Source organism: Roseomonas indoligenes (genome assembly GCF_017813365.1).
Taxonomy (GTDB): Bacteria; Pseudomonadota; Alphaproteobacteria; order Acetobacterales; family Acetobacteraceae; genus Roseomonas; species Roseomonas indoligenes.
The window spans coordinates 1-50,009 of sequence record NZ_JAGIZA010000027.1 but is presented as its reverse complement, the minus strand read 5'-3'; the positions used below and the strand labels follow the sequence as shown (position 1 = coordinate 50,009).

Sequence of the window (50,009 nt, the reverse complement as noted above, 5' to 3'; positions counted from 1 at the left end):
GGACAGCGTCTGCGGGTGCGTCGCCGCCCCTGTCAGCACCGTCACCACCTCGCCCGGCTTCAGCGCCGACAGCGTCAGGACCTTCCTCCAGGCCTCGATCATGTCCGCATCGCTGATCGCCATCGGCTCTGCCTTTCCGCTGAAACTAACTGAGCGTACAGTTATGTTCGAAGAGACGGGAAGTGGATTTCTGCCGCCGCCGCGGAACTTCCCGCAGCCCTGCCCCACCATTCGCCTATCTTGCATGCACATGGCAGGACGGGTGACCATTTCCTGCACAACACCCAGGGACACCCCATGGACCAGCACTTCTACGAACCCCGCCTCGGCCATGGCCTGCCGCATGATCCCTTCAAGGCCATCCTTGCCCCCCGGCCCATCGGCTGGATCAGCTCCGTGGACCCGGACGGCCGGGTCAACCTCGCCCCGTACAGCTACTTCAATGGCTTCGGCTCCGCCCCGCCGGTCGTCGCCTTCGGCAGCGAGGGCCGCAAGGACAGCGTGCGGAACATCGAGGCGACCGGCGAGTTCGTCTGCAACTTCGTCACCCGCGAGTTGGCGGAAGCGATGAACCAGAGCTGCGCGCCCCTGCCCCATGGCGTCTCGGAGTTCGAGCATGCCGGGCTGGAATCCGCCCCCTGCCGCCTCGTCCGCCCCCCGCGCGTCGCCGCCTCCCCCGCCGCGCTGGAGTGCCGGGTGCTGCAGGTCATCGCCCCGAAGGATCTGGACGGGAACGAGATCGGCACGCACATCGTCCTCGGCCAGGTCGTCGGCGTGCACATCAACCGCGCCTACCTGAAGGACGGCATCTTCGACACCAAGGCCGCCCGCCCCATCGGCCGCTGCGGCTATCGCGGCGACTACGCGGAGATCGGCGAGATGTTCGAGATGATCCGCCCGACCTTCCCCTGATGCGCCTCACGCTGGAACAGCTCCGCGTCTTCGTCGCGGTCGCGGAGCGCCAGCACGTCACCCGCGCGGCGGAGGCGCTGCACCTCACCCAGTCCGCCACCAGCGCCGCCATCGCCGCCCTGGAATCCCGCAGCGGCCTCCGCCTCTTCGATCGCATCGGCCGCGGCATCGCCCTCACGGCCGCCGGCCGCGAGTTCCTTCCCGAGGCCCGCGCCGTGCTGGCCCGGGCGGAGGCGGCGGAGACCGTGCTGGCCGATCTGGCCGGACTCGGCCGGGGCACCCTGCCCGTCCATTCCAGCCAGACGATCGCGAGCTACTGGCTGCCCCGCCACCTCGTCGCCTTCCGCCGCGCCCATCCCGGAATCGCCGTGCCTTTGGCCATCGGCAACACCGCGCAGGTCGCGGCCGCCGTCGGCGCCGGCACCGCCGAGCTCGGCTTCGTGGAGGGCGCCGTGGAGGATCCGCTCCTCGTCGCCCGCACGGTCGCCACGGACCAGCTCGTCATCGTCGTCGCGCCGGGTCATCCCTGGGCGCAGCGCCCGCCCGCCGGCGTCCCGGCTCTCGCGGCGGGCGAATGGGTTCTGCGCGAACCCGGCTCCGGCACCCGCTCCGCCTTCGAGGAGGCCCTCCGCATTGCCGGCCTCGATCCGCAGGCCCTGCGCATCGCCCTCGAGCTGCCCTCCAACGAATCCGTCCGCGGCGCGGTGGAGGCCGGCCTCGGCGCCACCGCCCTCTCCGCCTCCGTCGCCGCGCCCTCCATCGAGGCCGGGCTGCTCCAGCGCGTGTCGCTGGACCTGCCCGGCCCGACCTTCCAGCGCGCCTTCCAGGTGCTGCGCCATCGCGACCGCGCGCCGAGCCGCGCGGCGGAAGCCCTGCTGGCGCTGCTACCCGGCGGCTGACTGCGGTCCATCCCCTGCGCCGGAAAGAGGATGGCCCTCATCGCTCACGCAGTCCTCCGTCCATCTCGCGGAAGACCTCGTGCCGCCGAACTGCAACGCGCCATCCTCATCACAAGACTTCGCAAGCAACGAGGGCGGAATTGCTGATTCTTGTGCGCGCAAAGCTGATGCCATTCGCGCGCATTGCTGCTAGGGTCCTTGACATCATGAATCAGCCCGCCGCTGTCGATCACGGTCAAGACGCGCTGCAATCCGCAGCCCCGATCCGCACGGCGGCGTGGCGGGACAGCTTTCTGCGACGCGCCGCCGCCAGGGCCGCCTATCCGCTCATCTGGGCCATCAACCGGCCGTCAGCCGCCGTGCTGGCCCGGGCGATCTACGATTTCGCCCTGCGCTGCAACGGCATCGCCATCAACTTCAAGGGCCAGCACGGCCTGAACAGGGCGGAGGAACGCTTCCTCGACAGCGTCGCGCCGCGTCTGCAGGGCGGCGTCCTGCTCGATGTCGGCGCCAACTACGGCTCCTACGCCGATTACCTCTCGCGGATCGCGCCGACCGCCCGCATCCACGCCTTCGAGCCGCATCCCCGCACCTTCAAGCGCCTCGCGCAGCACCTGTCCGGCAAGGACGTTACCCTGGTGCAGCAGGCGCTCTCCGACCAGCCCGGTGAGCTGGAGCTGTTCGACTTCGCGGATGGCGATGGTTCCACCCAGGCCAGCCTCAGCCAGGAAGCCGTGGGCTTCTTCGCGGACCGCATGGTGCGGCACGCCATCCAGAGCACAACTCTCGACGATTACATGGAGCAGGCGGGGATCGACCGCGTCGACTTCCTGAAGATCGACACGGAGGGCTTCGACCTCAACGTCCTGAAGGGCGCCCAGCGCGCCATCCGGGACCGGCGCATCGGGATGATCCAGTTCGAGTTCATACCCGCGAACATCGCCACCCGCGTCACCATGCGCGACTTCTTCGCCGCCCTGCCGGGCTACGAGATCCACCGCCTCTGCCTGAACGGCAGCCTACTGCCGCTTTTCCCCTACGATGTGAAGCGCTGCGAGATCTACGTCACGCAGAACCTCATCGCCCTCCCCGCCTAGGGCGGCGGCAGGCGTTCCGGCCCCAGGCCGAAGCGATCGCGGTAGTCGCGCACCAGCTCGCGATCGGAAACCGGCGCCCCTTCGCGCAGGCTTCCGAAGAACCAGCATCCGCCGGCGGCATCGGCGCCGTGCCGCAGCGGCCGGTCCAGCAGGCGCAGCATCGGCGTGGAAAGCAGCCCCATGACACGGGCCGCCATCCTCCACCGCCTCCTCCCGGACATGGCCTGCAACGCCGAGCCGAAGGTCCAGGCCGCCACGCTGCCTACCCCCATGGCGATGCCGGCCGCTATCTCGTCGAACTGGCGGAACAGGCGCCGGTGGCCGATCGGGGTGAAGCGCGTGAAGTCGTAGGCGCCCATGTGCACGGGCTGCAGGAAGGGCGTGACGGCGTAGACGAACCCGCCCCTGTCCAGCACGCGGCGAAACTCCTGCGCGCAACGCCAGGGGTCGGCGACATGCTCCAGCACGGCCACGGCGATCACAAGGTCGAAGCTTCCGTCGGGGAAGGGCAGGTCGTGCGCGTCCGCCACCGCATCCACGGCGGGGCCGAAGGCCACATCCGTGTTCAGCACGCGATCCTCCGGCCCACCGAGGCGCAACCCGCCGGATCCGATGACGAGAACGCGCGGCCGCGGGCGCAGGGCCGCGACATAGGCGATGGCATCGTCCGCGTCGGGGTGGCGGATACTCGAACCCGCATCGCCGAGGCGCCGCGCCGCCCGGTGGTACAGCCGCCGCAGCCCGCCGGAGCGGTCGCCCTCCCGCCCGTAGCTCGGCCCTTCATAGCCCGCGCCCTCGCTGTAATCGGCGATGGCGAAGGCGGAGCGCTCATCGTTGATCAGCACGGGCACGCCGCCGACCACGGGAAAGATAGCGCCGCAGCCGCAGCAGCGAAGCGACGTGCCGGCCGCCTCCAGCGGCCGGCGGTCCTTCGGGCAGGCCAATAGAAAGCCGCGCAGGGTCGCGGGCTCGGCCGTCACCTCGTCGATCATGGGTTCATGCTCCGCCAGATCAGCCTGGCATGGGCCTGGAACATGGCTTCTTCGTCGTAGTCGCGCTCCGCCTTCGCCCTGTTCGCCCCGCCGATCCGGCGGCGCAGCGCGGCGTCCCGCAGCAGCGGCCGCAGCGCCTCGGCCAGGTCGGCGTCGGTGCGGGCCGCCACATGCGGCGCGTTGCTCTCCGACAGCATGGCGCGCACGTCGCCGACCTCCGTCGTCGCCACCGGCAGGCCGGTCGCCATGCCCTCGAGCACGGAGAAGGGCATCTGCTCGGTGTCGGAGGAGAGGCAGACGACATCCATCGCGCGATATGCCGCGGCCGGATCCGGGACATGGCCGGCAAAGCGCGTCACGCCGGACAGGCCGAGTTCCCCGGCGAGCGCCTCCAGCCCCACCCGTTCCGGCCCGTCGCCCACCAGGACCAGGCGGAACGCCACGCCATCCCGCAGCAGAATGGCCGCGGCGCGCAGCAGGCGCCCGAGGTTCTTTTCCCGCCGGAGCGCCGCCACGGCACCGATCACCGGCGCATCCCCGTCCAGGCCGAGATCGCCCCGAGGGCCGTCGGGCCGGAAGCTCCGCAGGTCGATCCCGTTTGGGATATGATGCAGCCGCTCCGGCGGCAGCTTCCAGATGTCCTGCGCCGCGCGGAGCAGCGTCAGCGACGGCAGCAGGACGTTGCTCTGCCGCAGCGCCACGCGCCGGGCCATGATCCGGCGGCCGAACTGGGCGCTGCTCTCCTCCGGCCCGAACCCGTCCTCCATGTGGAGATGGGGCATACGGACCGTCAGGCGATTGGCGATGGCCCACTCGATGCTGCCCCAGTTGCTGGTGACGAGCAGGGCCGGCCTCAACCGGCGCAGCATCGCGGTGATGCTCGCCAAGCGCTGCACCGGGCCCGGCGAAGCCTTCCAGGGCGGCCCTTGCGTAGAGAAGCGGACACTATCGCCAAGCCGCTCCGCGCAGTCCGAACGACCATCCATCGCGACGACCACGTGCCGCCAGCGCGGGCCGAAGCGGTTCGCCAGCGCCGCGAAGCGCACCTGCGCGCCGCCGACCGCGAAGCTGGGAAAGACGTGCAGCAGCAGCGGCGCGGTCGCTGCCCCCGGCTCAGCCTCGTCCAGGAACGTCGTTGCCTGCGGGGTCACGCCGCAGGCTCCGGCGCTGCGGTTGCGGCGCGGCTGGCGTCAAGGCGCCGCACTTCCGCGGCCGCGAGCAGCGCGACGCGGCGCGCATGACCGCCCCAGGTCAGGTCGCGACGCAGGATCTCCTCCCGGGCCGCATTGCCCAGCGCATGGCGCAGCGCCGGATCACCCGCCAGCCGCATCGCGGCGCGCCAGAGCCCGTCCGGATCGGCGGGATCGAAAAGAAGGGCGGTGCGGCCGTGCTCCAGCAGCTCCCGGATATTCGGCTGGTCGGGCGCGACAATGGGGCGCCCCGCGGCCATGTATTCCAGCACCTTCAGCGGGCAGGCATAATCCACCGCCGCCGGCTGGAGCGCGATGTCGAAGCCGGAAACGACGCCAGGCACATGATCCCGCTCGACAAGGCCGCTGAAGCGCACCCGGTCCGCCACGCCGTACTCCGCAGCCAGCCGTTCCAGCCCTTCCCGTGCCGGCCCCTCGCCCACCACGTGCAGCACGGGCCGCAGCCCCGGCCCCGCATCCGCCAGGGCGCGCACCACGGAGGCGAGGCCGTGCCACTCCCGCAGGAAGCCGATGAAGCCCAGAACGATCTCCCCGCCCGGCGGCCGGTCGGCCGGGGCCGGGAAATCCTCCGGCACGATGCCGTTGGGCACGACCGTGATCCGCCCGGCCGGCACCCCCGCCCGCATGACCCGCGCGGCGAGCACGGCCGTGACCGGCAGAACCCGGTCCGCGCGGCGCCACACCAGGCGCTCCAGGAGGCTGGCGACGGAATGCAGCGCCAGCCCGCCGAAGCGCGCGCGCTCCTCGGCCAGCGGCGCGTTCACCTCCAGCAGCAGCGGCAGCCCGCGCCGCGCCGCGACGAGCGTGCCCGCGAGGTGGAAAAGGTTGGCGCGCTCGTAGATCGCATCCGGCCGGAACTCGGCGGCGGCGCGATCGAGACGGATCGCCGCCGGAACCGCATAGGCCAGCTCCGCCAGCTCGCCGACCCAGGCCGGCAGCCATCGGCGGATAAAGGACACGGCCCGGCTGTCCCCGCCGAGGGAGCCGCGCTCGAAGCCGGCGGGGCCGACGACGCGCACCGCGTGCCCCGCCCCGCGCAGGGCCCCGACAATGGCCTCCAGGTGCACGGCCTGCCCGTCGCGCGAACGGATCCTGTGGCTGTAGAGAATTCTCATGCTTGCTCTCCCCGCGCTTCCCCGGCCGGGGCCGCCTGCCGCCATGCCATGACCTGCCGCCGACCCCGCCCGGCGAGCTGGCGCGCCAGTTCCAGCACGCCCGCGGGGTGCCAGGGATCCGTGACGACCAGCCCCACCCGCTGGCGGCGCTGCCCGACCCAGAGCTGCTTGTAGGGATCGTCGCCTCGGCCGAAATCAAGCTCCGTCACGCCGTCATCCTCGATCAGCCCGCGGATCATCAGCGCCGTCAGCGCGGTCCCGGGCGATGCCGCCCGCTCCGCCTCGTCATGCGAAAGCTTCAGCAGGAAGGCGCGGCCGCCGGTGACGACCCAGTACTGCGCGGCCAGCGGCCGGCCGTCGCTCGCCCGGTGCAGCACGCCCAGCCGCAGCGCGCCGGCCACCGCGGCCGCCTGCATCAGCGCGGCGTCGAAGCCCGGCGCGGGCTCGGGCGGCTTCCAGCTGCGCTCCCGCACGGCGTGGTAGTCATCAATCGCGGCGTGCAGCGCGGCGCCCGGCGCGGTCACAAGGGTGAAGCGCGATTCCCGCGCGCTGCGGGCCAGCTTGCGCCCGATGGTGGTGCGGAGCGCCGGCGGCCGGCCGGCCAGGTAGGCAGCCCATCCGCCCCCCGGCGCCAGGGCATCCCACCAATTGCCGAAATGCCGGTAGCGATCCAGCGCGAAGCCGCTGGCGCGAAGCCCGCGGCTCATCCCGTCGATCACGGGGGAAGCCTCGTCCAGCGCCTCGAGCCGGGCCGGTGGGCGACCACGGAGAAGCCCGGCGAGGGACCGCCCCGCCTCGCGCAGCGCCGCGGCGTCCGTGCCGGGGGCGGGCAGCGGGTCCCAGCGCAAGGTATAGGGCGTCGCCAGCCCGCGCAGCCGCCGCCCCTCGGCCAGCAGGGGCAGCATCACCGCCCCGCACAGGGCGAGGACCGGGCTGGCCCCTGCCGGCACGGCATGGGCAAGCACGGTGTCGTACCAGCCCCGCCCTGCCAGGAAGTCGCCCCCCGGCGGCGCCAGATACCGGTCGCACCACCCGGGAAGCCGCGGCTCATCCAACCGGACCAGCCGGGCGTCGGCCCCAGGCCCGGCAGCAGCCCCGGCCTTAGCCACGGTCGCGAATGGCATAGACCAGCCTCCCCGCCCATTCCCGCAGCGCGAACCAACTATCGACGAGGCGGTCCACGCGGGGCAGCCAGTGCGGAAGGTCGAAGCGGGGTGCGGCCGCCAGGTCCGGCGCCTCCGGCACCGCTTCCAGCCCGGCCCTTGCGAAGGCTTCCAGCGCCCGTGGCAGATGCCAGGCGTGGCTGACGACGAAGGCGGCCTCGATCCCGTCCTGATGCAGCATGGCGGCGCTGAACACGGCATTGTCCCGCGTATCGGCGGCCCGCGCCTCCACCCAGCGCGCGGGAGTCCGGAAATCCTGCTCCAGGCTACGCGCCATCAGCGCCGCCAGCGGAGGATCGCCGGGCGAGAGCACGCCCCCCGTGACGAGCATCGGCAGGCCCGTGCGGCGTTGCAGGGCCGCCCCGGCGCGCAGGCGTTCCAGCGTCAGCGGCCCGACCTCCGCCCCGTGCTGGCCGTGCGTCACCTCGGCCCCGAGCACGATGATGGCCTCCGGCACCGCGTGCGACGTCAGCGCCGGCGCGGCCACCTCGCGCTCCAGCGAGGCCATGAGCAGCGCGGAGACGGCGGGCGTGGCGAGAAGCAGGAGCATCGTCGCGGCGACAGCGGTGCCGAGCCCCGCCAGCCGCGAGCCGCGCCAGGCCAGCAGCCCACCCGCCACGCAGGCGATGGCGAGCCCGAGCGGCGGCAGGCCGAGTGCGGTGAGAACCTGCTGAAGCGGGATCGCGCCGTCCGTCACGACGCCGCCGCCATCGCGGGCTTGGCGGCTTGCGCCGCGCCGAAACGCACCTCCCGCCAAGTGGTGTTGCGGCCGCCCACCTCTTCCCGGAAGAAGGCGTAGTACTCGTCCAGCCAGGCCAGGAAGCGGTCGCGCTGCGCCGCCGTGCGGACGTAGGGCGTGTTCCCCGGCTCCAGCGAGGGGGAGTGATAGGTAAGGACGAAGACGCGATGGCCCTGCGCCAGCATGGCGCGCGTCAGCCGCTTCGCCTCCTCCACCGTCATCCCCTCAGGACTCAGCCGGATGCGCTCCATCAGCCCCAGCCGGGCGGCGGCACCCGCCAGGCGCAGCCGGTCCGCCCCAGGGCGGAACAGGAACGGTGCCACCCGCCCGCCATGCGAGGCGAGGCGCCCGACCAGGGCCGCGGAGACCGGGATCTCCATCAGCGTCCGCTCCCGGTCCACCCAGTAGGGGCCGGGCGGGTTGGCCCAGGCGCTGGGATCGTGGCGCTGCGCCGCCGTCGGCCAGCAGGGGGAGACGCTGCTGTCAGCGACGTAGCCGAGCTGCTTCAGCACGTCCGCCGTGCGCGGGCCGACCCCGAAGCGCCCGGTCCGGTAGATCCGGGGCGCGATGCCGAAGGCGTCCTCCAGGGCACCGGTCAGGCACCGCGCCTTCTCCAGCTCCACGGTCGCGGGCAGGTTGCCGGCGAAGCTGTTGGCCTCGCCCACCGCCTCGGTGAAGGGCGGAGTGACCCAGGGATGCAGCTGCGCGCCCAGGTCGCAGAGCCCGTCCTGCAGCAGCTCCCGCAGCGGCGCCCGCCCGGCATCCTGCGACGCCACTGGATGGTCCGCTAGGTAGACCGGCACCACCCCGTGGCGGGAGAAGACGCGGTGGGCAAGGTGCTGGCTCCGCATGGAGGTGACATCCCGCGCATCGCGCGAGAAGGGGCGGGACCAGTCGAAGGCCTCCTCCGCATCCACCATCGTCACCAGCACCGGCCCATCCCCGGGACCGCCCCCGATCGCGTCCGCCGGGGCGTGGAAGCGGCTATCCGTGATGGAGGCCGTGCAGCCGAGCCCGCTCTCCGCCGCCTCGGGCCCTGCGGCCTGGTCGATGTCCGGATCGACGCCCGCATCCCCCAGCCCGTAGATGCCGAGATAGCGCGCCGCCACCTGGCGCATCCCGAACTGCCGCGCGCAGAGCGCCTTCCCCGCCGCACCCAGCCGGCGCCGCATCGCGGCATCCCCCGCCAGGCGCAGCACGGCGTCCAGGTAGCCTTCCCGGTCCTCGAACAGGAAGCCGGTCTCGCCCTGCAGCACGAAGCTCTCGTTCACCCCGGCCAGCCGCCGCGCGACCACGGGCAGACCGTGCGCCATCGCCTCCGGCACGACGGTCCCGAACCCTTCCAGCCGCGAGGCGAAGACGAGAAGGTCCGCCGCATCGAACCAGGGATGCGGGTCCAGCCTCTCCCCCGCGAGGACCACGGCCGCGCCGATTCCAGCCGCGGCCACCGCCTCGTCCAGCCGGCGCACATAGTCCGGCTCCAGCGGCGGCCCGACGAGAACAAGCCGCGCGCCGGGATGCCGCGCCAGCACGGCCGGCATCGCCTCGATCAGGAACAGCGGGTCCTTGCGGGCGCAGAGGCCGCCGACGAAGAGCAGCACGGGATCGTCCGGCCCGGCGTCGATGGAGCGTCGCAGGCGCTCCCGCATCCCCGGCGCCGCCTGCGGAACGGTGACGCCGCAGGGAACAAGGTGGCACCGCTCCGGCGCCGCGGCGACGGCGCGGGTCTGCTCATGCAGGCGGGGGCTGATGCCAACATAGGCGTGGAACAGCCGGAACCCCGCCGTGGCCAGCCGCCGCAGCCCGGGCCGGTAGTGGCCGATCAGCACGGGCAGGCTGTCGTCCAGCGTGGCGGAGAGCACAAGACGCCGTCCCGCAAGCCGGGTGAGGAGGTAGGTGACGAAGTACCAGTCCGCATGGGTGCGGAAATGCACGGTGTCGTAGCGCCGGAGGTTCCGCAGGAACCACCACGCGAGCCGGGCATAGTGCAGCACCGTCGAGACCGGCGCGGCGTTGAGGTAGGCCACACGCCGCAGCGTGGAGCAGAAACCCGCCGCTTCCGGCCCGGCCGGGCGCGGCGTGTGGGTGACGAGGAGTTCGTGCTCCACCGTCCCGTCCAGCTCCTGCATGACGGCGCTGCTGCGCTCCAGGAACACGCCCTCGCCGGTGAAGGCGGGCCGATAGTACTTCAGCACGTGCAGAACGCGGCGGGGCGGCCCCTTCATCGCCAATCTCCCCACGTTGTGCGGCCAGGGCCTGGCAGGGCAGGATCGCGCCCGTGCAGATCACCGCCCATTCCCTGTGCGACCTCGCCCAGCTGGGAGAGGAGTGGCGCGCCCTCGAGCCGGAGGCGACGGGCCTCTCCTTCTTCCAGTCCTGGAGCTGGGTGGGATGCCTGGCGGAGGAGCGCTACGACGCCCCCGTCCTGCTGCGCGCGAGCGAGGGCGGGCGGGACCTTGCCCTCGCCCTGTTCAACCGCCGCCGTGCCCGCCTCCATCTCGCGGAGAGTGGCGACCAGGCGCTGGACGCGCCCTTCATCGAGCACAACGCGCCTCTCGTGTCGGCGCGGGCGCCCGAGGGTACCGGGGCCGCCCTGCTGCGCGCCGCCTGGAAGGTCCAGGGCATCCGGCGCATCGTCCTTGGCGGCGCGGAGCCGGCGCTGGCCAGGGCGGCCGGGGGCACGGAGCTGCGCCACCTCGAACGGCCCGCTCCGCTGCTGGACCTCGGCGCCGTGCGCGCCGGCGGCGGCGACTACCTCGCCACCCGCAGCGCCAACACCCGCCAGCAGCTCCGCCGTTCCGCCCGCGCCCTTGGGCGGCGCGGCCCGCTGCGCCTGGACCGCGCGGAGGATGCCGGGGAAGCGCTGCGCTGGTTCGATCGCCTGCGCAGCCTGCACGAGGCGACGTGGAAGACCCGCGGGCAGCCCGGCGCCTTCGCCACGCCCTTCCTGCTGCGCTTCCACCGCGCCCTGATCGCCGCCGCCGCCGCCCGCGACGAGCTGGACATGCTGCGCGTGACCGCGGGCGGGGCGGAGGTGGGCTATCTTTACAACTTCCGCCTCGGCGGCCGCGTGTCCGCCTACCAGAGCGGGCTGGCGGCGGCGGAGGCCGGCTCCCCGGAGAAGCCCGGCCTGACCTGCCACGCGATGGCGGTGCAGCGCGCGCTGGAGGCGGGCGACGCGGTCTATGATTTCCTCGCCGGGGACGCGCAGTACAAGCGCAGCCTGGCGAACGGCGCCGGGACGCTCGTGTGGTCCGAGCGCGTGCCGGCCCTGTCGCCCCTCGGCCTCGCGGCCTGCCTGCGGCGGTGGCTGAAGGTCTGATCGCCCGCTCATGCGGCCTCCGTGTCCGAGACGAGGCGCGGGGTGAGGTCGCCCCAGGGGGCCGCGCGGCGCATCCGGCGCAGGGCCATGGCCGCGAAAGGGTCACGCCAGGGCCGCGGCTCCCGCACGGCCGGGGCGCACGCAATCCATTCCAGCACCAGCCGGTCGGCGTTGTGCGGCATGGCGGGGAAGCCGCCCCTGCCATCCGCCGCATAGAGAGAGTCCTTCAGCGCGGCCCATTGCAGCCGCCCGCGCCCCTGCTGAACCAGGCGGTGCCACTGCCGCCGCAGATCCCGCCAGCGCAGCGGGCTCAGCCGCGGCGCCCACCAGGTCGCGCCCTCCTCCACCAGCAGGCGCTCGTTCCGCCAGCCACCATGTGCCGCATCCAGGTCGTGCATCACCAGGGAGCCGACCAGCCCATCGCCGCGGTAGAGGCCGATCGGTAGCCTCACCCCCGCCGCCGCGATCCGGTCCAGGAACCCGCCGCGCAGCGCGAACAGCGAGCCGTGCAGCCCGGGTTCCACCCGCATCCGGCGGCGCAGGGCGTCGGCGCTGCGCCCCGTGCTCGGCACGGCCGCGGCGGCTTGCGCCGCTGGATGCGCCCGCAGCCCTGCCGCGAGGCGGTAGAGGGCGTCCGGCGCGACCTCCGCATAGGCATCCACGAAGAACCCCGTCTCCGCCCGCGGCCGCAGCGCGTGCACGAACTGGTTGAAGGCGTTGGCCTTGTCCGCCTGGGAAATGGCGAAGACCCGGCCGCGCAACCCCGCCTCCCGCAGCGCCGCGGAGGCAGCGGCGGCAGAGCCGTCGGTGGTGCCGTTCAGCAGCACCGTCACGTGCAGGTCCCGCCCCGCCCCTGCCCTTGCCAGGGCACGGATGCAGCCGGGGATGAAGGGGGCCTCGTTCCGGCCGAACACGGCCGCGCTCCACTCCGCCTCGCCCCGGTCGGCCACGTCCCGATCCGTCCGCGTCAGAGGGGCGTCGTGCTGCACCGGCATGTCCATGTCAGCTCTCCCGCACCAGCGGGGCGCGGCCGCGGAGCCCCGCGAAGCGCCCGGTAATGCGGCGCAGCAGGGCCGCCATATCCGCTTCCGCGCCCGCAGGCCGCCCCGCCGCCAGCCAGAGCAGCGCGAGCACGGCCACGAAGACCACCACCCCCAGCGCAACGCCGGTGAGGAGAAGCGAGAGCGCAGCGCCCGTCGTGGCCGGAGCAGGCGCCCAGCCCAGCCCGCCCCAGACCAGCGCGGCGGCCATGGCCGCCGTCGCGACCGCGGGCCGCCGCAGCTGGGCGAGGAAGCGCCAGGGGGTGAGGCGAAGGGTGCGCAGCGCGAAGCTGACGAGCAGAAGGTGCTCCGCCGCCACGGCCAGCCCGACCGCCAGCCCGGCGCCCTCAAGGCCGTGGGATCGGGTCAGCAGCACCAGCAGCACCACCCGCAACGCCGCCGCGGTGATCGTGACGCCGAGCAGGGTCCGCAGCGCCGTCCGCGCGCTCAGCATCGCCGCGCTGACGCCACCGAACAGCGTCAGCGTGGAGGCGACGCCGAGGATCTGAACCACCGGCACCGCCTCGATCCAGGCCGGCCCGAAGGCCAGCGCCACCACCGGCCCCGCGACGAGGGAGATACCGAAGCCCGCGGGAATGGTCAGCAGCGCCGTCAGCCCGACGATGCGGAGATAGGCATCCTCCAGCAGCACCGGGTCGCCCTGGCGCAGCGCGGCGGCGAAGCCGGGCATGCAGGCACGGCAGATCGGGTCCACCATCTCCGTCGTCGGCAGCACCGCCACTTCCGCCCCCACGGCATAGACGCCCAGCCGCGCGGGGCCGAGGACGCGGCCGATTACGAAGCTGTCCGCCCGGTCCCGAACCACAGTTGCAAGGCTGTTCGCCCAGCTCCAGCCGGAAACGCCCGCCAGTTCCCGCCAGGCCGCCAGCGAGAGGCGCGGGCGATAAGGGTGCAGAAGATGGCTCGCCACCACGAGGCCGATCCGGTTGACGAGGATGCCCAGCACCAGCGCCCAGTGGCTCGCCAGCAGCCAGGCCCCCATTACCGTCACCACGATCCCGGCCACGCGCGGCAGGAACTGGAGCTGGAACTCCTTCTCGAAGCTCAGGTGGCGGCGGAAATCCGCGATGGCGACATTCGTCAGCCCGTAGGCCGCCGCCGAGATGGAGAGAGCGAGCAGGACGGGCGCCAGCTTCGGATCGCCGAAGAACCCCGCCGCAGGCCAGGCCGCCACCGCGATCAGGACCGAGAGGAAAAGGCAGCGCAGCAGGTTCAGCGTGAAGGCCGTGTCGTAGAGCTCCGGGCGCGGATCGTGCGAGCGCACGAGCTGGTCTTCCACCCCGATCGAGACGCAGGCGTCCAGCGCCAGGGCGAAAGCCGTAGCAAGGGCGACGAGCCCGAACTCACTGGGCGGCAGCAGCCGCACCAGGATCAGCGTGCTCGCCAATCCCAGCAGCCGCGTCGTCGTGCGCCAGGCCATGACCCAGCCCGCGCCCCGTGCGGTGGCCGCGAGGATGCTGCCACGCGACGGCCCGGCATTGCCACTCATAGCGCCAGCGCCGCATCGGACACGGCGCGCTCACCCGAAGCGATGCCGGTCATAAATCCCTCCAGCACCAGCAGTTGCCAGAGAGCCTGGGCGTGGTCGAAGCGGCCACTCGCGTGCTGGTCCATCAGACGCGCCAGCGCATCGGCCTCGAACAGCCCGCCATCGAGCATCGCCGGGCCGAGCAGCCGCGCGCGTACCTCCGGCATCCGCGCGCGCAGCGCCCCGCCCATCGGCGCCGCGAAGCCCTGCTTGCGCCGGCCCTGCACCTCGTCGGGCAGCAGCCCCTGCACCGCTTCCCGCAGCACGCGCTTGCCGACCCCGCCCCGAAGTTTCACCGGGGCCGGCAGGGCCATCCCCCACTCCACCAGCGTATGGTCCAGCAGCGGCGGCCGCACCTCCAGCGAGACCGCCATGCTGGTGCGGTCCACCTTCGTCAGGATGTCGCCGGGCAGGTAGGTGTGCAGGTCCGCGTACTGGGCCTGCAGCAGCGGCTCGTCCGGATCGCACTCCTCCATCAGCGCGCCGAAGCGCGCCGCCGGGTCGTGCCCCTCCACCGCGCCCCGCATGGCAGGGGAGAACAGGCCCCGCCGGCGCTCCTGCGCGATGCGGCAGACCGTGCCGTAGTAGCCGAGCGCGCTGTCGAGGCTGATCTCCGTCAGCGTGTGCTTGGCGCGCAGCCAGCGCGGGGCCCGGTCCAGCTTGGGATAGGCGCGGGCGAGCGAGCCGATCAGGGGCCGCCGGATCCGCGCGGGAACGTGGCGCCGCACCGCCTCGGCCAGCTGGTGCCAGCGGTAGCGGCGGTAGCCCGCGAAGACCTCGTCTCCGCCATCGCCCGAGAGCGCCACGGTGACATGGCCGCGTGCCAGGCGGCACACGGCGAGCGTCGGCACGGAGGAGGCGTCGCCGAAAGGCTCCCCGAACAGGGCGGCCTGCCCCCGCGCATCCTCCAGAACGTCCCCGGAGGCGGCGCGGGCACGGTGCGTGCCGCCGAGCAGCCGGGCCAGCGACGCGGCGGCAGGCCGCTCGTCCTCCGTACCCTCGAAACCGATGGTGAAGCTGTCCAGCGGCTGCCCGGCGCGGGCCGAGGCGGCGGCCACCGCGCTCGAATCGAGGCCGCCCGAGAGGAAGCACCCCAGCGGCACGTCGGACATCAGCCGCATCCGCACGGCGTCCCCCAGGCGGGCCGCCAGCTCCTCCGCCGGCGCCCCGTGGCCCACCGAGACGGACCGGGGCGGCTGCCAGTAGCGCCGCGGCGGCGGCAGCCGGGCCTCGCCCCGCCCCAGCCGGAGGAGGTGTGCCGCGGGCAGGCGCCGGATGGCGGCATGGATCGTGTGCGGGTCCGGCACGTAGCCGAGGGCGAGGAAGTCATCGATCGCCGCCGGGTCCAGGCGACGCGACAGCGAGGGCAGCGCCAGCAGCCCCGCGATTTCGGAGGCGAAGGCGATGCTGCCGTCCGGCAGGGCCGCGTAGTGCATCGGCTTCTCGCCCAGCCGGTCCCGCGCGAGGAAGAGCTGCCCGCCATCCCGGTCCCACAGGGCAAAGGCAAACATGCCGTTCAGGCGGTCGAGGCAGCCCGCCCCCCACTGCCGCCAGCCATGGAGGATCGCCTCCGTGTCCGAACGGGTGATGAAGCGGTGGCCCAGCCCCTCCAGCTCGCGGCGCAGCTCGGCGTGGTTGTAGATCTCGCCGTTGAAGGCGATCACCAGCGCCCCGTCCGGCGTGGCCATGGGCTGCGCGCCGCCTGCCAGATCCACGATCGCGAGGCGACGATGGCCGAGCGCGACTCCCGGCTCGGCATGGAAGCCCTCGCCGTCCGGGCCGCGATGCCGGATCGCAGCCGCCATCCGCCGGACCGGCGCGAGGTCCGGGGTCCCATGATCCGGGTGGAAGATTCCGACAACACCACACATGCTCGGCGAATTCCCTTTAAGGCGACCGGCCGCTTCCCTGTCGTGCTATGGACAGGGTTCCCACTACGGCCATGGCGGAGGGCCAGCGCCCCTCGCGGCTTCCTCCCGCGCAAGGAGACATCGAATGAACCCTGGCCGCAGGAACTTTGGCCGGCATTCCGAAGAAGCCGGACCGGCGAGCGCGGACTTCGGGCGGCGGATGTCCTGGCCGGCCGCTGTCCTGCTGATCGGCGCGCTCTCGTTGCTCGGCTGGGGTCTCATCGGCCTTGCCATATGGGCGTTCTACCGTTGACGCTGCTGCGGCTCGTCGGCGCGAGCCCGGGCCGCCCCTCCCGCATCCAGGTCAGGGTGGCCTCCAGCCCGTCCCGGATCGCCATGGTCGACCCCAGGCCGAGTCGCTCCCGCGCGCGAAGGGGCAGGCCGATCGAGTGCCGCACCTCCCCCGCCCGCGCCGGCCGATGATTGATCTCGGCCCTCACGCCGCAGAGCTCCGCGACCAGGTAGGCCAGCTGCAGGACCGAGGTGCCGTTTCCCGTGCAGATGTTCAGGACGGGGGCGGCAACGTTCACCTGCCGCATCGCCGCGATCAGGGCGCGCACCACATCTTCCACGAAGATGAAGTCGCGGGTCTGCTGGCCATCCCCGAAGACGTCCAGCGCCTCCTTCCTCAACAGCCGGTCGCAGAAGATGGAGATCACCCCCGAATAGGGTGACGCCGGGTCCTGCCGCGGGCCGAAGACGTTGAAGAAGCGCAGCCCCATCGTGGGAATGCCGTGGACATGGCCCGCCACGCGCGCGTGCAGCTCGCATCCCAGCTTGTCCGCGCCATAGGCCGAGAGCGGCTGGACGGTCGAATCCTCGTGTAGCGGCAGGTTGCCGTTGGCGCCGTAGACGGCGGCGGAGGACGCGTAGACCACGGGGATGCGGGACGCGCGCGCCGCTTCCAGCAGCGCAACCGTCGCCGACAGGTTGGTGCGGTGGGTGCCGAGCCAGTCCTTTTCCCCGCGCTGGACGGAGGCGATGGCGGCGAGGTGGAAGCATCCGTCGACGCCCGCCAGCGCCTCGCGCAGCGCCATGGGCTGGCAGACATCGCCGAGCAGGAACTTGCTGCCGGGCGCAAGATTGGCCTCCGAGCCACTGGAGAGATCGTCCAGCACCCGCACGCCGTGACCTCGTGCGCGCAGCGCGGCGCAGAGGTGTGAGCCGATGAAACCGCAGCCACCGGTCACCAGGAACGTCGCCATCGCCAGCAAGCCCTTCAGCAAGACCACGGATTGGAAGCTACCCTGACAACGTTGCCACGGTAAGTATTATTATCATCTTTACACTATTTACATTTTACATTCTGATATCTCTTGGATTTTACATTCCGCGAAAAACAAATAACCAAAACTGGTGCGCGGTTTCGTTGATGAATTCGGCCGTATGCAGGAAATTGTTTCTCGCTTTGACGCCCGCGCAGGAGGACTCCTTGGACATCAGCGTCGTCGTCCCGACCTACAATCGCGCGGCGCTGCTGGCAGAGACGCTGGACGCCATCATCGCGCAAAGCCTGCGCCCCCACGAGATTATCGTGGTGGATGACGGTTCGACGGACAGCACTGCTGAAATGCTGGCTACGAAATACCGGGACCTTGTCACGACCTGTCGCATCCCGAACTCGGGCGACCTCGCGGCCCGCAACGCAGGACTCCGCATCGCAAGCGGCAACCTCGTGGCTTTCTGCGACAGCGATGACCTTTGGCGTCCCGGCTTCCTGCAGGCGATGGCCGATCTCTGGGCAGCCGAGCCCCGTACCCGCGTCGCCTATGCTGATTTTACCATTTTGCAAGACGGAAGCGACACCACAGCGCGGAAGTTCGACGCAGCTCCGCCCGGCTACTGGGACAGCCTTCGCCGCGTGACGCCGGACGGCAGCGCCGTCTTCGACTCGCCTATCGTGGACCGGCTGATCCGCTTCCAGCCCTTTTTCCCCTCCTGTCTCGTCGCGGACCGGCTCTTCCTTCTGGACATCGGCGGGTGGGACGTCTCCGTAGGGCGCATCATCGGCACGGATTTCGCGACGGCGCTTCTGTTGGCAGAGCACACACCTTTCGGCGTGGTGCCGCAGCCGCTGGTGCAAATCCGCAAGCACGCCGGGAACTACTCCGCCGACGTCCAGGCGATGAACCTCGGCGACGCGGTAATCCTGGAGCATGTGTTGCAACGCCGCCCCTCCCTCATTCCGTATGCTGCCGCCATCCGGAACAGCGCGGCGCGACGCCGCGCCGACGCCTTGCACATCGCCTTCAGCCGACAGGACCATGCCGCGGTGCGACGGATCTACACGCAACTCGCAACACCGCAGCGCGAGTGGCGGACAACGCTGAAGCTCGGCGTATCCGCGCTGCCGCAGCCGCTATCGCGATTTCTCGGCGGCACGCTCCTAGCCCTCGGATCGTGGCATGCGCGTCGTAAGCTGGGCTGAGGCCGAGGCTCTGCCTAACGTCCTGCGCTCAAATGATTTCGGGCTAGGCACAAATGTTGCCCATTTGCGCCTCGTCCAGGGAGCAACGCGATGCGAGGTTCAGCGTCGATCGTGAGGAACGCTGTAAGTAGGGTATCCTCCGTTGCGGGCTATCCCGGAGCGAGACCGATGTTTCGACTGGAACTGCTCCTGGTGATACCGATCGTCGTCGGGACAATCATCGCGTTGATGCACACCGCGGTGAACGCGGGCCTGGGAGAGACTGGTCGGGCCGCACTATCGTTTCTGAGGGGCGATGGGCTCAGCAATCCTTACATGCTCCCCACCGGACCGACGGCACACGTATCACCGATCCACACCGCCTACCTTGCCGGCATCTTCGCGCTTCTTGGTGAGAACACGGCGACGTCACGCGTGGCGCAGGGTCTGGTCTGCGTCGCGCTCTGGGTCGCTTCCACCTTTCTGTCGCTCCGCATCGCAGCTCGGCTCGGATTGGGGCAGGCCGGCCGGTGGACGATTGTCCTCCTCACCTGCGTCACGCCCTTCTATCTGACGGATTCCGTCCTCTATTACCGCCAGTGGGATCAGCCATTCGCGGCGTTCCTGCTGGTGGCCTCGCTGGCGGTCGTGTTGCGCGCCCGTGCGGAAGGAGGACGCGGGACTGTCGCGAGCGCGGCGGGGCTGGCGGGCATCGGCGGCCTCGTCTCCCCGGCGGTGCTGCCCGCCATGCTGTTAGGCTTGCTGACGCTGCTGCCATGGCGTGAGGGCCGCCGAGCCGCGACGCAGGGCCTTCTTGCTGGCGTCATCGTGGCGGCGTGCCTCGTGCCCTGGGGGATCCGGAACAGTCAGGAGCTCGGCGTTTTCACGATGACGCGCTCTAACTTCGGGCTTGAGCTGGCCGTCGGCAACAACGACCTGGCGGATGGCACCCCCATGGGGGCCGGGATTCACCCCTTTGTCACACCGGAGGCCGCGCGCCGAGCGGCGGAGGTCGGTGAGGCCGCGTACATGAGGGAGATGCGCGACCTTGCGATGAGCTGGATCAGGGAGCACCCCGGCCGGTTCGTGGAACTGAGCGCGACGCGTGCCAAGTTGCTGCTGTTCCCTCGTGAGGACATGATCGATTGGCGGCCGGTGGTGCCTATCATCGTTGCCTGGATATGGTTCACCGCCTACGGAGCCGCGAAGCTCTTAGGAACCCTACTGGTGGTCTGGCGCGGGCCACATCGCGTGTTGTGGCTGGCCTATACGGTGCTACCACTGGCCCCCTACATCCTCACGCATGTCACGACGCGCTACGGCTTCGTGGTTTTCTTCCCCACCGCCTGCCTCATCGGGGTGGCAGTGGACAACCTGGCGCGCAGGAAATGCACCAAGAGCATGCGTGGCTACTCAGGCCCACCGTCCAGCCTGCCAAAGGTGGATCAGCAAGCTGCCTGAGCTGAGGCTGCCAATGTCATGCTGGAAACGGGCCTGGCGGAACAGCTCCGAGAAGCTGCAGCGCAAGATGCCGCATCGGCTCGCCATCTGCACCTCTGGAGGGCGCCCCACGCCTTGGCGGCGAAACGCCGCCAGCTGGGCCTCGTAGCGAGCGCGGTCCGGCCCGCAGTTCGTCACTGCTTCCAGCACCGCCAGCATGCCCGCCATGTTGTTGCAGAGACGGGCGATGTCGCCGGGCTCTGCCAACAGCGTCCTTTTAAGGGGCAACTGGGCGACGATCACCGGCGTGCATCAAGCTACGGCCACCAGCCCGCGACGTGGCGAGAGGTCGTGCTACCCGGGCTGCATCAAAAAGATCAGGTGTTGCAGCCGCGCCAGCTGTGCCGCGAGGATACTCGGGGAGCTTTCGTGCGTCACGAAGCGGGCCGTGTCGGCAAAGCGCGGCCGGGGTTAACGTCGGGATGGCCGCCGACAATTACCAAAGACAGGGGTTTATCTCCCCCTTCCCCCGGCCTCCCGGGCCCCGCATCTCACGGCCCGCAGCGCGCGCCGCCGCGCCCGCGTGGAACGATGTTAAAGACCGGGTCACGGGCGAAGTCCTGCGCCCGGGTGAAGGGGGCACCGGCCCCCGCCAGCCAGGCATAGGCCTGAGCCGCCTTCTCCGATCCGAGCGCATCGGAGACGGACGCGAGGGAGGCCAGCGCGAGCTGGGCGTAGTCGCCCTCGCTCTTGCCCCAGCCAGAGCCGTTGGAAAGCCCCCTGGCGCGCATCGCCTCCCCCATCGCCGCCCAGCTCGCCAGAGCTTGGCCGGAGGAGGAGAGGTTCGCGACGAGGTAGGCCGCGCCGTCGTTCCGGGCGAAGCCGCGATCCGCCGCTCCGAAGCGCCCAACGAGAAAATTCGCCATCCAGGTCAGCACCGCGCGCGCCGCCTCGTCCCCTCGCCGCGCAGTGATCGCGGCGGTGAAAGCGAAGTAGTCCTGCTGCCAGGGCGGCAGCACGCCGGAGGCGCCGTACTCGCCGGGAATCCAGCCATGCGCCTCGCCCTGTGCGGCCGTCCAGGCCGGAATCTGCGCCCGGATCCAGGCCCAGTTGCCGGCAGCGGCGCTGCGCAGCCAGGGCCTGTTGGGATCGGCGTCCGGGCTGGCCCAGGACGCGTTCTCCAGCTGCCGCAGAGACCAGGCGGCACCGCGAACCTGGTTGCCGCGCACCACGTTCACTCCCTCGCCCGGCCCCGCGGCACCCGGGGCCCCGCGCGCCGCCGGCGCGGGCCATTGCGAGACGACGCACCACGAGGCCTGGGCCTGAAGATTGTCCAGCAGCGCCCGCCGCCCGGTCAGCAGGAAGGGCACGAAGTTCAAATCCGGCTGGTGCGCGCAGTCGACCTTCCAGCCCGTGTCGCCCGCCACAGGCTGCATCAGCCCGCCCGGCGCGGGGCCGCCCCGCCCGTCGCTCCACAGCCGCGGCCAGCGGCGGGTGTCGATCCAGCCGCCGTTGCCGGCGCCGCCGGAAGGATCCCAGTAGTGCCAGGGGATGGCGCCCGCCGCCTCGGCCTGCCCCAGGGAGTAGGCGGCCGCGCGAGGATCGCCGGTCATCAGCCAGACGGCCTGTGGCATGGTGGCGGGGCCGATGTCGGCTCGCCCTCCGGTCTGCCCCATGTCCTGCGTGATCCCCCGTGGGGCCAGGGGCACCGCCCAGCCCGGCGCCGCCACGGACTGCGCCATCCGGGCCAGCACCCCTTCATCCACACCGGTCGCGAGGTCGTAGCGCGCGACGGCGGCGGCATCGGCGAGGTAGGCGGCATCGTGCCGAACCCAGGGCGCCGTGCCGGACCGCACCGCCCCCACCAGCCGCCCCCAGGCCGTGTATTGGGACTGCTTGGGGATCGTGGTCTCCAGCGCTGTCCGCCCGTCCAGCACGAGTTGCGCGGCGTAGGCTGCCTCGCCACCATTCGGGCGCATCGCCACGTCGTTGCGGAACCAAGCCTCCACCCAGAGCGAGCCATCCGCCCGCAGCGCCACGTCCGCGACCAGCCGCAGGGAGGCGACACCGCCGGCCGCCGCCGGAGACACGGCGGCCGAGACGCGCGCCGCCACGGCCAGCGGCCCGGCCTGCCAGGGCGCCTCCGCCAGCGCAGCGCGGAAGGCGGGCAGCAGGTCCATCCTCCATTCCGCCCCGCCGGGGCTCCTCACCGTGACAATGGCCTGCCGTCCGGCCAGTGCCGCCGCGGTGTCCAGCGCCGGCCCGGGCGCGGCCGCCGTTGCCGAGAGCACCACCCCTTGCCGGCTGCCGCGTGCCAGGGCCGGGCAGGCCAGCGCAATCACCGCCCAACGGGCCGAGCCATCGGGATGGCGGGTCTTCACGTCCACCTGCACCGGCACGGGCCGCCCATCCGACAGCCGCGCGCTCAGCGCAGCACGGCCCGCGCCGGCATCCGGCACGTCGCCGGGGCGGAAAGCCTGGCCGAATACGGCAACGCTGCCGGCCGACCCGCCCGTCCCCTCCAGCACCAGCCCCACCACGTCGCCTCGCTGGGAGGGACAGGCGGGCGCTACGGCGCGCACCTGCGCCACAGCCCCCGCGGGTGCCGCGCAAACCGCCGCCGCGGCCAGAAGATCCCGTCGCCGCATCATGCCCTCGCCCTCGCCCCGACTGCTCCGGACGTCCCCGCTCTCGCCGCCAGGACGCGCCGGAACACCGCCATCTGCCCGGCGCTCGTTTCCTCCCACCCGAACCCCTCCGCATAGGCGCGGGTGGCGGCCCTGTCCGGCGGGGCGGCCAGCAGGCGCTGCACCCCGGCCGCCACCGCCTCGGGCGTCGTCTCCTCCATCACCAGCCCCGCGGCGGGGGAACGCACCGCCTCGCGGCTCCCCCAGGCCGGGCTCGCCACCACCGGCGTGCCGCAGGCCATGGACTCCAGCAGCACGTTGGCCCAGCCCTCGCGGCTGGAGGCGAGCACCATCGCGTCCGCCGCGCCGTACCACTGCGGCAGGTACGCATGCGGCTGGGCGCCGACGAGCCGCACCCGATCCTCCACCCCCAGGCGCCGCGCGAGGGCGAGCAGCGCCCCCCGCTCCGGCCCCTCGCCGAGGATCAGCAGGCGGTGGCCGGGCAGCATCGGCAGGGCCGCGACGACGTGATGGTGCCCCTTGCGCTCGATGAGGTGGCCGACGGAGATCAGCACGGGCTCCGGGCCCATCCCCAAGGCCGCGCGCGCCGCCTGACGCGGGACCGGGGGCATGAAGAGATCCAGGTCCACGCCGTTGCGCAGGACGGTGACCTTCTCCGCCGGCGCGCCGAGCGCCAGCAGGCCGTCCCGCAGCCCCCCACTGACCGCGATCAGCGCGTCCGCCCCCTTGATGGCCCGCTGGATAGCGCGCCGGGGCAGGCGGTAATTCGGGAGCTGGCTGACATCCGAACCCCGCGCCGTGATCACGACGGGCTTGCCGAATTCCTGCCCGAGCCAGATCGCGGCCACGCCGTCGGGGTAGAGATAATGCGCGTCCAGCAGGTCGAAGTCGAAGCCCTGCTCCAGCATGCGCGCCAGCGCCGCGCGGGCGGTGGCGTAGAGGCTGGTGGGCGCCGTCAGCATCCCTAGCCCTGGCGGGGCGACGAAGCGGGGATGGTGCACCCGCAACCCGTGCCGGATCACCTCCGCCTGGCCTGCACCGCCGCCACGGAAGGGGAACCAGGGCACCGGCGCCAGCACGGTGCTCTGTGCCTCACCGCCCCCGACGAGATGGCGAAGGCGGTTCTCGACGAAGACGCCATGATTGGGGCGCCCCGGGCTTGGGTAGAGGCTGCTGAAGGTCAGCAGCCGGACCGGGCCTTCCACGCGGCGCGGCGGCGCTTCGGGGAGGGTGAGGCCTTCGTGCGCCGCGCTCATGGCCGTCCCTCCCTGAAGTGGCCGGGGCCGCCGGCTCCTCCCGCATGTCGAAAGGAGACCAGGCAGGATGATCGGGATCCCGCACCGCCCACCAGCATAGCCACGCGACGCCCGCGAGCATCGCCAGGAAGTAGAGACTGTCCATGCCCGTGCTCCTTCAGGAGTTGGGTCATGCGCGGACCCTTCCAGCAAAGCCCGGCAGGGCAGGCGTGGCGCGCCAGCCCCGCGCCGCGCCGCGCATCCTCTCCGCGACCGTGCTCTCGGCCAGCGCTCTGCAAGCGAGCGCGTGGGTCGCCCCCACGGCGACCAGCAGCGTCCAGTAGAAATCCCAGTAGGAGAGCGAGAGGAAGGTGCCGCTGACGAGGTAGGCGACGATCGAGACCTGCGCCATGCGCCCGAAGTCGCTCGCCCAGGCCAGGTCCGGGCGGTTGCGCCCCATGCCGCCGAGCCGCCACGCGTAGAACAGCCCGGAGAGCGTCAGCCCCACCCAGATGAAGAAGGTCGGAAAGCCGTTCTCGCCCAGCAGCTCGAACCAGATGCTGTGCACGGCGCGCGCCGGCCCGCCCGGTGCAACCGTGTCCACCACCGCGCGGGTGTAGGGGCCGGTGAGGCCTGACCCTACCAAGGGGCGGCTGAGCGCGAGGCGAAAAGAGATGTCCCACAACACCAGCCGCTCTGAGGCCGAGCCATCCTCCTGATAGGTGGAGATGCTGTTCATCCGCTCCGACCAGGCACCCGGCATGAAGGCGATGGCACCCGCAACGCAGCCTGCAAGGACCGCTCCGGACACGAACTTACTTTTGCTGCGGAACCACATCATCGCCGCCGCCGCCAGCAGGCCAAGCAGCGCGCCGCGCGAGTAGCTCCCGACGGTGGCCAGAAGCGTCAGCGCCATCGCCGCGGCCAGCCCAATGCGCACGATCCGGTGCGCCGAGTGCATCCGCAGCCAGTTCATCAGCGGCAGCGTCACCAGCATGGCCGCAGCCAGGTGATTGTTGTCGGTGATCATCGTCTGCGCCGGGCCCCAGACCCGGTAGTTGCCGCCGTTGACGATGGAGAAGATCCCGCCGCGCACGCCGTAGTAGCCGAGCGAGATCACCATCACCCAGACCAGCGCGTGCACCCGCCGCCGATCCGTCAGCATGGAAGCGGTGACGAGCAGGACCAGGAGCACCTTCATGATCTGCTCCCACTTCGTCCAGACCGCGGTGGGATCGCCGAGCGCCACGGTGGAGGTAAGGGTGAAGCACGCCATCAGCCCCAGAAGCGCAATCGTCACCGCGTTCCACACCGGCCGCCGCATCTCACCTGCCGCGACGCAGCCGATCAGGGTCGCCGCGAAGATCGCCATCGCCCATGGCAGCTCGGAAGCGGGGCCCCAGACCAGCCGGTGCGGGTTCATGAAGGAGATCCAGGACCAGAGCAGGATCCCCGCGAAAGGCCGCGCGACGACCAGCGCCAGCAGCGCCACCAGCGTCGCGGCGAAGAGGAGATCGCGCATCCCCGGCCCTCAGCGGCGCGCGCGAAGGTCGGCGAGAAGGCGATCCGCCTCCGCCTTGTCGGGGAAGGCGGGCGCGCCCTCCATGGCGGGGGCGAGAACCGCCAGCGCCTCCTCCCGCCCGCCCGTCGCGCGGAGCGCATAGGCCAGGCGATAGGCGGAGGCGGGATCCGGGCGGTCCCCCGTGCGCGCCATGGCGGATTGCCGGAGCAGCGGCACCGCACGCTCCGCCTGCCCGCCGCGCGCCATGATCCAGCCCAGCGTATCGGCCGTGTCGGGGTTGGGCGTCAGGAAGTAGGCCCGCCCCGCCAGGGCCAGCGCCCGGGACTGGGCCGCCGCGTCCCCGTTGCGCTGCCCCAGCAGCCAGGCAAGGTTGTTGAGCGAGACGGGATCCTCTGGGCGCCGGGCCACCACCCCCTCCAGGCGCTTCTCGGCGTCGGCGTTGCGCCCGGCGTCGATCTCGAACTGCGAGAGCAGGAGCTGGGCGCCATCATCGTCCGGATGGGCCGCCAGCCAGGTGCGCAGGGCCGTTGCCGCCCCCGCCACGTCGCCCGAGGCGCGGAGCGCCGCGGCCTGCCGCAGCGCCAGCAAGCCCGAGGGGGCCCGTACCAGCGCCTCCCCATAGGCTGCCGCCGCTTCTTTCGGCTTCTGCGCTGTGGTCAACACGTCGCCACGCAGCGCGAGGCTGGCCGGCTGCGTGCCGGGCTGCGCGGCGATGCGGTCGGCCGTGGCCAGCGCCGCGTCCAGGCCGCGTGCCTGCAGCACCAGGGCGGCGAGAGTCTGCTGCAGCGCCGCCTCGGCCGGTTGCGCCCGCAGCCCCTGCTCGATCAGCGTCTCCGCCCCGCGCGTGTCGCCGGAGCGGACGAGCAGCCCCGCCAACTGCCGGCGCGCCGGCACGGAATTCGCGTCCTGGGCCAGGGCCAGGCGGCTTTGCGCCTCCGCCTCCGCCCACTCGCCCGCCGCGGCATGGGCCTCGGCGCGGGCCAGCAGCAGCGTGACGCTCCCCTGACCCTGGACCTGCCCTTGCAGCGGCGCCGCGGCCAGAAGCCGCGCGGCTCCGGCGGCGTCGCCCGCGCGCATCATCATGTTGGCCCGGGTCAGGGCCAGGGTCTGCACGCCGGGCGCGGCCTCCTGCGCAGCGGCCAGCACGGCCCGCGCCTGCTCGGCCCGCGGCGATCCCGGCAACGCGGCGGCGGCGAGCTGTCCGATCGCCTCGACATTGGCCGGGTCCGCCCGCAGCACCTCGCCGAGCAGGCGCTCCACCTCCTCCGGGCGGTTCTCGATCCGCGCCACGCGCGCCAGCCCGATCCGGGCAGCCGCCGAACCCGGGTAATCGCGCAGCACGGTGGCGAAGGCCGCCTTGGCCGGCTGCAACTCGAACCGCGCGAGGTGGAGCGTGCCCTGGAGCACCCCCGCCACCTCGCTGCGCCGGGCAGCCGGGTCCAGCCGCGCCAGTTCCGCTTCCACGCCCGGCAGGTCGCCGCGCTGCAGGGCCGTGAAGGCGAGCATCTCCCGCACGCCGGGCCGGTTGGGATCGCGCTGCAGCGCCCCCTCCGCCGCGGCGGCCGTGCCGGCTGTGTCGCCCGCGGCCATGCGGGCCGCGGCCAGGCGGCCGAGCACGCCGGCATCGCCCGGTGCCAGCTCAGCGGCGCGCGTCAGGGCGGTCACCGCCTCCTGCGTGCGCCCCGCGCGGCTGTACAGGCGCCCGAGCAGATCCATCGACTCCGCATCCGCCCCTCCGCGCTCCGCAAGGCGGGAGAGGATCGCCATGGCCTCCTCGGGGCGATTCGCATCGATCTCGATACCGGCGACGAAGCGCGCGCCCCGCGGATCCTCGGGGTGCCGCGCCAGGTGGCGGCGCGCGGCGTCCTCGGCTTGCGCCGTCTGCCCCAGCCCGCGCTTGGCGAAGGCCAGCAGAAGGAAGCCGTCCGGGAAGTTGCCGAGCACGGCACCGATGGGCTGCAGCGCCGTGTCCACGCCCGCCCAGTCCTGCGTGCGGGCCAGCAGCACGGCCCGCAGGTAGAGGCCGGGCGGGCTGTTCGGCATCACTGCCAGAACCGCGTCCAGGTCCTCCTTCGTCCGCGCCAGATCGTTCAGCTGCAGCAGCACCTCAGCCCGCCGCAGCCGCGCCACCACGTTGCTCGGGGCCGCCGCCAGCGCGCCGCTGAAGCTCTCCAGCGCCGGCCGCAGCTCGCGCCGCTCAAACTGCAGGGAGCCCTTGCGGAGAAGCCCCTCCAGGGATGCGGGATCGCGCGCCAGCACGCGGTCCACCGCCGCCTCCGCGCCAGCGCGGTCGCCGGTCGCCATCGCGAGCGCGGCGGCAGCAAGCTGCACCTCCTCCGCTTCCGGCGCCAGGCGCAGCGCCGCCTCGGTCGCCTCGCGCGCCGGCTCCGCCTGATTGGTGCCCAGCAGCGCGAAGGCGCGGCCCGCCGCGACCTGCCCCGCCACGGCCGGGTTGGCCGGAGCCGGGCCGGGCGCGGGGAAGTCGCGCAGCAGCTCGTCGAAGCGCCCGGTCGCGAGATAGGTGCGCATCAGCAGCGCGGTGCCGCGCACGGGATCGTAACCGCGATCCAGGGCGGCCCGCGCCTCCCGCTCCGCCACCTCGCCATCCCCCAACTCCAGGCTGGTCAGGGCAAGCGAGACCCGCGCGGCGGCCGATCCCGGGTCGTCCCGCACCGCGTTCCGCCACTCCAACTGCGCCGCCCGCAGATCGCCGCGCGCCGCGGCCTCGCGCGCCCGTTCCGGAGCCGCCGCGTTTGCGGGCAGCGCGGCCCCGGCCCCGCTGAGCAGCATGGCGCCGGCCAGGATTGCGCCCCGCGCGCGTCGCCAGCCACCCCCGGCCGCGAGGGTTGACGCGACAGGGGTGGAAATCGGGCGTGACATCGCGGGGCTCCGGCTCATTTCTGGTTCTCGGGCGGGGTGGCGGGCGGCTCGAAGTAGTTCCGGCCGCCGCTCAGCCCGTGCGAATCCAAGAGGGCGTAGATCGTCGGGCGGCTGACGCCGAGCAGGCGCGCCGTCATCGTCAGGCTGCCGTTGCTGCGCGCCAGCGCGCGTTCGAGCGCCGAGCGCTCGGCGCGGAGCCGGGCGGCACGGATGTCGAGATCGGCCTCCGGCGCCGGATCCGGCTCGCTCAGCTCCAGGTCGGCCGCCGTCACCAGCTGCCCGTCCGCCATCAGCGCGCCGCGCCGCACGCGGTTGGACAGCTCCCGCACATTGCCCGGCCAGGGGTGCGCCTGGATGGCCTGCGTGGCGGAAGGGTCGAAGCCCCGGATGCGGCGGGAGAACTCCCGCGCATAGCGGGCCAGGAACCAGCGCGCGAGCAGCAGGGGGTCGTCGCCGCGCTCGCGCAGCGGCGGCACGCGGATGGTGAGCGAGTTCAGGCGGTAGAGCAGGTCGGCCCGGAAGCGCCCCGTCTCCGTCTGCTCCTCCAGCGGCTGGTTCGTCGCGGAGACGACGCGCACGTCCACCCGGATCGGCGTGCGCCCGCCCACCCGCTCGATCACCTGGTCCTGCAGGAAGCGCAGCAGCTTCGCCTGCAGCGAGGCGGGCAGGTCGCCCACCTCGTCCAGGAACAGCGTGCCGTTGTTCGCCGCCTCAATCCGCCCGGTGACCTGCCGCACGGCGCCGGTGAAGGCGCCCCGCTCATGCCCGAACAGCTCGCTCTCCAGCAGCGCCTCGGGAATGGCGGCGCAGTTGATCGGCACGAAGCGGGCCTTTGCGCGCGGTCCCATCTCGTGCAGCGCGCGGGCCAGCGCCTCCTTGCCGGTCCCGCTCTCCCCCAGCAGCAGGACGGGAACGGAGACCTGCGCCAGCCGCTCCACCGTGCCGCAGATCCGCAACATCGGCTCGTTGGCGGTGATGATGTCGCGCACCGGGCTCGTCCGCGGCATCGCGGCCAAGCGGAGGTTCTCCTCCTCCAGCTCCCGGAGGCGGAGGGCCCGGTCCACCACGGTGCGCAGCACCGCAAGGTCCACCGGCTTCTCGCAGAAGTCGTAGGCGCCAAGCGCGATGGCGCGCAGCATGTTCTCGCGCTGCCCCTGGCCGCTGCACACCACCACCGGCATGCCCGGCGCCTGGCGCCGCAGGACTTCAAGCGTCGCGAAGCCCTCGGTCACGCCCTCCGGATCCGGCGGCAGACCGAGGTCGAGCAGCGTGGCGGCGGGCTGTTCCTTCTCGGCAAGCTGCTTGGCCTGCGCCCGGTCGCCCGCGATCACCACGCGGCAGTCCGGGAAGGCCCAGCGAAGCTGGGTCGCGAGCGCAGGATCGTCCTCGACGATCAGGAGCTTCGGCTTCGTCACAGCCATGCCTAAGCCTCCGCCCCCGCCGTTTCCCGCGCCGGCGCCGCAGCAGCCGGCGGCGGATCCTCCACGGGCATCGTCATGCGCATGGTCGTGCCGGCCCCCGGCACGCTGCGGGCCACGAGGTCTCCCCCCGCGCGCCGCAGCAGCTCCCGCGCCTGCCATGCGCCAATGCCGTTCCCCTCCGGCCTGGACGAAGCCAGCGGGCGGAACAGCACGTCCCGCAAGAACGCCGCCGACATGCCGGCACCACGGTCCACAATATCCACGCGTATCATCCCCCCATCTCGCAGCACCCGCACCAGCACCGGCCGGTCCGGGGAAGACGCTTCCACCGCATTGTCCAGCAGGTGTGTCACCGCGGCGTCGAACGCCTCTGGCGCCATCGCCACCAGCACCCCCTCCATGTCATCCGCCTCCAGCAGGACCGGGCAGGGGCGGCGCGCCACCAGCTGCCTCAGCCGCGCCAGGGGCTGGATCCGCGCCGCGGAGGGCACCCCTCCCTCCTCCGGCGCGCGCAGCCGCGCGATCAGTGTCTCGATCCGCCTCGCCGCCGCCCCGACCGTGAGCAGCATGTCCTGCTGGAACTCCGGGTCGGCGATGTTCGCCTCGGCATTCGCGAGCAGCAGGTTGAGCTGCGTCGCCACCGTCTTCACGTCGTGCGCGACGAAGGCGAAGCGCCCGGCATAGGCCTGGATCCGCTCGGCATCCGCCACGCGTTGCGCCGCACGCCGCTCCGCCAGGAACATTGCCACCTCGCGCCCCAGGGCGCGCAGCAGGTCGAAGGCCTCCCCGTCGGGCACGAAGCGCGCCCGCGGCGGGGAGAGCAGAACGACGCCGAGCAGCCCCTCGCGATGGTGGGTCAGCGGGACCGCGAGCCAGACCGGGCCATAGACGGACCGCAGTTCCGGGAACTCGCCCGCGCCCGGCCGTGCCACCCAGGTCCCATCCCGCAGCGCCAGCGCCAGCGCATGCCCGCACGGCAGTGCGAAGGGCGTGGAGGGAAGATTCCAGGACCCCGCCCAGGACAGCGCCGGCGCGTCCGAGGGCGCATCCCCGGGATCGCGTAGCAGCAGCACCCCCGCAGGGCTGTCGGCCGAATCGGCCACGGCACGGATCGCCCGCACCTCCGCCGAGGCCTCGGCGTCCGGCGCCGAGAGCGTGGCGACGCAACGCAGCCACTCCCTCCGGTAGTCGTAGCGATCGCGGAAGAAATGATCCACGACGAGCCGCCGCAGCCGGGAGCGGACGGAGCGCGCGCTGACAGCGACCGCCAGCGTCATCACCGCCCCGGCAAGGAGCCCGACCTGCGCCGCGCCTGCCCAGGGCCCGCCGAACCGGTGCAGCGCCTCCCCCACCACGCCAGCGCCCAGCAGGAAGGTGCCGGCGGTCAGCAGCGTGGCGCCATGAAACACCAGCTCGCGCGAGACCGGCGCCTCGCGGCTGGCCCTGCGGTCCCGCACGGCCGCGATCGCGAGAAGCGGCGCCGCCAGCGCCGTCAGCACGGCACGGGCATCGATCAGCACGTCCGAGAAGCCGCCGGACAGCGCGGCATCCGCGTAGAGAACGAGGTCGAAGGCCGCCAGCCCGCCGAGCGCGATGCAGGGCAGCACCACGTGCCAGCGCGCCTCCTCCGGCGCATTGCGGTAGAGGTTCTCTGCGACAAGCACCACCAGCATCGCCAGCGCCGGCCGGCCGAGGACGAGCGCGGTGCCCAGCCCCCATGTCCCCGTCGCCCCAGCGACGGCCGGCAGGAGCGACACCACGGCGAGCAGCGTTGCGCCAAGGCCGAGCGCCCCAAGGCCACGCAGGAGCACCGCGCCGCCGGTGGCCGTCAGGCGCCGGCAGAGCAGCAGCAGGACCGCGAACCAAACGGCGCTGCGCGCCACCTCGGCAAGCCCGGCGAAACCGCTGAGAGGGGTCTCCGGCGTCAGAGCGACGATCCCCGCCCAGGCCGCAACCGCCGCGACCGCCAGGGCCGGCGGCCGCGCCGCGGCCCCGCGCCCGACCACGAGCACGAGCACCGTCCAGGCGACGCTGATGGCCGCGCAGCCGGCATAGAGGCTGGCCGAGGCGGTCCCGGTCACGCCGCGCTCCCCGTAAGGGCGGCGCTCAACGCGCGCCCTCCTGGAACAGCACCACCCGCACCGTGGACACGAGAATGATCATGTCGAGGAAAAGGCTGCGCCGGCAGACGTAGTAGAGGTCATAGGCGAGCTTCATCCGCGCGTCCTCGACCGAGGCGCCGTAGGGATAGTTCACCTGCGCCCAGCCGGTGATCCCGGGCTTGACCAGCGCGCGGTCGTCGTAGTGCGGGATCACGCGGCCGAGCTGCTCGACGAAGCCCGGGCGCTCCGGCCGAGGCCCCACGAGGGCCATCTCGCCGCGCAGCACGTTGAAGAGCTGCGGCAGCTCGTCGATACGCGTGAGGCGCATGAAGCGGCCGAAGCGCGTCACCCGCGGGTCGTTACGCGTGGCCCAGCGCGGCGCGCCACCGGCCTCGGCGTCCACCACCATGCTGCGGAACTTGTAGAGGGTGAAGTGGCGCCCGTGCTGGCCGACGCGGACCTGGCGGTAGAAGACCGGGCCCGGGCTGTCCAGCCGCACGATCAGCGCCGCCACGGCCCAGACAGGAAAAGTGACGAGGAGGATGAGCAGCGCGCCGGCGATGTCGATGGCGCGATGCGAGACCCGCCCGAACCAGGAGCACTGCGCGCCGCGCGCCGTGAGAAGCCAGTCCTCCGGAAGTCGCTCGGGCACCACCCGGTTGAGCCGGCACTCCTCCAGCTCGTCCGGACTGAGGACCCGCAGGCCGGCTGCTCGGAACCGTCCGCGCATCGCCTCCGTCACCTCCTCCGGCTCGGCCACCACGGCCCAGATCCGCTGCGCCCGCAGCCATTCCGCTGTCAGTGCGCCGCCATCGGCCGATCCGACGGGCATGAAGACCGGAACCAGGAGGTCACGCCCGGCCTCGGCCTCGCGTCCTCCGGCCAGGACTGCCGGTGCCTCGCGGAGCACGAGCAGGCGCCGGGTGAGCAGTCCGCAGCGCGTGGCCGTGCCGCAGCCGAGGCGCGCCACGGACACGCCAACCACGCAGCCCAGCAGCACCGCGCCCACCATCCCCCAGGAAACGGGGTCGCGCGCCGGGGCAAGGAGCCGGAGCCCCAGCCAGGTGATGATCATAAGAAGCAGGCCGGCCACGAGGCCGCCTGCAGCCATTCGTCCGGTGCGCGACAGCACCTCCGGCCTGTAAAGGCCGCTGGCACCAGTCACGATGCCGCAGCAAAGCGCGACCGCCACCGCGACCACCCCCGCGTCCAGGGTGTTCACCGGGGCGTCCTGCGCCACCCCCAGCACGGCCAGCAGGTAAACGGCCAGAAACACGGCGCCGGCTTCTACCAAGTAAAGGATCAGCAGATCCGAACGGACGTCATGGCCGAACATGCTCGTCATAGGGCCACTCCCGAATAGAGGCATTCCTCTACGACGGATTTAACATTCGGGACCTGGAGCTGGAAGATTTTATAACAACAATGGGTTTTGAGCAGTGGTTTACAGGCCACTAAGAACGTTGATAAATCTGCTGACAACTTAGCTTTTTGCACGTTTATTCCGCAAATTTCCGTATTTTTTCACTTTAATCAAAACCAATGTTGTAAAAAATTGATTGAAGCTGGACTTCAGGGTGTTAACGTCCGCTCGTCAGACGGCGAAGATAATCGCCACCCATAAAAATACCCTCTGCCCGCTTCAAACCGGAAGGAGAGCAGGAACCCGCCATGCCCCGCATCGGATATTCCCCCTTCCTGCTACTGGCCGGGCTCAGCCTCGCCGGCTGCGCAGGGGGATCAGGCGCGCCGCGCGAAATCGCCTCGGCAAGCCCGCAACCCGCGCCAGAATACATTCTCGGCCCCGGCGATACCCTCTCGATCTTCGTCTACCGCTCGCCGGAGCTGAGCGCGCCGGAGCTGCCGATCCGGCCCGACGGCCGCCTCTCCCTGCCCCTGGTGCCGGATATCGAGGCGGCCGGGCGGACATCCTCCGAACTCGGCAAGCAGATCGAGGAGAAGCTCCGCGCCTATGTGCGCGAGCCGACCGTCACGGTGATGGTCCGCTCCTTCCAGGGACCGTCCGATCGGCAGATCCGCGTGATCGGCGAGGCCGCGCAGCCCATGGCGATGCCATACCGCGAGGGCATGACCGTGCTGGACGTGATGATCGGCGCGCGCGGGCTGACGCGCTACGCCGCCGGCAACCGGGCGGAGATTATCCGGCGCAACGCCAATGGCCGCCCCACCGCTATCCGCGTCCGCCTCTCGGACCTGCTGCGGGACGGTGACATCTCCCAGGACACCGCGATGCGCCCGGGCGACACGCTCGTCATCCCCCAGGGCTGGTTCTGAACCGTGCAGGCAACCACTCTCCTCCGCCGCCATGCCGGCGCTGCCTGGCGGCACCGATGGGTCGCGATGGCCGTCACCTGGGTCGTCTGCCTCGGCGGCTGGGCGGGCATCCACACCCTGCCCAGCCAGTACGAATCCAGCGCGCGGCTCTATGCCGACGCCGACGCGGTGCTCGGCCTCCTGCTGCGCGGCATCGCGATCGACGGCACGCCGCCCGGCCAGGTCGAGATCCTGCAGCGCACGCTGCTCAGCCGCCCGAACATGGAGAAGGTCATCGCCCGCACCGGCCTGGACGCGGAGGCGCCCGACGCTGCCTCGCGCGACTTGCTGATCCAGCGGCTGACGAAGGACATCCGCATCACCACGCAGACCCGCAACCTCTTCACCATCGACTACCGCGACCGCAATCCCCGCGTCGCGCGCGACGTGGTGCAGACCACGCTGAACCTCTTCATGGAGGCGGCGACGACGACCGACCGCCAGCAGATGGAGAGCGCGCGGGGCTTCGTCGCCCAGCAGATCGCCTCCTACGAGGTGCAGCTCCGCCAGGCGGAGCGGCGGAAGGCCGAGTTCCAGGCGCGCTACATCGACCTGCTGCCCTCTGACGCGAACGGCGGCGTCTCCCGGCTCGAGGCGGCGCGGACACGGCTGCAGCAGGTGCAGGGCGAGCTGCAGGACGCCCGCACCAAGCGTGACCTGACGCAGCAGCAGATCGACGCCACTCCGGCCCAGCTCGTCTCTGAAACGGGCGGCGGCGGTGGCGGCGGTGGTGGTGGCGATGGCCGCCTCGGCGAGGCCGAGCGCGCCCTGCGCGAGCTGCGCCTGCGCTACACCGACCAGCACCCGGACGTGCTGGCGGCGCGGCGCGCGGTCGCGGACATCCGCGCGAATGGCGGGGGTGGCAGCACGGCGGCGCGCGGCACGCCCGCCCAGCGCATCACCCGCTCCAACCCGCTCATGGAGCAGCTTCGCGTCAGGCTGGTGGACGTGAACGCCACGATCGCCTCCCTTGAGCGCCAGGAACGCGAGGGTCGGGCGGATGTGGACCGGCTGGACGCGGTGGCCCGCAGCGAGCCCGAGGTGCAGGCGCAGTTCCTGAACCTGGACCGTGACTACGCCGTGCTGCGGCGAAACTACGAGGAGCTGCTGTCGCGGCGCGAATCCATCCAGATCGCCGGCGCGGCGCGCACCAACTCCGACCGCGTGAGGCTGGAAGTGGTCGATCCGCCCACCCTGCCGGGCAAGCCGGTTGCGCCGAACCGCCTGCTCCTCGCGGCAGGGGTGCTCGTGGCGGGGCTCGGGGCCGGGCTGCTGGCCGCGGTGGCGCTCGCCCGGCTGGACCGCACCTTCTACACGATCCACGACCTGCGCGGCCTCGGCCTGCCCGTACTGGGCGCCCTGTCCGCGCCGGCGGCCCCGCGCCGCCTGTTTCCCGCCATCGCCTTCGCCGGGGTCTTCGCCCTGCTGCTCGCCGGCTTCGGCGCAATACTCGGCGGCGTGCCGGGTCAGGTCATGAGGATGCTGGCATGAGCCCCGCCGTTACCGCGCGCACCCATCTGATCGAACGGGCCGCCGAACTGCTGGGCGATCCCGGCGGCACGCAGGACTGGCGCGCCGTGCGCCCCCTCGCGCCTCTGGCGGCCGATGCGGCGGCGCAGGGGCCCGCGAAGGCCGAAGCGGCCGTGCCGCCCCCCGTGATCGCGGCGGAGACCCTTCGGGAAGCCGGCCTCGTCATGGCCGGCGACCGCCCGGCGCGCAGCCGCGCGGTGGAGGAGATCGCGGTCGTCCAGCACCAGATGCTGCGGACGGTGCAGGAGGGACCGCGGGCCGGCACGCCGCAGGGCCGCATCGTGCTGGTGACCAGCGCCCTGCCCGGCGAGGGCAAGACCTTCGCCGCGCTGAACCTCGCCGCCGCCGCGGCCGGCGGCGCGGCCGGCGTCGTGCTGGTGGACATGGACGGGCGCGAGGGCGGGTGCAGCGGGGCGCTCGGGACAGCTGGGCAGCCCGGCCTGCGCCAGCTCGCCTCGGACCCCTCGCTCCGCCCCGCCGGCATGCCGCTGCGCACCGCGGTCGAGCGCCTGACATTCCTCCCCCATGGTAGTGCCGGCGACGGCGCGGAGGCGGGAGGCCGGCGCGACCTGCCCTCGGGCGCCGCGATGGCGGCCGCCATCCTCCGGCTGGCCTCCGCCCTCCCCCAGCACGTCATCGTGCTGGACACGCCCCCCAGCCTCTCGACGAGCGAGGCGAGCACGCTGGCCTCCATCGCCGGCCAGGTCATCCTCGTGGTGGATGCGGAGCGGACCCAGCGCAACGAGGTCGAGGCCGCGCTCGACCTGCTGGAGGCCTGCCCGGTGCTGCAGCTCCTGCTGAACCGCGCGCGCTTCTCCGCCAACGACACCTTCGGAGCCCACGGCGACTACGGTGCGCCCGATGCGGGCTGAGGCGGCAGGACCGCTGCCCGCCACCCGTCCGGTCGTCCTGGGCACCGTCATCGGCATGACCCTGGCCCTGGCCTCCCCGGCCCGCGCCGAGCCGTCCCTGTCGGCCCTGGACGCCCCCTCCCTGACGACGGGTGCGGGCGTACCGGAGGTGGGCGGTGATCTCGCCCCCTCCGGCGACGCCTCGGGCGTCCCAGGCCCATCCGGCCCCTTCGCACTCCCGCCGACCGCGAACACGGGCCTTATCCGGCTCGACGCGCCGGACTTCCCTTATGGCGCCCTGGCGCCCCCGCCCGGCGAGCCCGGGCGCGGCTGGAACGTCACGCCCAGCCTGGGCCTGCAGCTCCTCGCCACCGACAATCTGGACCTGAGCCGCCGAAACAAGCGCTCGGACTTCGTCACCAGCATCATCCCCGGCCTTCTCCTCTCCATGGACACGGCCCGGATCCGCGGCATCATCAACTACGCGCCGAGCATCCAATTCCATACGGCCGAGGGTGAGCGGAACCGTGTGGACCAGCGCTTCAACGGCCAGGTGCTGCTCACGGTGGTGCCGGACGAGGTCTTTCTCGACATCCGCGGATCCGGCGCGACCCAGGCCGCGAGCGGCGGCTACGCGCAGCAGGGCAACACTGTGCTGGGGCGCGACAACCGGATCCAGACCAATACCGTCCAGATCTCCCCCTATTTCGTCCACCGCTTCGGCGGGCTGGCGACCGTGCAGGTCGGCTACGCCTTCACGGCGGTGCAGCAGGACCTCGGCAGCAATGGCTTCGGCGGCGGCGCGAACAGCGGCGCCTTCACGCCGAGCGGCCAGCGCTACTTCACCGACCAGGACTTCACTGCGAACGAGATCTACGCGATCGGCCGCACAGGCGAAGATTTCGGCCCCCTCGCGCTTGAGAGCCGCCTGGCCGCCACGAGCTACAACGGCACCGGAGTGCTGGACGGCGCTTACCGGCGGATCGCCTCGATGCAGGCGCGCTACGCCATCACCCACTCCATCCTGGCCCTGGTGGAGGGCGGGTTCGAGCAGCAGCGCTATGCCGGCGTGCCAGGCATCGAGATCAGTGAGCCGGTCTGGGCCTTCGGCGGGCGCGTGAACTTCTCGCCCGAGAGCTGGATCATGGCGAAGTACGGCCACCGGGACGGCTTCAACTCCGCCACCGTGGATGCCGTGATCGCGCTCGGCGGCCGCACGCAGCTCTTCGCCAACTACGCCGAGCGGCTGACGACGGGCGCGCAACGCGCCGTCGACCTCCTCTCCACCACCACCTTGGATGAGTACGGCAACCCCGTGGATGCCGCGACGGGCGCTCCCTCGGCGCAGCCCCTCACCGATTCCCTTCTCGGCGTGCAGGGCAGCCTGTTCCGCATCCGCCGCGGCGCCGTCTCCGTCAGCCAGAGCTGGCCGCGGGACCGGATCTCGCTGACCCTCTCGCGGGAGGAGCGCACCCCTGTCTCGATCCAGGTCGGGACCGCTGCCTTCTCGCAGCGCGGCACCTCCGCGAGCCTCTCCTGGGCGCATGAGCTGACCCCTGCGACCACCGCCATCGGCAACTTCCAGTACGGCCGCTTCACCACCCCGGGCGCCGGCAAGGGCGACGTGCTCAGCGCCAGCCTCACGCTGGCGACCCAGTTACGCCGCGGCCTCAGCGCCTTCGCGCAGTACGCGGTGACGAGCAGCCGCGACGACTTCGTCTCCGGCAGGGCACTGCAGAACGTCGTGCTCGTCGGGCTGCGCCAGACCTTCTGAGGGACACGCTATGCACATCAACCGCTACGGCTTCCGCGAGCAGCCCTTCCAGATGACGCCGGATGCGCGGCTGTTCTTCGCCAGCTCCGTCCACAGCCGCGCCTATGCCCACCTCACCTATGGCCTGGCGCAGCGGGAAGGCTTCGTCGTGGTCACCGGGGAGGTCGGCGCGGGCAAGACAACCCTCGTCGAGCGCCTCTGCGCCACGCTGGACCCGGATGGCTTCGCGGTCGCGCGCATCGCCACCACCCAGGTCTCCGGCGACGACGTGGTGCGCCTCGTCGCCGACGCCTTCGGCGCTTCTTCGGAGGGCAGCAAGGCGGCCGTGCTGATGAGCATCGCCGCCATGCTGCGCAACGCGGCCAAGCGCCACCTGCTGATCGTGGACGAGGCGCAGGGCCTCCCGCTGCAGGCGCTGGAGGAACTGCGGATGCTCTCCAACGTCACCGATGGCGGCCAGGCGCCGCTGCAGACCGTGCTGCTGGGCCAGCCCCAGCTGCGCCGCATGCTCGCCAGCCCCGACCTCGACCAGCTCCGCCAGCGCGTCCTGGCCTCCTACCACCTCGGCGGCCTCTCGCGCGAGGAGACGCATGCCTATGTGGAGCACCGCCTGCGCGCCGTGGGCTGGGAGGGTTGCCCGAGCTGGGAGGGGCCCGCACTGGACCTCGTGCACCAGTACAGCGGCGGCATTCCCCGCCGGATCAACCGCCTCTGCTCACGCGTACTCCTCGCCGGCGCGCTGGAGGGCACGGACGAGCTGACCGGCCCGATGGTGGAGGCCACGGCGCTGGAGCTGGAGGACGACCTCAGCGGCGGCGCGCCCGTTTTCGCCAGCACCGCCTCTCTGCCGATGGAAGCCTCGCTGGACCGCCTGACCGATCGCGTGGAGGCGCTCGAGCGCCTCACCGCCCGCCGGGAGCGGATCTTCGACCGCATGTCCGAGCTGTTCAGCGACGGCGCCCGGGCGCACCGGTGATGGACAGCGTCACCAACGCCATGAGCGTGGACGTGGAGGACTGGTTCCAGGTCCAGGCCTTCGCCGGCGTGATCCCCCGCGGCGACTGGGACGCGCTCGCCCCCCGCGTCGTCGCCAACACTGACCGCGTGCTGGACCGCTTCGCGCGCGCCGGGGTGCGGGCCACCTTCTTCACCCTGGGCTGGGTGGCGGAGCGACAGCCCGCGCTGATCCGCCGCATCGTCGCCGCCGGCCATGAACTGGCGAGCCACGGCTTCGGCCATGAGCGCGTGTACGAGATCGGCCCCGACGCCTTCCGCGCCGACATCCGCCGCGCGCGCGCGGTGCTGGAGGATGTGGGGGGTACGGCCGTCACCGGCTATCGCGCGCCCACCTTCTCCATCGGCAGCACTCTCACCCCCTGGGCGCACCCGATCCTCGCCGAGGAAGGGCATCGCTACAGCTCCTCCGTCTTCCCCGTCCGTCACGATCTCTACGGCGCGCCCGATGCGCCGCGCGGCCCGCACCGCCCGCGGCCGGACGGCGTGATGGAACTGCCGATGACGACCCTGCGCGCGATGGGCCGCAACCTGCCCTGCGCCGGCGGCGGCTGGTTCCGCCTGCTGCCCTATCCCGTGTTCCGCGCCGGGCTGCGGCGGGTGAACCGGCGGGAGCAGCGCCCGGGTATCTTCTACTTCCATCCCTGGGAGGTGGATCCGGGCCAGCCCCGCATCCGCAGCGCCCCGCCCCTCTCGCGCTTCCGCCACTACAACCGGCTCGCCAGCATGGCGCCGCGGGTGGACCGGCTGCTGCGGGATTTCGCCTGGGACCGGATCGACCGCGTGCACGCCGCCGACATCGGCCTGAGCTAGGAAACCGCATCATGGCCGTTCGCATCCGCCCGCTCGAGGACGCCGCCGCCGGCGCTTGGGACCGCTTCGTCCAGACTACGCCGGACGCAACCTTCTTCCACCTCTCCGCCTGGCGCCGCGTGATCGAGAAGGCCTTCGGCCACACCACGCACTACGCCTATGCCGAGCAGGACGGCGACATCGTCGGCGTGCTGCCCCTCGCGCGCATCCGCACGCGTCTCTTCGGCGATGCCCTCGTCTCCACGCCCTTCTGCGTCTATGGCGGCCCGGTCTCGGCCACGCCCGAGGCCGCGGCGGCGCTGGAAGACCACGCGCGCGACCTGATGCGCCGCACCGGCGTGCCCAGCCTCGAGTTCCGCCGCATCGGCGCGCCCGATCTCGGCTGGCAGGAGCGCCCGCCGCTCTACTACACCTTCCGCAAGCCGATCACGGGCGATGCGGAGGTCGACATGAAGGCCATCCCGCGCAAGCAGCGCGCGATGGTCCGCAAGGGCCTGGGGAATGGCCTCACCTCCGTGGTGGACGGCGATACGGACAAGCTGCACCGGGTCTATGCCGAGAGCGTGCGCAACCTCGGCACGCCCGTCTTCTCCCGCCGCTACTTCCGGCTGCTCGGCACCCTCTTTCCCGGCATGTCGGACGTGCTGACGGTGATGCACGAGGATCGCCCCGTCGCCTCCGTGCTGAGCTTCTACTTCCGCGACGAGGTGCTGCCCTATTACGGCGGCGGCACGCGCGCCGCGCGCAGCCTGGCCGCGAACGACGTGATGTACTGGGAGGTGATGCGGCGCGCGGGCGCGGAGCGCGGCTCGCGGCTCTTCGACTTCGGCCGCAGCAAGTCCGGCACGGGCGCCTTCGACTTCAAGCGGAACTGGGGATTCCAGCCGCAGCCTCTGCACTACTGCTACCAGCTGCGGCAGGGCGCGAGCCTGCCGGACAACAACCCGACCAATCCCCGCTACAAGCTGATCATCGCCGCCTGGCGCCGCCTGCCGCTGCCGGTGGCGAACCTGTTGGGCCCGCCCATCGTGCGCGGGCTGGGATAGCCGCAATGCGCCCCCGCCTCCTCTTCCTCAGCCACCGCATCCCCTATCCGCCGGACAAGGGCGACAAGATCCGCGCCTGGCACATGCTGGACCACCTGGCGAAGCGGTGGACGGTGGATCTCGGCTGCCTCGTGGACGACCCGGCCGACATGGCGCACCTGCCAGTCCTGCGCGCGGTCTGCGACAGGGTGGAGTGCCACCAGACCGGTCGGCGCTCCCTCGCCGCCGCCCGCGCCCTGATGCGGGTGCGCCCCGGCCTTCCGCTCACCCTCGGCTGGTTTCACGCGCCCGCCCTGCGCGCCTGGGTCGAGGCCGGTCTCGCCGCCCGCCGCTACGACGCGGTCTTCGTCTACTCGTCCGCCATGGCGCCCTACGTCATGGGTCCTGCCGCCGCGGGAACGCGGCGCATCCTGGATCTGGTGGACGTGGATTCCGCCAAATGGGCCGCCTACGCGGAGGATGCCGCCCCGCCCATGCGCCAGGTCTGGGCGCGCGAGGCCCGCACCCTCCTCACCTTCGAACGCCGTGCCGCCGCTGCCTTCGACCGCACGCTCTTCGTCTCGCGGGAGGAGCGGGACCACTTCGCCGCCCTCGCGCCCGAGAGCGCGCCGCGGCTGGACTGGGTGGACAACGGCGTGGACCTCGCGCGCTTCGATCCCGCGCTGCCGCACGCCAATCCCTTCGACGGCAAGGCACCGCCCCTCGTCTTCACCGGCACCATGGACTACCGCCCGAACGTGGAGGCCGTGGGCTGGTTCGCGCAGGAGGTGATGCCGCTGCTGCGCGCCGCAGCGCAGGGCCCCGCGCCGGAGTTCCACATCGTCGGCGCCAACCCCGCCCCCGCCGTGCGCGCCCTGGCCGCACTGCCGGGCGTGCACGTCACGGGCGCGGTGCCGGACACCCGACCCTACATCGCCCATGCGGCGGCGGCCGTCGCGCCGCTCCGCATCGCGCGCGGCATCCAGAACAAGGTTCTGGAGGCCATGGCCCTCGCCCGCCCTGTCATCGCCTCTCCCGAGGCCTTCGAGGGAGTGCGCGCCGCCGCCGGCCGGGACATCCTCGTCGCGGACGGCGCGCAGGCAACGGCGGCCGCGATTTCCGAGGCGCTCAGCGGCCGACTCCCGGGCCTCGGCACCGCCGCCCGCGCCGCGGTCGCCCGCGGGCACGACTGGTCCGCCACCCTCCGCCGGCTGGACACCCTGCTGGCGCCGGAGCCGCCCACCTACGTGATGCGAGCGGCGGAGTGAGCACCACCCGCACGGTGCCGCCGGGCACGGCGGCGGGCTTCATCCCGCAGGGCTGGATGTCGGCCCTCCTCGTGCTCCTCCTCTCCTTCGCCGCCCTCGGCGCCCTCTTCTCCTCCGAGGTGGCGGCGGCGGTGGATACCTGGGACCGCTCCACCGCCTACAACCACTGCTGGCTCGTTCTTCCGATCGCCGGCTGGCTCGCCTGGACCCGGCGCGAGCGCCTCGCCGGCATGCTCCCGCAGTCGACGGCCCTCTTCGCGATCCCGGCCCTCGGCGCCGCCCTGGCCTGGCTGGCAGCGGAGCGGCTCGGCATCATGGAAGGCCGCCAGTTCGCGGCGCTCGCACTGGCCGTGCTGGCCTTGCTGTCCGTGCTGGGCTGGAGATTCGGCCGGGCCATGGCGGCTCCGCTCGCCTACCTCGTCTTCCTCGTGCCCTTCGGCGCCTTCGCCGTGCCCGCCCTGCAACGGGTCACGGCCTGGATGATCGTGATGGGCCTGCAGATCTTCGGCATCCCCCACTACGCGGACGAGCTGGTGATCGAGATCCCCGCCGGGGTCTTTCTCGTCGCGGAAGCCTGCGCCGGGCTGCGCTTCACCATCGCCTCCCTCGCCTTCGGCGCCCTCTACGCCCTGGTCATGTTCCGCAGCCCCGGGCGGCGGCTCATGGTGCTGGTCCTGGCCCTGGTGGTGCCCATCCTGGCGAACGGCCTCCGCGCCCTCGGCATCGTCCTGCTCGGCCATCACCTCGGCAGCGCGGAAGCGGCGGCGGCGGACCACCTGGTCTATGGCTGGGTCTTCTTCAGCGCCGTGATCATGGCCCTCGTCCTCCTGGGCCTTCCCTTCCGGCAGGACACGGCAGAAGCCGCCCCGCCCCGGAACACGGAGGTCTCGGCCCCGCCCCGCCCCGCCCTCCTCCTCGGCGTCGCCGGACTGCAGCTGGCCATCGCTGGCGCACCGGCCCTCGTCACGGGCCTGACCCGTGACGCGAACGGGGAACCCCGGGCGGTGGCAGCGGCACTGCTGCCCCCGGATGGCTGCACCGCGGCCGAAGCCGGCGCGCTGCGCTGCCAGGACCTCGTCCTCGCCGGCCAGCTGCTCCTCTTTCCGCCCCACGTCACCTGGTCGGCCGTCACGGCGGAAGGCAACCGGCTGGCCGGCGAGGACGATGAAGCGGCAACTTTCACTGTGGCCGCCGGGGATACGGCCTGGCGCGGGCGGCAGTCACCCGATGGCAGGCGCCTCGTGGCCGTCGCGTCCTGGCTCGATGGTCGCCCCGCCGGCGGGGGCATCCGGACCCGTGCGGAGCAGGGTTGGAACAGCCTGCGCGGAGGGGCCAGGCCCGTCCTCGCCGTCGTCTCCGTGCAGGTTCAGGCCGGAAACCGGGATGCCGCGGCCCGGCTCCGCGACCGCGCCCTTTTCCGGCGCGTGCTTGAAGCCCAGGGCCCCGGCGCCGCCCGGCAGGCTGCGGACCTGTCCCGCCAGCCCTGAAGGGCTCTCCCTGGGGCATGACCCGTCTCGGCCCAGGGGCGGCCGGCACGGGCGTCTCTCCTTCGTCTGAGCGGTCCGGGTCCGGAACACTGGTTCTGGGAACCCCTGGGCCGGCGCGAGGCGTTGGCCCTGGACCCGAAGGCTGGCTGCGCCGGCAGGCCCAACCCTGGTCCTGCCCCGAACGGTCGCGAGACTGATCCGAGCCGTAAGCCCTCAGCGATCCAGCCGCGTCCTGCCCGTGCTGTCACCCCGCCCCACCGAGCCCCGGCGAATCGTCAGCTCAGCAGGATCCCTGCGAAAAAGACGGCAAAAACGGACCCGGGGAGGGGAAGAATAGCTTCTTCCCCTCCCCGGGACGTTCCAACTCGGAAAGACTCAGGGCGAAGTCGCCCCGGCGTCACTCCGTCGGACGGGACTGAGGATCGCGGCTGTACTGCGCGGCCATCATGCGGGCCACGGCAACCAGCGCGCTGCGATGCTTCGGATCGGAAATCGAGCCGAAAGCCTGGATCAGCTCAACGATGTCGTCGCCGGAGCCGGCCTGGAAGGTCGGTGCGGGCGGCGGCACGCCTTCACGGGTGGATCCGGCCGCGATCAGCACGTCCGGGCGAATGTCCAGCGCGTTCGCGATCGCGATCAGCCGGCTCGCCGCGATCCGGGTGGTGCCGGTCTCGTAGCGATGCAGCTGGGCCCCCGTGACGCCCACCATGCGCGCCAGTTCCTTCTGAGTCCGCCCCTGCGCGCGGCGAAGCTCCCGGATTTCCCGCCCGACCGCGGTGTCGGACGATGTCGGGGAACGCTGGTTCACGCCCATGAGGTCGCGCTGCCGCTGGATGTCGAGGCTTTGAGACAGCTTGTCCGCGCGATTCTCCTGTTCGGCGATCCTGGCAATAATCCCTGCTCCGGAAGCAACGGGCAGTTCGACGACGTTCCGCTGGGTTGCGTCAGTGAAGTGGACAGAACTGGTGCCCATAGTTGAACCTCCTCGTTTACCCGTCATGCGGCCCGTTTTGCGGCACCCTCACCGCCGCCTTGCGCGATGCATCCAAAGGAATGGCAGCCGTCTCCCTCGCTTTCAAAGGCCCTTGTACTCTGCCTTGCGAATTAGCGCGGGCACCCGCGCAGAACCTGTTCCGGAACACAACCTTGAGTTGTTAAGGGCCGCATGAACTTAACCGATCTTATAAGTTCCGCCGTGCGCAACCTAGTCCAAGATAGCGGGATCCCCGACTTTCGAGCACCCGCAGTAAACTTTGACACCTTACTTCGTTACCTTGACGGAATTTCCTTTCGGTTCAGCTTAACAGAAGATGATCCGACCCTCCCTGCCGCCTGCCGCGATCTTCCGGCGGGCAGCCGTTAGGCTCACGTAATCGTGTGATTTGTCTTGCGAAAAAACTTCGCGCCTGTCGCCCCTAGCGGCACTTTTTTGCGATGCACGCTGACAATTTAATGCTGACGATTCCCCGTCCCGCTCGCTGCATGACCGACGCGGGCGCGGGTGCGGGCTTCGCAACACCCTTCGTGTTGTAGGGCGGGTCGCACCTGTCTGCCCAGGCAGGCCGATGGACCATGCAGGCAGCACCTGGGATAATGGGGGCGTCCAAGCCGTGTATTCCCGTTCGCAACTCAGGTCAGAAGCATGAGTAACAGCCTCGGTGCCCAATAGGGCCTTTTCGTACGATAGTTACCGCAAGTCTGGGGAAGCGCTCGTGCATGATGGAATTAAGCTGCTGACGGACCTTTGTTCCGCCCCGGGCGAGCTGGGTCGCGCATCCGTGAGTTGCGTCGAACCTGATGAGTAACCGGGATCGAGAGGAGCAGGACATACCCTCTCCCGGCAGCGGTGTAGCCAAATATGGGGCGATCAGCGTCCGGATCGAGACGCTGTCCCCGGATCAGGCGGCCAGCATCCTGTCCCGGCGCGCTGCGGAGGCACGCCTCAACGCCTCCGCGGTCGAGATGTACCGGCTCGCGATGCTCGACGGCCGCTGGATCTTCAACGGCGCCCCCATCATCTTCTCCCGGTCCGGCGTGCTGCTGGACGGCGTGCAGCGGATCGCGGCCTGTATCGCGGCCGATATTCCGCTCACGACTGCCGTCGCCCGGGACGTGGACGACGAGGTGCTCCCCACTATCGACCAGCGCCGCCGCCGCGCCTTCGCGGCGGTGCTGTCCGCGCGCGGGGTCGCCAATGCCCGCGCGCAGGCCTCCCTGACCGAGCGGCTGATCCGGTACGACGACGGCACGCTCCTCGCCGGCCCGGAGGCGACGCCGGATTGGGGGCGCATGGAGAGCGCGCTGCGGTCCAACCCGGGAATCGGTGCGGCGGTGGCGGACAGCCTCGCCATGACAGGCTCGCCCCTTCCGGAGCCCGTCCGCTCGGCCATCCTCTACATGGGGCGGCAGGTGGACCCGGCGCTGACCATGCGCCTGCTCGAGACCCTCCGGCACCCCGAGCGTTTCGATTCGAGCGAGCCCGGTACCGTCCTGCGCGCCGAGATCGACCGGCTGCACGACGATTCCCTCTCACCGCCGAATCGAACGAGGCTGCTGGCCCTCTCCATCGAGGCGCTGAACGCCCTGCTGCGGCACGAGCGGCCGCGCCGCATCGTGTGGCACGGCGCCACTGGCGGACCGGAGAGCTTTCCCCAGCTCGATGGATATCCGGGTCTGGCGCTGTCCCAGGGCGCGTCGGCATCCGCGCCGCTCGTCGCGTCCTCTCCCCTCCCAGTCGGTGTCACCCTGAAGTTCGAGACCATCGATGCGCGGGACGCCGCCCGCTATCTTCAGACAAAGAGGAAAGGTGTCGCCGCCTCGCGGAACGATGTCGATGCCATCGCGCGGGACATCGCGGACGGCCGCTGGCAGGTCAACGCGCAGCCCATCTGCTTCTCCATGAGCGGCCGGCTGCTGGATGGGTCCCGCCGTCTCATGGCCGTGGTCGCCACGAAGGCCGCGATCCCCGTCCTGGTCGTACGCGGCCTGGCCGAGGAGGCGGGCGACACCTTCGACCACCATACCCCCCGCCCCCCCGCCGTGCGGCATACCCTCGGCAGCTTCGGGGACGCGGCCCTTGCGGCCGCCATGGCCAACCTTCTCTGGCGCCACGAGCACCGGAACGCCACCGTGAAGGCGAAGAAGGCGACGCCGGCCGAGGTCCAGCGGATCCTGGACCAGCATCCGCGGCTGCTCGCCCTGCGCGGCTTCGGCCGGCGGATGATCGACTACGGGCGGGCCTCCGTCATGGGCTACGCCGCCTACACGATCGAGCGGGACGATCCGACGAAGGCCGCCCCCTTCCTCCGCGCGATCGAGACCGGCGCAAACCTGGCCGAGGGCCACCCTGTCCTCGCGCTGCGCGACACGATGAAGCAGCTGCGCCATGAGCGGGCCACCCAGGACAGCCAGTACGAGGCGATGATGGAGGGCTGGAATCGCTTCAAGGCCTACCAGACCGGCATCCCCGCACCGGAGCATCCCCCCGTCCCGACAGCGCTCCAGCGGGCGGCCTGGCGCGAGGTCGCACCCAGCGGGCGGGCGTCGTTCAGGCCCGCTGCCTCCCTCACCTCCGGCCGGATCCGGCACGTCAATGCAAACCCCGCCGCCTCTCCTGGTCGCGCTCTGCAGCAACAGGCCGCGCTGGCCGCCTTCAGCCGCTTCGCCCTACGGAGCAAGGAGCCCTCGGCCGTTATCCAGGAAGCGGCGCGGGTCGCCGCAGAGGGGACCGGCACGCCCTTCTCGCGGATCCTGCGCTATGAGGCCGCGACTGGCACGCTGCTGCTCCACGAGGGAAGGGGATGGCGGCCCGAGAGCGTCGGGCGGATGCATTTCCATCTCGATCCGCGCTTCCCCGCCAGCCAGGCCTTCATGGGGGATCGGCCCGCCCTGCATCCCCGCCGGCAAAACAGGCCCAAGGCGACCCTGCCACTCTTCATGCAGGAGCACGGCGTGCGGCGCAGCCTCGACGTGGCGATCCCCGGCGGCGGCGCGCATTACGGCGTGCTGGGCGTCGACGACACGGCGGAGGGAGACTTCACGCCCGGGGACGTGGCGTTCCTTGAGGTCGTGGCAAACATCCTCGGCCTCTCGATCGAGGCGGCCCGCAGAGCGCAGAAGCCGTAGGGCCCGGCCTGGCTGCCTTCACGCGCCCTCGTCCGGGAAACTTACATTCCGCCTTCGTAGCGGTCAGGGGTGACGCGCAAGTCCCTGATCCGAAAAATGATTCGATGCTGGCACAACCGTTGCGAATCCGTATCCGAAGCGCCGTCAATCAGGACGGCCTTCAGATCAGGAAACCCAGTTATGTCGGCATCAACCCTGAAGGCGTCCCTTCGCGGACTCGCCATCGCCGCCGCGGTCGCCTCCCCCCTCGCCTTCGCGGGCGAGGCCAAGGCCGTCAATGTCGGGCTGGAGCTGTCGCTCCTGATCGACGTCTCCGGCAGCGTCGACGCCACCGAGTACAACCTGCAGAAGCAGGGCTATGTCCAGGCGTTCCAGAGCGCCGCCGTGCAGAACGCCATCCTCTCCAGCGTCGGCGGCTCCATCGCGGTGAACTTCATTCAGTGGTCCGGCGCGAACCAGCAGGTGCAATCCGTCGGCTACACCCTGATCAACAGCGTCGCCTCGTCGAACGCGTTCGCGGCCGCGATCAACGGCATCAGCCGGGCATCCAACGGCAACACCGCGCCGGGCAACGCGATCCAGTTCGCCACGACGCTCATCAACAACAACATCTACGATGCGCCGCGTCAGGTCTTCGACGTCTCCGGCGACGGGGCCGCGAACGAGGGCATCAACACCGCCGCGGCCCGGAACGCCGCGCTTGCCGCGGGCGTGGACACGATCAACGGTCTGGTGATCCTCGGGGACCCCGGCGTCCAGGGCTTCTACCAGAGCAGCATCGTCGGTGGCGGCGGCTTCCTGCAGGTCGCGAATAGCTTCAACGACTTCGCCTCCGCCATTCAGCAGAAGCTGGTTCGTGAGATCACCCAGGTGCCGGAGCCTGCCTCGCTGGCGCTGTTCGGCATCGGCGTCGCGGCACTCGGCCTCGTTCGCCGGCGCCGCTCGGCCCGGACCGTGTCCGCCCAGGCCTGACGGGATCGGGCGTGCGGGGCAAACACGCCCCGCACGCCCGGCCCTTTGCTCCGCCCTTCTCTCCGGCGGCGCAGGACCTACGCCGGCCAGATGGCGTCCGAAACCGTCCCCGCTACGAACGAATGCCCCGCGTGATCCAGCGGATCGACGACAGCACCGACGATCGCAGTGGCCGGCACGTGAACCTGGGCCGGTGCCGTCGGGGCAAGATGGAACGTGAGCTGGCCATTTGACATCAGCGCGCCGCTCTCCCCGGTCGACACGTCGCCGAGCCAGATGTCCTCGACATGGAGGTTGCGGTCCGTGTCCGCCGAGCCGCCCCAGGCGTCGTTGGCGAAGGTCACCACCACCCTGTGCCACTGCGCCGTGTCCACCGTGCCGAGCGCGACCGCCATGCCGCCGGAAGCATGGGGCGCGGCAACCTCGCCGTTGAACGCCAGGGCGCCGTCCACCAGCACCGTCGCGACCGGGTTCCCGTTCCAGCTCTCGGCGCCCAGGACGATCGAGAGCGACACCTCCCCCGGCTGAGCCACGGGCAGAGGCGTGGACGGATGCGGATCGGCCGGCGTCACCACGGGATCGGCCGGCGTCACCACGGGATCGGCCGGCGTTATGGGATGATCCGGCGTCGCGGGGTTGGCCGGGGTCACGGGGTCTGCTGGTGTTATAGGGTGGGCCGGGGTCACGGGATCTGCCGGCGTCACGGGATCTGCCGGCGTCACGGGGTTGGCCGGCGGCACCAGCGGCCCTGTCGGGTCGTCGCCGACCGGCAGCGTCACGTGTGGCGGGGTGGTGTTGGGGTGGTCTGGTGCTTCGATGGAGAAGGTGGGGTCGCGTGTGAAGTCGCTGGCGCTTGTGAAGGGCGGGTTATCGGCCATGAGGGCCTTGTAGGCCTGTGCGGCGGCGGTCGAGCCGGTGACTTCGGCGAGGCCGGCGAGGGTGGCGAGGGCGAGCTGGGGGTAGTCGCCCTGGCTCTGGCTCCAGCCACTGCCGTTGGACCAGCCGTTGGCGGCGGTATGGGCGCCGATCTCGGCCCAGGTCTTGTAGGGCGTGCCGGTGGCGGGGTCGCCGATGGCGATGAGGTAGGCTGCGCCGTCGTGTTCGGCGAAGCCCTGGGCCTCGTGGGTGAAGCGCCCGACGAGGAAGTTGGAGGCCCAGTTGAGGTAGGTCAGGGCGTCGGCGTTGCCCTGTTTGGCGGCCGCGATCGCGGTG

The 50,009-nt window shown here is 71.7% G+C and carries 37 protein-coding genes; 17 read left to right on the top strand and 20 right to left on the bottom strand.

Annotated elements, in window-relative coordinates:
• The first annotated feature begins 297 nt into the window (after positions 1 to 297).
• From J5Y10_RS25285 to J5Y10_RS25275, 3 genes are all read left to right on the top strand, one after another.
• Positions 298 to 912, top strand: coding sequence for a flavin reductase family protein (locus J5Y10_RS25285; RefSeq protein ID WP_209376912.1), 615 nt, complete (start codon positions 298 to 300; stop codon positions 910 to 912).
• A complete protein-coding gene (locus J5Y10_RS25280) occupies positions 912 to 1,811 on the top strand; it encodes a LysR family transcriptional regulator (RefSeq protein ID WP_209376911.1) in 900 nt (299 codons plus the stop codon). The genes J5Y10_RS25285 and J5Y10_RS25280 overlap by 1 nt, the downstream gene beginning before the upstream one ends.
• Before the next feature lie 206 nt (positions 1,812 to 2,017).
• Positions 2,018 to 2,908 (top strand): FkbM family methyltransferase, encoded by an 891-nt coding sequence (locus J5Y10_RS25275; RefSeq protein WP_209376910.1) that lies wholly within the window; start codon positions 2,018 to 2,020, stop codon positions 2,906 to 2,908.
• Here the strand turns inward: J5Y10_RS25275 and J5Y10_RS25270 are convergent.
• Genes J5Y10_RS25270 through J5Y10_RS25245 form a run of 6 tightly spaced genes read right to left on the bottom strand, consistent with a single transcriptional unit; the run spans position 2,905 to position 10,353 of the window.
• Positions 2,905 to 3,900, bottom strand: a complete 996-nt coding sequence (locus tag J5Y10_RS25270; RefSeq protein WP_209376909.1) for a class I SAM-dependent methyltransferase — start codon at positions 3,898 to 3,900, stop codon at positions 2,905 to 2,907. The two genes, J5Y10_RS25275 and J5Y10_RS25270, sit on opposite strands and share 4 nt — an antisense overlap.
• Complete coding sequence (locus J5Y10_RS25265; RefSeq protein WP_209376908.1) at positions 3,897 to 5,051, bottom strand: glycosyltransferase; 1,155 nt, start codon at positions 5,049 to 5,051, stop codon at positions 3,897 to 3,899. Before J5Y10_RS25265 ends, J5Y10_RS25270 begins: the two co-directional genes overlap by 4 nt.
• Positions 5,048 to 6,226, bottom strand: a complete 1,179-nt coding sequence (locus J5Y10_RS25260) for a glycosyltransferase family 4 protein (protein ID WP_209376907.1) — start codon at positions 6,224 to 6,226, stop codon at positions 5,048 to 5,050. The genes J5Y10_RS25265 and J5Y10_RS25260 overlap by 4 nt, the downstream gene beginning before the upstream one ends.
• Complete coding sequence (locus tag J5Y10_RS25255; protein WP_209376906.1) at positions 6,223 to 7,350, bottom strand: GNAT family N-acetyltransferase; 1,128 nt, start codon at positions 7,348 to 7,350, stop codon at positions 6,223 to 6,225. Before J5Y10_RS25255 ends, J5Y10_RS25260 begins: the two co-directional genes overlap by 4 nt.
• Positions 7,328 to 8,086, bottom strand: a complete 759-nt coding sequence (locus J5Y10_RS25250) for a YdcF family protein (RefSeq protein ID WP_209376905.1) — start codon at positions 8,084 to 8,086, stop codon at positions 7,328 to 7,330. Before J5Y10_RS25250 ends, J5Y10_RS25255 begins: the two co-directional genes overlap by 23 nt.
• On the bottom strand, positions 8,083 to 10,353 hold the full coding sequence (locus J5Y10_RS25245) for a glycosyltransferase (protein ID WP_209376904.1): 2,271 nt from the start codon (positions 10,351 to 10,353) through the stop codon (positions 8,083 to 8,085). The genes J5Y10_RS25250 and J5Y10_RS25245 overlap by 4 nt, the downstream gene beginning before the upstream one ends.
• Before the next feature lie 53 nt (positions 10,354 to 10,406).
• Here J5Y10_RS25245 and J5Y10_RS28840 point away from each other — a divergent pair, with 53 nt between their 5' ends.
• Positions 10,407 to 11,450: a GNAT family N-acetyltransferase gene (locus tag J5Y10_RS28840; RefSeq protein WP_209376903.1), complete on the top strand. Its 1,044-nt coding sequence runs from the start codon at positions 10,407 to 10,409 to the stop codon at positions 11,448 to 11,450.
• Between the two features lie 8 nt (positions 11,451 to 11,458).
• Here the strand turns inward: J5Y10_RS28840 and J5Y10_RS25235 are convergent, their stop codons facing one another.
• The 4 genes from J5Y10_RS25235 to J5Y10_RS25220 form a co-directional block, all read right to left on the bottom strand.
• On the bottom strand, positions 11,459 to 12,451 hold the full coding sequence (locus J5Y10_RS25235) for a glycosyltransferase (protein WP_209376902.1): 993 nt from the start codon (positions 12,449 to 12,451) through the stop codon (positions 11,459 to 11,461).
• A 1-nt stretch (position 12,452) separates the two neighbouring features.
• Positions 12,453 to 14,000 (bottom strand): oligosaccharide flippase family protein, encoded by a 1,548-nt coding sequence (locus J5Y10_RS25230; RefSeq protein WP_209376901.1) that lies wholly within the window; start codon positions 13,998 to 14,000, stop codon positions 12,453 to 12,455.
• Positions 13,997 to 15,910, bottom strand: a complete 1,914-nt coding sequence (gene asnB / locus J5Y10_RS25225) for an asparagine synthase (glutamine-hydrolyzing) (RefSeq protein ID WP_209376900.1) — start codon at positions 15,908 to 15,910, stop codon at positions 13,997 to 13,999. The genes J5Y10_RS25230 and asnB overlap by 4 nt, the downstream gene beginning before the upstream one ends.
• Positions 15,911 to 16,167: 257 nt before the next feature.
• Positions 16,168 to 17,154, bottom strand: a complete 987-nt coding sequence (locus J5Y10_RS25220) for an NAD-dependent epimerase/dehydratase family protein (protein ID WP_209376899.1) — start codon at positions 17,152 to 17,154, stop codon at positions 16,168 to 16,170.
• Between the two features lie 227 nt (positions 17,155 to 17,381).
• On the opposite strand from J5Y10_RS25220, the gene J5Y10_RS25215 reads away from it, so the two are divergent.
• Both J5Y10_RS25215 and J5Y10_RS25210 read left to right on the top strand, forming a co-directional pair.
• Entirely contained in the window at positions 17,382 to 18,377 is a 996-nt protein-coding gene (locus J5Y10_RS25215; protein ID WP_209376898.1) for a glycosyltransferase family 2 protein, read from the top strand.
• 168 nt (positions 18,378 to 18,545) lie between these two features.
• Positions 18,546 to 19,817: a hypothetical protein gene (locus J5Y10_RS25210; RefSeq protein ID WP_209376897.1), complete on the top strand. Its 1,272-nt coding sequence runs from the start codon at positions 18,546 to 18,548 to the stop codon at positions 19,815 to 19,817.
• Here the strand turns inward: J5Y10_RS25210 and J5Y10_RS25205 are convergent.
• From J5Y10_RS25205 to J5Y10_RS25170, 8 genes are all read right to left on the bottom strand, one after another.
• A complete protein-coding gene (locus J5Y10_RS25205) occupies positions 19,770 to 20,099 on the bottom strand; it encodes a hypothetical protein (protein ID WP_209376896.1) in 330 nt (109 codons plus the stop codon). The two genes, J5Y10_RS25210 and J5Y10_RS25205, sit on opposite strands and share 48 nt — an antisense overlap.
• 248 nt (positions 20,100 to 20,347) lie before the next feature.
• Positions 20,348 to 22,447, bottom strand: coding sequence for a hypothetical protein (locus J5Y10_RS25200; RefSeq protein ID WP_209376895.1), 2,100 nt, complete (start codon positions 22,445 to 22,447; stop codon positions 20,348 to 20,350).
• Positions 22,444 to 23,700 carry a glycosyltransferase family 4 protein gene (locus J5Y10_RS25195; RefSeq protein ID WP_209376894.1) on the bottom strand — a complete coding sequence of 419 codons (1,257 nt, stop codon included), beginning with the start codon at positions 23,698 to 23,700 and terminating at the stop codon, positions 22,444 to 22,446. The genes J5Y10_RS25200 and J5Y10_RS25195 overlap by 4 nt, the downstream gene beginning before the upstream one ends.
• Before the next feature lie 169 nt (positions 23,701 to 23,869).
• A complete protein-coding gene (locus J5Y10_RS25190; protein ID WP_209376893.1) occupies positions 23,870 to 25,201 on the bottom strand; it encodes a putative O-glycosylation ligase, exosortase A system-associated in 1,332 nt (443 codons plus the stop codon).
• Positions 25,202 to 25,210: 9 nt separating this feature from the next.
• Positions 25,211 to 28,081 carry an XrtA/PEP-CTERM system TPR-repeat protein PrsT gene (gene prsT / locus J5Y10_RS25185; protein ID WP_209376892.1) on the bottom strand — a complete coding sequence of 957 codons (2,871 nt, stop codon included), beginning with the start codon at positions 28,079 to 28,081 and terminating at the stop codon, positions 25,211 to 25,213.
• Between the two features lie 14 nt (positions 28,082 to 28,095).
• Positions 28,096 to 29,502, bottom strand: coding sequence for a PEP-CTERM-box response regulator transcription factor (gene prsR, locus J5Y10_RS25180; protein ID WP_245215085.1), 1,407 nt, complete (start codon positions 29,500 to 29,502; stop codon positions 28,096 to 28,098).
• A gap of 2 nt (positions 29,503 to 29,504) precedes the next feature.
• Complete coding sequence (gene prsK / locus J5Y10_RS25175) at positions 29,505 to 31,583, bottom strand: XrtA/PEP-CTERM system histidine kinase PrsK (RefSeq protein WP_209376891.1); 2,079 nt, start codon at positions 31,581 to 31,583, stop codon at positions 29,505 to 29,507.
• A gap of 25 nt (positions 31,584 to 31,608) precedes the next feature.
• Positions 31,609 to 32,880 (bottom strand): sugar transferase, encoded by a 1,272-nt coding sequence (locus tag J5Y10_RS25170; protein WP_209376890.1) that lies wholly within the window; start codon positions 32,878 to 32,880, stop codon positions 31,609 to 31,611.
• A 395-nt stretch (positions 32,881 to 33,275) separates the two neighbouring features.
• On the opposite strand from J5Y10_RS25170, the gene J5Y10_RS25165 reads away from it, so the two are divergent.
• Genes J5Y10_RS25165 through xrtA form a run of 9 tightly spaced genes read left to right on the top strand, consistent with a single transcriptional unit; the run spans position 33,276 to position 43,700 of the window.
• On the top strand, positions 33,276 to 33,899 hold the full coding sequence (locus tag J5Y10_RS25165; protein WP_209376889.1) for an XrtA/PEP-CTERM system exopolysaccharide export protein: 624 nt from the start codon (positions 33,276 to 33,278) through the stop codon (positions 33,897 to 33,899).
• Positions 33,900 to 33,902: 3 nt separating this feature from the next.
• Positions 33,903 to 35,429, top strand: coding sequence for an XrtA system polysaccharide chain length determinant (locus tag J5Y10_RS25160; protein ID WP_342453016.1), 1,527 nt, complete (start codon positions 33,903 to 33,905; stop codon positions 35,427 to 35,429).
• Positions 35,426 to 36,340, top strand: coding sequence for a P-loop NTPase family protein (locus J5Y10_RS25155; RefSeq protein WP_209376888.1), 915 nt, complete (start codon positions 35,426 to 35,428; stop codon positions 36,338 to 36,340). The genes J5Y10_RS25160 and J5Y10_RS25155 overlap by 4 nt, the downstream gene beginning before the upstream one ends.
• Complete coding sequence (locus J5Y10_RS25150) at positions 36,330 to 38,093, top strand: TIGR03016 family PEP-CTERM system-associated outer membrane protein (RefSeq protein ID WP_209376887.1); 1,764 nt, start codon at positions 36,330 to 36,332, stop codon at positions 38,091 to 38,093. Before J5Y10_RS25155 ends, J5Y10_RS25150 begins: the two co-directional genes overlap by 11 nt.
• A gap of 10 nt (positions 38,094 to 38,103) precedes the next feature.
• Positions 38,104 to 39,069: an AAA family ATPase gene (locus tag J5Y10_RS25145; RefSeq protein ID WP_209376886.1), complete on the top strand. Its 966-nt coding sequence runs from the start codon at positions 38,104 to 38,106 to the stop codon at positions 39,067 to 39,069.
• Positions 39,069 to 39,920 carry an XrtA system polysaccharide deacetylase gene (locus tag J5Y10_RS25140; protein ID WP_209376885.1) on the top strand — a complete coding sequence of 284 codons (852 nt, stop codon included), beginning with the start codon at positions 39,069 to 39,071 and terminating at the stop codon, positions 39,918 to 39,920. The genes J5Y10_RS25145 and J5Y10_RS25140 overlap by 1 nt, the downstream gene beginning before the upstream one ends.
• An 11-nt stretch (positions 39,921 to 39,931) precedes the next feature.
• The gene (locus tag J5Y10_RS25135; protein ID WP_209376884.1) at positions 39,932 to 40,966 is read left to right on the top strand and encodes a FemAB family XrtA/PEP-CTERM system-associated protein; all 1,035 of its coding nucleotides are present in this window, start codon (positions 39,932 to 39,934) and stop codon (positions 40,964 to 40,966) included.
• Between the two features lie 5 nt (positions 40,967 to 40,971).
• Positions 40,972 to 42,213: a TIGR03087 family PEP-CTERM/XrtA system glycosyltransferase gene (locus tag J5Y10_RS25130; RefSeq protein WP_209376883.1), complete on the top strand. Its 1,242-nt coding sequence runs from the start codon at positions 40,972 to 40,974 to the stop codon at positions 42,211 to 42,213.
• Positions 42,210 to 43,700, top strand: coding sequence for an exosortase A (gene xrtA, locus J5Y10_RS25125; protein ID WP_209376882.1), 1,491 nt, complete (start codon positions 42,210 to 42,212; stop codon positions 43,698 to 43,700). The genes J5Y10_RS25130 and xrtA overlap by 4 nt, the downstream gene beginning before the upstream one ends.
• Positions 43,701 to 44,097: 397 nt before the next feature.
• On the opposite strand, the gene J5Y10_RS25120 is transcribed toward xrtA, so the two are convergent.
• A complete protein-coding gene (locus J5Y10_RS25120; RefSeq protein ID WP_209376881.1) occupies positions 44,098 to 44,673 on the bottom strand; it encodes a helix-turn-helix domain-containing protein in 576 nt (191 codons plus the stop codon).
• A gap of 824 nt (positions 44,674 to 45,497) precedes the next feature.
• Here J5Y10_RS25120 and J5Y10_RS25115 point away from each other — a divergent pair.
• Positions 45,498 to 47,825, top strand: coding sequence for a GAF domain-containing protein (locus J5Y10_RS25115; protein WP_209376880.1), 2,328 nt, complete (start codon positions 45,498 to 45,500; stop codon positions 47,823 to 47,825).
• A gap of 180 nt (positions 47,826 to 48,005) precedes the next feature.
• A complete protein-coding gene (locus tag J5Y10_RS25110; RefSeq protein WP_209376879.1) occupies positions 48,006 to 48,797 on the top strand; it encodes a DUF1194 domain-containing protein in 792 nt (263 codons plus the stop codon).
• Between the two features lie 77 nt (positions 48,798 to 48,874).
• On the opposite strand, the gene J5Y10_RS25105 is transcribed toward J5Y10_RS25110, so the two are convergent.
• Positions 48,875 to 50,009 (bottom strand): carbohydrate-binding domain-containing protein (locus tag J5Y10_RS25105; RefSeq protein ID WP_280856037.1); only part of this gene is annotated, 1,135 nt, incomplete at its 5' end.

What these genes read in the sequence shown, in the direction of transcription:
- J5Y10_RS25285 (WP_209376912.1), top strand. Translation starts at nt 298, where the DNA reads ATGGACCAGCACTTCTACGAACCCCGCCTCGGCCATGGCCTGCCGCAT.
- J5Y10_RS25280 (WP_209376911.1), top strand. Translation starts at nt 912, where the DNA reads ATGCGCCTCACGCTGGAACAGCTCCGCGTCTTCGTCGCGGTCGCGGAG.
- J5Y10_RS25275 (WP_209376910.1), top strand. Translation starts at nt 2,018, where the DNA reads ATGAATCAGCCCGCCGCTGTCGATCACGGTCAAGACGCGCTGCAATCC.
- J5Y10_RS25270 (WP_209376909.1), bottom strand. Translation starts at nt 3,900, where the DNA reads ATGATCGACGAGGTGACGGCCGAGCCCGCGACCCTGCGCGGCTTTCTA.
- J5Y10_RS25260 (WP_209376907.1), bottom strand. Translation starts at nt 6,226, where the DNA reads ATGAGAATTCTCTACAGCCACAGGATCCGTTCGCGCGACGGGCAGGCC.
- J5Y10_RS25255 (WP_209376906.1), bottom strand. Translation starts at nt 7,350, where the DNA reads ATGCCATTCGCGACCGTGGCTAAGGCCGGGGCTGCTGCCGGGCCTGGG.
- J5Y10_RS25245 (WP_209376904.1), bottom strand. Translation starts at nt 10,353, where the DNA reads ATGAAGGGGCCGCCCCGCCGCGTTCTGCACGTGCTGAAGTACTATCGG.
- J5Y10_RS25235 (WP_209376902.1), bottom strand. Translation starts at nt 12,451, where the DNA reads ATGGACATGCCGGTGCAGCACGACGCCCCTCTGACGCGGACGGATCGG.
- J5Y10_RS25230 (WP_209376901.1), bottom strand. Translation starts at nt 14,000, where the DNA reads ATGAGTGGCAATGCCGGGCCGTCGCGTGGCAGCATCCTCGCGGCCACC.
- asnB (WP_209376900.1), bottom strand. Translation starts at nt 15,910, where the DNA reads ATGTGTGGTGTTGTCGGAATCTTCCACCCGGATCATGGGACCCCGGAC.
- J5Y10_RS25220 (WP_209376899.1), bottom strand. Translation starts at nt 17,154, where the DNA reads ATGGCGACGTTCCTGGTGACCGGTGGCTGCGGTTTCATCGGCTCACAC.
- J5Y10_RS25210 (WP_209376897.1), top strand. Translation starts at nt 18,546, where the DNA reads ATGTTTCGACTGGAACTGCTCCTGGTGATACCGATCGTCGTCGGGACA.
- J5Y10_RS25200 (WP_209376895.1), bottom strand. Translation starts at nt 22,447, where the DNA reads ATGATGCGGCGACGGGATCTTCTGGCCGCGGCGGCGGTTTGCGCGGCA.
- J5Y10_RS25195 (WP_209376894.1), bottom strand. Translation starts at nt 23,700, where the DNA reads ATGAGCGCGGCGCACGAAGGCCTCACCCTCCCCGAAGCGCCGCCGCGC.
- J5Y10_RS25190 (WP_209376893.1), bottom strand. Translation starts at nt 25,201, where the DNA reads ATGCGCGATCTCCTCTTCGCCGCGACGCTGGTGGCGCTGCTGGCGCTG.
- prsT (WP_209376892.1), bottom strand. Translation starts at nt 28,081, where the DNA reads ATGTCACGCCCGATTTCCACCCCTGTCGCGTCAACCCTCGCGGCCGGG.
- prsR (WP_245215085.1), bottom strand. Translation starts at nt 29,502, where the DNA reads ATGGCTGTGACGAAGCCGAAGCTCCTGATCGTCGAGGACGATCCTGCG.
- J5Y10_RS25165 (WP_209376889.1), top strand. Translation starts at nt 33,276, where the DNA reads ATGCCCCGCATCGGATATTCCCCCTTCCTGCTACTGGCCGGGCTCAGC.
- J5Y10_RS25155 (WP_209376888.1), top strand. Translation starts at nt 35,426, where the DNA reads ATGAGCCCCGCCGTTACCGCGCGCACCCATCTGATCGAACGGGCCGCC.
- J5Y10_RS25150 (WP_209376887.1), top strand. Translation starts at nt 36,330, where the DNA reads ATGCGGGCTGAGGCGGCAGGACCGCTGCCCGCCACCCGTCCGGTCGTC.
- J5Y10_RS25145 (WP_209376886.1), top strand. Translation starts at nt 38,104, where the DNA reads ATGCACATCAACCGCTACGGCTTCCGCGAGCAGCCCTTCCAGATGACG.
- J5Y10_RS25140 (WP_209376885.1), top strand. Translation starts at nt 39,069, where the DNA reads ATGGACAGCGTCACCAACGCCATGAGCGTGGACGTGGAGGACTGGTTC.
- J5Y10_RS25135 (WP_209376884.1), top strand. Translation starts at nt 39,932, where the DNA reads ATGGCCGTTCGCATCCGCCCGCTCGAGGACGCCGCCGCCGGCGCTTGG.
- J5Y10_RS25130 (WP_209376883.1), top strand. Translation starts at nt 40,972, where the DNA reads ATGCGCCCCCGCCTCCTCTTCCTCAGCCACCGCATCCCCTATCCGCCG.
- J5Y10_RS25120 (WP_209376881.1), bottom strand. Translation starts at nt 44,673, where the DNA reads ATGGGCACCAGTTCTGTCCACTTCACTGACGCAACCCAGCGGAACGTC.
- J5Y10_RS25115 (WP_209376880.1), top strand. Translation starts at nt 45,498, where the DNA reads ATGAGTAACCGGGATCGAGAGGAGCAGGACATACCCTCTCCCGGCAGC.
- J5Y10_RS25110 (WP_209376879.1), top strand. Translation starts at nt 48,006, where the DNA reads ATGTCGGCATCAACCCTGAAGGCGTCCCTTCGCGGACTCGCCATCGCC.